The organism is Pedobacter sp. ok626, assembly GCF_900100435.1.
GTDB lineage: Bacteria > Bacteroidota > Bacteroidia > Sphingobacteriales > Sphingobacteriaceae > Pedobacter.
The window spans coordinates 115,344-173,014 of sequence record NZ_FNEX01000016.1 but is presented as its reverse complement, the minus strand read 5'-3'; the positions used below and the strand labels follow the sequence as shown (position 1 = coordinate 173,014).

Annotated in this window: 48 protein-coding genes and 5 tRNA genes (1 of these 53 only partly in view); 12 read left to right on the top strand and 41 right to left on the bottom strand. The window is 38.2% G+C overall.

Annotated features, from left to right (window positions below):
- From rpoC to BLS35_RS20885, 16 genes are all read right to left on the bottom strand, one after another.
- Positions 1-3,756, bottom strand: partial view of a DNA-directed RNA polymerase subunit beta' gene (gene rpoC, locus BLS35_RS20960; protein ID WP_090785126.1) — the 5' portion only. It extends 531 nt beyond the left edge of the window; 3,756 of the gene's 4,287 nt are visible here — the first part of the coding sequence; the start codon lies at positions 3,754-3,756; the stop codon falls past the left edge of the window.
- 87 nt (positions 3,757-3,843) lie between these two features.
- Positions 3,844-7,647, bottom strand: a complete 3,804-nt coding sequence (rpoB, locus tag BLS35_RS20955) for a DNA-directed RNA polymerase subunit beta (protein ID WP_090785124.1) — start codon at positions 7,645-7,647, stop codon at positions 3,844-3,846.
- Between the two features lie 153 nt (positions 7,648-7,800).
- Positions 7,801-8,175 (bottom strand): 50S ribosomal protein L7/L12, encoded by a 375-nt coding sequence (rplL, locus tag BLS35_RS20950; protein ID WP_090785121.1) that lies wholly within the window; start codon positions 8,173-8,175, stop codon positions 7,801-7,803.
- Positions 8,176-8,237: 62 nt separating this feature from the next.
- Positions 8,238-8,759: a 50S ribosomal protein L10 gene (gene rplJ / locus BLS35_RS20945; RefSeq protein WP_090785119.1), complete on the bottom strand. Its 522-nt coding sequence runs from the start codon at positions 8,757-8,759 to the stop codon at positions 8,238-8,240.
- 2 nt (positions 8,760-8,761) lie between these two features.
- Positions 8,762-9,460: a 50S ribosomal protein L1 gene (gene rplA, locus BLS35_RS20940; RefSeq protein WP_090785203.1), complete on the bottom strand. Its 699-nt coding sequence runs from the start codon at positions 9,458-9,460 to the stop codon at positions 8,762-8,764.
- Between the two features lie 23 nt (positions 9,461-9,483).
- On the bottom strand, positions 9,484-9,927 hold the full coding sequence (gene rplK, locus BLS35_RS20935) for a 50S ribosomal protein L11 (RefSeq protein ID WP_073232496.1): 444 nt from the start codon (positions 9,925-9,927) through the stop codon (positions 9,484-9,486).
- An 88-nt stretch (positions 9,928-10,015) separates the two neighbouring features.
- Positions 10,016-10,558 (bottom strand): transcription termination/antitermination protein NusG, encoded by a 543-nt coding sequence (gene nusG, locus BLS35_RS20930; protein ID WP_090785117.1) that lies wholly within the window; start codon positions 10,556-10,558, stop codon positions 10,016-10,018.
- Between the two features lie 11 nt (positions 10,559-10,569).
- A complete protein-coding gene (gene secE / locus BLS35_RS20925; RefSeq protein ID WP_090785115.1) occupies positions 10,570-10,767 on the bottom strand; it encodes a preprotein translocase subunit SecE in 198 nt (65 codons plus the stop codon).
- Positions 10,768-10,780: 13 nt separating this feature from the next.
- A tRNA-Trp gene (locus BLS35_RS20920) sits at positions 10,781-10,851 on the bottom strand.
- Between the two features lie 110 nt (positions 10,852-10,961).
- Positions 10,962-12,149 carry an elongation factor Tu gene (tuf, locus tag BLS35_RS20915; protein WP_090785113.1) on the bottom strand — a complete coding sequence of 396 codons (1,188 nt, stop codon included), beginning with the start codon at positions 12,147-12,149 and terminating at the stop codon, positions 10,962-10,964.
- 117 nt (positions 12,150-12,266) lie between these two features.
- Positions 12,267-12,338: transfer RNA gene (locus BLS35_RS20910), tRNA-Thr, on the bottom strand.
- Between the two features lie 83 nt (positions 12,339-12,421).
- Positions 12,422-12,494 (bottom strand) — tRNA-Gly (locus tag BLS35_RS20905).
- Between the two features lie 32 nt (positions 12,495-12,526).
- Positions 12,527-12,612 (bottom strand) — tRNA-Tyr (locus BLS35_RS20900).
- Between the two features lie 39 nt (positions 12,613-12,651).
- Positions 12,652-12,724, bottom strand: a tRNA-Thr gene (locus BLS35_RS20895).
- Positions 12,725-12,931: 207 nt separating this feature from the next.
- Entirely contained in the window at positions 12,932-13,279 is a 348-nt protein-coding gene (hpf, locus tag BLS35_RS20890) for a ribosome hibernation-promoting factor, HPF/YfiA family (RefSeq protein ID WP_090785111.1), read from the bottom strand.
- A 14-nt stretch (positions 13,280-13,293) separates the two neighbouring features.
- Complete coding sequence (locus BLS35_RS20885; RefSeq protein ID WP_090785107.1) at positions 13,294-14,178, bottom strand: tyrosine-type recombinase/integrase; 885 nt, start codon at positions 14,176-14,178, stop codon at positions 13,294-13,296.
- Positions 14,179-14,551: 373 nt separating this feature from the next.
- On the opposite strand from BLS35_RS20885, the gene BLS35_RS20880 reads away from it, so the two are divergent.
- The gene (locus BLS35_RS20880; RefSeq protein ID WP_090785105.1) at positions 14,552-16,348 is read left to right on the top strand and encodes an ATP-binding protein; all 1,797 of its coding nucleotides are present in this window, start codon (positions 14,552-14,554) and stop codon (positions 16,346-16,348) included.
- 55 nt (positions 16,349-16,403) lie between these two features.
- Here the strand turns inward: BLS35_RS20880 and rpsU are convergent, their stop codons facing one another.
- Complete coding sequence (gene rpsU, locus BLS35_RS20875; protein WP_008243148.1) at positions 16,404-16,598, bottom strand: 30S ribosomal protein S21; 195 nt, start codon at positions 16,596-16,598, stop codon at positions 16,404-16,406.
- Between the two features lie 152 nt (positions 16,599-16,750).
- Here rpsU and BLS35_RS20870 point away from each other — a divergent pair, with 152 nt between their 5' ends.
- The gene (locus tag BLS35_RS20870) at positions 16,751-17,122 is read left to right on the top strand and encodes a hypothetical protein (RefSeq protein WP_090785103.1); all 372 of its coding nucleotides are present in this window, start codon (positions 16,751-16,753) and stop codon (positions 17,120-17,122) included.
- 77 nt (positions 17,123-17,199) lie between these two features.
- Here BLS35_RS20870 and BLS35_RS20865 read toward each other — a convergent pair whose 3' ends face one another.
- From BLS35_RS20865 to BLS35_RS20855, 3 genes are all read right to left on the bottom strand, one after another.
- Positions 17,200-18,372, bottom strand: coding sequence for an acyl-CoA dehydrogenase (locus BLS35_RS20865; protein WP_090785101.1), 1,173 nt, complete (start codon positions 18,370-18,372; stop codon positions 17,200-17,202).
- A 217-nt stretch (positions 18,373-18,589) separates the two neighbouring features.
- Positions 18,590-19,117, bottom strand: coding sequence for an adenine phosphoribosyltransferase (locus BLS35_RS20860; RefSeq protein ID WP_090785100.1), 528 nt, complete (start codon positions 19,115-19,117; stop codon positions 18,590-18,592).
- 2 nt (positions 19,118-19,119) lie between these two features.
- On the bottom strand, positions 19,120-20,025 hold the full coding sequence (locus BLS35_RS20855; protein WP_090785098.1) for a ComEA family DNA-binding protein: 906 nt from the start codon (positions 20,023-20,025) through the stop codon (positions 19,120-19,122).
- Between the two features lie 245 nt (positions 20,026-20,270).
- On the opposite strand from BLS35_RS20855, the gene BLS35_RS20850 reads away from it, so the two are divergent.
- A complete protein-coding gene (locus tag BLS35_RS20850) occupies positions 20,271-22,022 on the top strand; it encodes a lysophospholipid acyltransferase family protein (RefSeq protein ID WP_090785096.1) in 1,752 nt (583 codons plus the stop codon).
- Positions 22,023-22,175: 153 nt separating this feature from the next.
- On the opposite strand, the gene BLS35_RS20845 is transcribed toward BLS35_RS20850, so the two are convergent.
- From BLS35_RS20845 to BLS35_RS20820, 6 genes are all read right to left on the bottom strand, one after another.
- The gene (locus BLS35_RS20845; protein ID WP_090785094.1) at positions 22,176-23,057 is read right to left on the bottom strand and encodes a YARHG domain-containing protein; all 882 of its coding nucleotides are present in this window, start codon (positions 23,055-23,057) and stop codon (positions 22,176-22,178) included.
- Positions 23,045-23,677, bottom strand: coding sequence for a DUF2306 domain-containing protein (locus BLS35_RS20840; protein ID WP_207909143.1), 633 nt, complete (start codon positions 23,675-23,677; stop codon positions 23,045-23,047). The genes BLS35_RS20845 and BLS35_RS20840 overlap by 13 nt, the downstream gene beginning before the upstream one ends.
- Positions 23,678-23,844: 167 nt before the next feature.
- On the bottom strand, positions 23,845-25,266 hold the full coding sequence (locus BLS35_RS20835) for a SusD/RagB family nutrient-binding outer membrane lipoprotein (RefSeq protein ID WP_090785092.1): 1,422 nt from the start codon (positions 25,264-25,266) through the stop codon (positions 23,845-23,847).
- Positions 25,267-25,276: 10 nt separating this feature from the next.
- Positions 25,277-28,462, bottom strand: coding sequence for a SusC/RagA family TonB-linked outer membrane protein (locus tag BLS35_RS20830; RefSeq protein ID WP_090785090.1), 3,186 nt, complete (start codon positions 28,460-28,462; stop codon positions 25,277-25,279).
- 29 nt (positions 28,463-28,491) lie between these two features.
- Positions 28,492-29,631: a dipeptide epimerase gene (locus BLS35_RS20825; RefSeq protein ID WP_090785088.1), complete on the bottom strand. Its 1,140-nt coding sequence runs from the start codon at positions 29,629-29,631 to the stop codon at positions 28,492-28,494.
- Positions 29,621-30,862 carry a C40 family peptidase gene (locus BLS35_RS20820; RefSeq protein ID WP_165973356.1) on the bottom strand — a complete coding sequence of 414 codons (1,242 nt, stop codon included), beginning with the start codon at positions 30,860-30,862 and terminating at the stop codon, positions 29,621-29,623. Before BLS35_RS20820 ends, BLS35_RS20825 begins: the two co-directional genes overlap by 11 nt.
- Before the next feature lie 287 nt (positions 30,863-31,149).
- Here BLS35_RS20820 and BLS35_RS20815 point away from each other — a divergent pair, with 287 nt between their 5' ends.
- Positions 31,150-32,352 (top strand): hypothetical protein, encoded by a 1,203-nt coding sequence (locus BLS35_RS20815; RefSeq protein WP_090785084.1) that lies wholly within the window; start codon positions 31,150-31,152, stop codon positions 32,350-32,352.
- 66 nt (positions 32,353-32,418) lie between these two features.
- Here the strand turns inward: BLS35_RS20815 and BLS35_RS20810 are convergent, their stop codons facing one another.
- From BLS35_RS20810 to BLS35_RS20745, 14 genes are all read right to left on the bottom strand, one after another.
- The gene (locus BLS35_RS20810) at positions 32,419-33,804 is read right to left on the bottom strand and encodes a hypothetical protein (protein WP_090785082.1); all 1,386 of its coding nucleotides are present in this window, start codon (positions 33,802-33,804) and stop codon (positions 32,419-32,421) included.
- A 98-nt stretch (positions 33,805-33,902) separates the two neighbouring features.
- A complete protein-coding gene (locus BLS35_RS20805; RefSeq protein ID WP_090785079.1) occupies positions 33,903-36,704 on the bottom strand; it encodes a TonB-dependent receptor in 2,802 nt (933 codons plus the stop codon).
- A gap of 113 nt (positions 36,705-36,817) precedes the next feature.
- On the bottom strand, positions 36,818-37,342 hold the full coding sequence (locus BLS35_RS20800) for an Mpo1 family 2-hydroxy fatty acid dioxygenase (protein ID WP_090785074.1): 525 nt from the start codon (positions 37,340-37,342) through the stop codon (positions 36,818-36,820).
- Positions 37,343-37,426: 84 nt separating this feature from the next.
- The gene (rny, locus tag BLS35_RS20795; RefSeq protein WP_090785071.1) at positions 37,427-38,989 is read right to left on the bottom strand and encodes a ribonuclease Y; all 1,563 of its coding nucleotides are present in this window, start codon (positions 38,987-38,989) and stop codon (positions 37,427-37,429) included.
- A gap of 357 nt (positions 38,990-39,346) precedes the next feature.
- A complete protein-coding gene (locus BLS35_RS20790; RefSeq protein WP_090785068.1) occupies positions 39,347-39,637 on the bottom strand; it encodes a cell division protein ZapA in 291 nt (96 codons plus the stop codon).
- Between the two features lie 31 nt (positions 39,638-39,668).
- Complete coding sequence (locus tag BLS35_RS20785; protein ID WP_090785064.1) at positions 39,669-39,959, bottom strand: hypothetical protein; 291 nt, start codon at positions 39,957-39,959, stop codon at positions 39,669-39,671.
- Positions 39,960-39,978: 19 nt separating this feature from the next.
- Positions 39,979-42,378 (bottom strand): phenylalanine--tRNA ligase subunit beta, encoded by a 2,400-nt coding sequence (gene pheT / locus BLS35_RS20780; RefSeq protein WP_090785061.1) that lies wholly within the window; start codon positions 42,376-42,378, stop codon positions 39,979-39,981.
- A gap of 50 nt (positions 42,379-42,428) precedes the next feature.
- Positions 42,429-42,632: a hypothetical protein gene (locus BLS35_RS20775; RefSeq protein WP_090785058.1), complete on the bottom strand. Its 204-nt coding sequence runs from the start codon at positions 42,630-42,632 to the stop codon at positions 42,429-42,431.
- Positions 42,633-42,646: 14 nt separating this feature from the next.
- On the bottom strand, positions 42,647-44,038 hold the full coding sequence (locus tag BLS35_RS20770) for a radical SAM protein (RefSeq protein WP_090785054.1): 1,392 nt from the start codon (positions 44,036-44,038) through the stop codon (positions 42,647-42,649).
- On the bottom strand, positions 44,035-44,775 hold the full coding sequence (locus BLS35_RS20765; protein WP_090785051.1) for a prolipoprotein diacylglyceryl transferase: 741 nt from the start codon (positions 44,773-44,775) through the stop codon (positions 44,035-44,037). The genes BLS35_RS20770 and BLS35_RS20765 overlap by 4 nt, the downstream gene beginning before the upstream one ends.
- A 20-nt stretch (positions 44,776-44,795) precedes the next feature.
- Positions 44,796-45,638, bottom strand: coding sequence for an endonuclease/exonuclease/phosphatase family protein (locus tag BLS35_RS20760; RefSeq protein ID WP_090785049.1), 843 nt, complete (start codon positions 45,636-45,638; stop codon positions 44,796-44,798).
- 23 nt (positions 45,639-45,661) lie between these two features.
- Positions 45,662-46,360 carry a RadC family protein gene (gene radC / locus BLS35_RS20755; RefSeq protein ID WP_090785047.1) on the bottom strand — a complete coding sequence of 233 codons (699 nt, stop codon included), beginning with the start codon at positions 46,358-46,360 and terminating at the stop codon, positions 45,662-45,664.
- 81 nt (positions 46,361-46,441) lie between these two features.
- Positions 46,442-46,696 carry a 30S ribosomal protein S20 gene (gene rpsT / locus BLS35_RS20750; protein WP_090785043.1) on the bottom strand — a complete coding sequence of 85 codons (255 nt, stop codon included), beginning with the start codon at positions 46,694-46,696 and terminating at the stop codon, positions 46,442-46,444.
- A gap of 192 nt (positions 46,697-46,888) precedes the next feature.
- A complete protein-coding gene (locus BLS35_RS20745; protein ID WP_090785039.1) occupies positions 46,889-47,626 on the bottom strand; it encodes a superoxide dismutase in 738 nt (245 codons plus the stop codon).
- Between the two features lie 208 nt (positions 47,627-47,834).
- Here BLS35_RS20745 and purN point away from each other — a divergent pair, with 208 nt between their 5' ends.
- The 7 genes from purN (at position 47,835) to rodA (ending at position 55,952) form a co-directional block, all read left to right on the top strand.
- On the top strand, positions 47,835-48,413 hold the full coding sequence (gene purN / locus BLS35_RS20740; RefSeq protein WP_090785035.1) for a phosphoribosylglycinamide formyltransferase: 579 nt from the start codon (positions 47,835-47,837) through the stop codon (positions 48,411-48,413).
- A gap of 289 nt (positions 48,414-48,702) precedes the next feature.
- The gene (gene purH, locus BLS35_RS20735) at positions 48,703-50,229 is read left to right on the top strand and encodes a bifunctional phosphoribosylaminoimidazolecarboxamide formyltransferase/IMP cyclohydrolase (RefSeq protein ID WP_090785033.1); all 1,527 of its coding nucleotides are present in this window, start codon (positions 48,703-48,705) and stop codon (positions 50,227-50,229) included.
- Positions 50,230-50,316: 87 nt separating this feature from the next.
- Positions 50,317-51,339 carry a rod shape-determining protein gene (locus BLS35_RS20730; protein WP_090785031.1) on the top strand — a complete coding sequence of 341 codons (1,023 nt, stop codon included), beginning with the start codon at positions 50,317-50,319 and terminating at the stop codon, positions 51,337-51,339.
- A 57-nt stretch (positions 51,340-51,396) separates the two neighbouring features.
- Positions 51,397-52,233 (top strand): rod shape-determining protein MreC, encoded by an 837-nt coding sequence (mreC, locus tag BLS35_RS20725; protein WP_090785028.1) that lies wholly within the window; start codon positions 51,397-51,399, stop codon positions 52,231-52,233.
- Positions 52,226-52,741, top strand: a complete 516-nt coding sequence (locus tag BLS35_RS20720; protein ID WP_090785026.1) for a rod shape-determining protein MreD — start codon at positions 52,226-52,228, stop codon at positions 52,739-52,741. The genes mreC and BLS35_RS20720 overlap by 8 nt, the downstream gene beginning before the upstream one ends.
- Complete coding sequence (gene mrdA / locus BLS35_RS20715; protein ID WP_254779012.1) at positions 52,741-54,687, top strand: penicillin-binding protein 2; 1,947 nt, start codon at positions 52,741-52,743, stop codon at positions 54,685-54,687. Before BLS35_RS20720 ends, mrdA begins: the two co-directional genes overlap by 1 nt.
- Entirely contained in the window at positions 54,687-55,952 is a 1,266-nt protein-coding gene (gene rodA / locus BLS35_RS20710) for a rod shape-determining protein RodA (RefSeq protein WP_371328257.1), read from the top strand. The genes mrdA and rodA overlap by 1 nt, the downstream gene beginning before the upstream one ends.
- Here rodA and BLS35_RS20705 read toward each other — a convergent pair.
- Positions 55,945-56,985 carry a hypothetical protein gene (locus BLS35_RS20705; RefSeq protein WP_090785020.1) on the bottom strand — a complete coding sequence of 347 codons (1,041 nt, stop codon included), beginning with the start codon at positions 56,983-56,985 and terminating at the stop codon, positions 55,945-55,947. The two genes, rodA and BLS35_RS20705, sit on opposite strands and share 8 nt — an antisense overlap.
- Positions 56,986-57,084: 99 nt before the next feature.
- Between BLS35_RS20705 and BLS35_RS20700 the strand changes: the two genes are divergently transcribed.
- Positions 57,085-57,669, top strand: a complete 585-nt coding sequence (locus BLS35_RS20700; RefSeq protein ID WP_090785017.1) for a thymidine kinase — start codon at positions 57,085-57,087, stop codon at positions 57,667-57,669.
- Positions 57,670-57,671 lie beyond the last annotated feature (2 nt).

Below are 57,671 nucleotides of genomic sequence, written 5' to 3'. Positions count from 1 at the left end.
CACTTCAAAGTGCTTATCGTTGATTTTCACACCTTGTAAACGGTAAACCTCTTGAATACCATTTACTAAGTACTCTTGTACAGCTGCCGGGCCTTTAATAGCCAGAATATCTGCAGGAGAGATCGAACCATCAGATAAAGGCATACCTGCTTTTACAAAGTCATTATCCTGAACCAGGATGTGTTTAGACAATGGAACCAGGTATTTTTTAACTTCACCATCTTTAGATTCGATAGTCATCTCACGATTACCACGTTTCACGCCACCTAGCGTTACCACACCATCAATCTCTGTTACTACAGCAGGGTTAGATGGGTTACGTGCTTCGAAAAGCTCAGTTACACGTGGTAAACCACCCGTAATATCCCTTGTTTTTCCAGTTGCACGAGGTATCTTAACTAAGATTTGACCTGTTTGAACCATATCACCCTCATCAATTGCAATGTGGGCACCAACAGGGATGTTGTATCCTCTAATCAGTTCACCTTTCTTGTCAACGATTCTTACAGAAGGGTTTTTAGTTTTATCACGAGTATCGATAATTACTTTCTCACGGTGACCAGTTTGCTCATCTGACTCTTCACGGAAGGTAACACCTTCAATGATCGCATCAAATTCGATTTTACCGGCAAATTCGGAGATAATAACTGCGTTGTACGGATCCCATGAACAAATCCTATCACCTTTAGTGATTGTAGCTCCATCCTCAACATATAAGAATGAACCATAAGGAATGTTATTGGTCATGATTACTTTGCCTGTTCCAGCTTCAACAATCTTGAATTCACCAGAACGGCCCAATACAATCTGAGTATCACCGTCTTCAGTTTTTGTAGCAACAGTACGAACGTTTTCAAATTCGATAACTCCATCAAATTTAGCCATGATCTGAGATTCTGCAGCAATGTTTGATGCAGTACCCCCAACGTGGAACGTACGTAGTGTCAACTGTGTACCCGGCTCACCGATCGACTGTGCAGCAATTACACCAACAGCCTCACCTTTTTGAACACGTTTACCTGTGGCTAAGTTACGTCCGTAGCAAAGTGCACAAACACCTCTTTTATTTTCGCAGGTTAATACCGAACGAATTTCAATACCTTCTAAAGGAGACTCTTCAATTGTTTTAGCAATTTCTTCAGTTACATCCTCTCCAGCACCTACTAATAACTTACCATCTAAAGGATTGAATACATCATGTAGAGAAATACGACCTAAAATTCTGTCATATAATGGCTCAACGATGTCTTCATTATCTTTCAATGCAGTAGTATACATACCTCTCAATGTACCGCAATCCGCAGAATTAACGATCATATCCTGGGCCACATCATGTAAACGACGTGTCAAGTAACCAGCATCGGCAGTTTTTAACGCCGTATCCGCCAAACCTTTACGAGCACCGTGAGTAGAGATAAAGTACTCTAATACCGACAGACCTTCTTTAAAGTTTGATAAGATCGGGTTCTCAATAATCTCACCACCTGAACCTGATTTCTGAGGCTTAGCCATCAAACCACGCATACCGCATAGCTGACGAATCTGCTCTTTCGAACCACGGGCTCCAGAGTCCAACATCATATATACTGAGTTGAAACCTTGGTTATCGCTCGATAACTGATTCATCACGAATGATGTTAATCTGTTATTGATACGAGTCCAGATATCGATAATTTGGTTGTAACGCTCGTTGTTGGTAATGAAACCCATGTTATAGTTGTTTCTTACCTCATCAACTTCTGCAGAAGCTTGCTCTAATAGCGCTTGCTTCTCAACTGGGATGTTTACATCCTGCAAGTTAAATGATAAACCACCGCGGAAAGCCATTTGGAAACCTAATTCCTTAATGTCATCAAGGAACCTTGCTGCACGTGCCATACCCGTGATTTTAACAATCTCACCAATAATATCTCTAAGAGATTTCTTAGTTAGCAATTCATTGATATAACCTACTTCTACCGGTACCATTTGGTTAAACAACACACGACCAACAGTAGTTTCCATCAATTTATTAACGATCGTACCATCTTCCAATTTAACATTTACCTTAACTTTGATAAATGCGTGAAGATCAATCATTTTCTCGTTATAAGCAATGATTACTTCTTCTGGAGAATAGAAAGAGAAATCTTGTCCTTTAACTACACGTCCTTCATCTGTTCTACGGCCTTTAGTAATATAATAAAGACCCAAAACCATATCCTGAGAAGGTACTGTAATAGGCGTACCGTTTGCAGGGTTCAAGATGTTGTGTGCTGCAAGCATTAATACTTGCGCTTCTAGGATTGCGGCGTGCCCTAATGGTAAATGTACTGCCATCTGGTCACCGTCAAAATCCGCGTTAAAAGCGGTACACACTAAAGGGTGTAATTGAATTGCTTTACCTTCAACCAATTTAGGCTGGAACGACTGGATACCTAATCTGTGCAACGTAGGTGCACGATTCAGTAATACAGGGTGTCCTTTTAAAACATTCTCAAGAATATCCCAAACTAATGGATCTTTCCTGTCTACAATTTTCTTTGCAGATTTTACTGTTTTAACAATACCTCTTTCTATCATCTTACGGATGATAAATGGTTTGAATAGCTCAGCCGCCATATCCTTAGGTAAACCGCACTCGTGTAATTTAAGGTTTGGACCTACAACAATTACCGAACGTGCCGAGTAATCCACACGTTTACCTAATAAATTCTGACGGAAACGACCTTGTTTACCTTTCAAGATATCAGAAAGGGATTTCAACGCACGGTTACCTTCAGTTTTTACAGCATTTACTTTACGTGAGTTATCAAATAACGAATCTACAGCTTCCTGTAACATACGTTTTTCGTTACGCAAAATTACCTCTGGAGCTTTGATCTCGATCAAACGCTTCAAACGGTTGTTACGGATAATCACACGACGATACAAATCATTTAGATCTGAAGTTGCAAAACGACCACCTTCCAAAGGTACTAAAGGACGTAATTCTGGTGGAATAACCGGAACGATCTTAATGATCATCCACTCAGGATTATTCTCTATACGCGACCTTGAACCACGGAAAGCTTCAACAACTTGTAGACGTTTTAAAGCCTCATTTTTACGTTGTTGTGATGTCTCGTTTGCAGCCTGGTGGCGTAAGTTATAAGATAAAGTATCTAAATCAATACGTTTTAATAAATCTTCTAATGCTTCAGCACCCATTTTGGCGATGAATTTATTAGGATCTTTATCATCCAGGTATTGGTTTTCTTTAGGCAACTTATCAAGAATATCTAAATACTCCTCTTCAGTTAAGAAATCCATGTATTGAATACCTTCTTCGGCCATAAAACCTGGCTGAATTACTACATAACGCTCGTAGTAAATGATCAGATCAAGTCTTTTTGTTGGTAAGCCTAATAAGTATCCAATTTTATTTGGTAGTGAACGGAAGTACCAGATATGCGCAACAGGAACCACCAAGTTGATGTGCCCCATACGTTCTCTACGAACTTTCTTTTCCGTTACCTCAACACCACAACGGTCACAAACAATACCTTTATAACGGATACGTTTATATTTACCGCAATGACATTCGTAATCTTTTACCGGACCAAAAATACGCTCGCAAAACAAACCATCACGCTCAGGTTTGTATGTACGATAATTGATAGTCTCAGGTTTTAACACCTCACCACTAGAGCGCTCTAAAATAGCCTCCGGCGATGCCAAACTAATGGTAATCGAGGTGAAATTGCTTTTTAATTTATTATCCTTTTTGTAAGACATAGCTCTTTTGTTTGAAAGTTGAAAAATTTAAAAAGTTGGGATGCTTTCAGAAAAGCCCTATACATCCCAACAAAATAACTTTCAACATTAGTCTAACGTAATATCTAAACCTAATCCACGTAACTCATGCACCAATACGTTAAACGATTCTGGTACACCTGGAGTAGGAAGGTTCTCGCCTTTTACAATCGCCTCATAAGTTTTGGCCCTACCGATAACATCATCCGACTTAACAGTTAATATCTCTTGTAGGATATTGGCAGCACCAAATGCCTCCAATGCCCAAACCTCCATCTCACCAAAACGCTGACCACCGAACTGGGCTTTACCACCCAATGGTTGTTGTGTAATCAATGAGTATGGTCCGATTGAACGAGCGTGCATCTTATCATCAACCATGTGTCCTAATTTCAACATGTAGATAATACCTACAGTTGTTGGTTGGTCAAATTTCTCACCCGTTAAACCGTTATGCAAGTAAGTTCTACCTGAAGCAGGTACACCAGCTTTAGCGATCCATTCTTCCACCTCGTCATGTTTAGCACCATCAAAGATTGGAGTTGCAAATTTAACACCCAATTCTTTACCGGCCCATGCCAATACAGTTTCATAGATCTGGCCCAAGTTCATACGTGAAGGTACACCCAGTGGGTTCAACACGATATCAACAGGAGTTCCATCTTCAAGGAATGGCATATCTTCATCACGAACGATACGGGCTACAATACCCTTATTACCGTGACGACCAGCCATCTTATCACCTACTTTTAACTTACGTTTTTTAGCTACATAAACTTTAGCCATTTGTACAATACCTGATGGCAATTCATCACCAACACTGATGGCGAATTTATCACGTTTGTAAGCACCTAGCTCTTCGTTTACACGAATACCATAGTTATGAAGCAATAACTTGATCTGATCATTTTTGTCATCATCAGTAGTCCATTTGTATGGATTGATGTGCGCATATTCTAGATCTGTCAAACTTTTCTGAGTAAACTTAGCACCTTTAGGGAACAACAATTCTTTATAAACGTTGAATACACCTTGAGATGTTTTACCATTCACAATTTGGAATAGCTTGTCTACCAATTCATTTTTCAGATTTAAAACAGCTAGATCATATCTCTTATCTAATTTCTCTATTGCCGATTTCTCTTCAGCTTTAGTAGTTTTCTTAGCTCTTGAGAATAATTTAGTGTCAATTACTACACCTCTGATAGATGGTGGAGTTTTCAAAGATGCATCTTTCACATCTCCTGCTTTATCACCAAATATCGCACGTAATAATTTCTCCTCCGGTGAAGGATCAGATTCTCCTTTAGGAGTGATCTTACCAATAAGGATATCACCTTCTTTAACCTCAGCACCGATACGGATAATACCGTTCTCATCTAAATCTTTAGTAGCTTCTTCAGAAACGTTAGGAATATCTGGTGTTAATTCCTCTTCCCCACGTTTTGTATCACGTACTTCCAATTCAAACTCTTCAATGTGTAAAGAGGTAAAGATATCTTCACGAACAATACGCTCGCTAATTACGATCGCATCCTCAAAGTTATATCCTTGCCAAGGCATGAAAGCAACTTTTAAGTTTCTTCCTAATGCCAATTCACCATTTTCAGTAGCATAACCTTCACAAAGTACTTGTCCTTTAACAACTTTCTGACCTTTCTTAACGATTGGTTTCAAGTTGATACAAGTATTCTGATTGGTTTTCTTGAACTTGATTAATTTATAAGTTTTGCTATCACCTTCGAAAGAAACTAAACGATCGCCGTCGTTTCTCACATATTTAATAGTGATCTCATTAGCATCTACATATTCAACTACACCTTCGCCCTCAGCATTGATCAGTGTTCTTGAATCGCGGGCTACGCGACCTTCCAAACCTGTACCAACAATCGGAGCCTCAGGACGCAACAAAGGTACGGCCTGACGTTGCATGTTCGATCCCATCAAAGCCCTGTTCGCATCATCATGCTCAAGGAAAGGAATCAACGATGCAGCGATCGAAGTAATCTGATTAGGTGCCACGTCCATTAAGTCTAATTTCTCAGGCTCAATAACCGGGAAGTCACCCTCATAACGTGCTTTTACACGTGAGGTAGTGAAATTACCTTTATCATCATAAGAAGCATTTGCCTGAGCGATCGTTTTACCATCTTCATCTTCAGCAGATAAATAGATAACCGGTTCGTCCATGACTACAATACCATTCTCAACTTTTTTATATGGTGTTTCAATGAAACCTAAACTGTTGATCTTCGCATGCACACAAAGAGATGAAATCAAACCAATGTTTGGTCCCTCTGGAGTTTCAATAGTACACAAACGACCATAGTGCGTATAGTGAACGTCACGAACCTCGAAACCTGCACGCTCACGCGACAGACCACCTGGGCCTAAGGCTGACAAACGACGCTTGTGCGTAATCTCTGCCAAAGGATTCGTCTGGTCCATGAACTGTGATAACTGGTTTGTTCCAAAGAATGAATTAATAACCGACGATAAAGTACGTGCATTAATCAAATCAGTTGGCGTGAAAACCTCGTTGTCACGAATGTTCATACGCTCACGAATGGTACGAGCCATACGTGCTAAACCAACACCAAATTGAGCGTATAATTGCTCACCTACTGTACGAACACGACGATTCGACAAGTGATCAATATCATCCACCTCTTCTTTAGAGTTGATTAGTTTAATCAAATATTTAACAATCGCAATAATATCAGCTTTTGTTAAAACCTTTACATGGTCAGGAGTATCCATCTTCAACTTACGGTTGATACGGTATCTACCCACATCACCTAAGTCATAACGTTTATCCGAGAAGAACAAACGCTCGATAATACCTCTTGCAGTTTCCTCATCAGGTGGTTCTGCGTTACGCAAAGCACGATAGATGTTTTCAACAGCCTCTTTTTCTGAGTTCGAAGTATCCTTTTGTAAAGTATTATATATAATGGTATAATCAGCCTGACTTGCACCATCATCTTTAGACAAGATGATCGTTTTAACGCCAGCATCAATGATCATATCAATATGGTCGTCTTCTAAAACAGTATCCCTGTCTAAGATAACTTCATTACGATCAATAGAAACTACCTCACCAGTATCCTCATCTACAAAATCCTCAACCCATTTCCTCAATACTCTTGCAGCAAGCTTACGTCCGATATATTTCTTCAAGCCTGATTTGCTAACCTTAACCTCATCAGCAAGATCAAACAATTCAAGAATGTCTTTATCAGAATCATAACCGATAGCACGCAATAACGTGGTAACAGGGAATTTTTTCTTACGATCGATATAAGCATACATCACGTTATTCACGTCAGTAGCGAATTCAATCCAAGAACCTTTGAAAGGGATTACACGGGCAGAGTATAATTTAGTTCCGTTAGTGTGACGGCTTTGGCCGAAGAACACCCCAGGAGACCTGTGTAGTTGTGAAACAATTACACGTTCTGCACCATTAATCACAAACGTACCTTTAGGAGTCATATAAGGTATGGTTCCTAAGTATACATCTTGAATGATGGTTTCAAAATCTTCGTGTTCTGCATCATTACACGAAAGCTTTAATTTAGCTTTCAATGGAACACTATAAGTTAACCCACGGTCAATACACTCAGGTATATCATAACGTGGTGGGTCAATAAAATAATCAAGGAATTCTAAAACAAAAATGTTTCTTGAATCTGTGATTGGGAAATTTTCAGCGAACACCTTAAATAAACCTTCTGTATGACGGTTATCTGAAGTAGTTTCGATCTGAAAAAATTCTCTGAATGATTGCAACTGCACATCAAGAAAATCTGGGTAATCTATGATATGCTTACTACGTGCAAAATTTACTCTTTGGTCGACTTTATTTGCCAATGGACTAAAGTTAATTTAGTTTAAGAATAAACTATTTGTTTGGTTTGCCGCTAAACAATTTCATCAACCAAACTAAATGAAATGTTTATAAACAGGTATAGACTCCGACTATACAGTCGGAGTCTACGTTTAATTTATATTAAAATTAAGTGATTACTTAATTTCAACTACAGCTCCAGCTTCTTCTAATTGAGTTTTCAAAGCGTTAGCTTCGTCTTTAGAAACACCAGCTTTTAATTCTTTTGGTGCGCCATCAACTAAGTCTTTAGCTTCTTTCAAACCTAAACCAGTTAAGTCTTTTACCAATTTAACTACTGCTAATTTAGAACCACCAGCTTCTTTTAAGATTACATCAAAAGTTGATTTTTCTTCAGCCGCAGGAGCAGCATCACCAGCAGGACCTGCAATTGCAACTGCAGCAGCAGCTGGTTCGATACCATACTCGTCTTTTAAGATTTGAGCTAATTCGTTAACTTCTTTAACTGTTAAGTTTACCAATTGCTCAGCAAACGATTTTAAATCTGCCATTTTTATAGATTTTAAAAATTTACGTAAAAATAATTTGTTTAATATGAACTTTTAAGGTGTCCTTAACCTTCTCTTTCTTGAAGAGTTTTAACAATTCCTGCAATTTTGTTACCGCCTGACTGTAATGCCGAGATAACGTTTTTAGCTGGTGATTGTAATAATCCAATGATGTCTCCAATAAGCTCTTCTCTTGATTTCAAGCTTACTAAAGTATCTAATTGGTTATCACCAACAAATACTGTTGAATCGATATATGCAGCTTTAAGCTGAGGTTTATCAGATCCTTTTCTCAAGGCTTTGATCAGCTTAGCTGGACCGTTACCTACCGTTGAGAATAATAATGCTGATTGACCTTTAAGTGCAACAAAGATTTCTGATGCATCGCCATCTAATCCTTCAATCGCTTTTCTGATTAAAGTATTTTTAGCAACTTGCATTTCAATCCCGCTTTCGAAACATTTACGACGGATACCGTTTATTTTCTCAACAGATAAGCTTGATGTATCGGCAATGTAAAAATTACCGTATTCCTGCATCTTCACTTGAAGAGCCGAAACGACTTCGTGTTTTTCTTCTCTGTTCATAATTAAATCCCCGTTACTGATTTAGCTTCGATTGCGATTCCAGGACTCATAGTTGAAGAAACATGAATGCTCTTAAAATAAGTTCCTTTTGCAGCAGATGGTTTTAATTTAGAAATTACTTGTAGAACTTCTAAAGCATTTTCATATATTTTATCTGCTGGGAATGATACTTTTCCTATTGAAGCGTGTATAATACCACTTTTGTCAACTTTAAAATCAATCTTACCGCCTTTTACATCAGTTACTGCTTTACCAACTTCGTTAGTTACAGTACCTGACTTAGGGTTTGGCATAAGGTTACGTGGACCTAAAACGCGGCCCAGTTTACCTACTTTTGCCATACAAGCAGGAGTAGTGATAATAATGTCAACATCAGTCCATCCACCTTCAATCTTGGCTACATATTCGTCTAAACCTACAAAATCTGCACCTGCCGCTTTAGCCTCTTCTTCCTTATCAGGAGTACAAAGAACTAATACACGTACAGTTTTACCTGTACCGTGTGGTAAAGTAGCAATACCACGTACCATTTGATTGGCTTTACGTGGATCTACGCCTAAAGATACGTCGATATCAACCGATGCATCAAATTTAGTTGTAGTAATCTCTTTTACCAAAGCAGCCGCATCCTTTAAAGAATACGTTTTACCAGATTCTAGTTTAGCATGTGCCTTTTTTTGATTTTTTGTTAATTTAGCCACTGTTGTAAACTGTTTTTTGTTAATTAATTTGTCCAAGGTGCATCACCACTAACGGTGATTCCCATACTGCGTGCTGTACCGGCAACCATACTCATTGCCGATTCGATAGTAAATGCATTTAAATCAGTCATTTTATCTTCAGCAATTGACTTAACCTGATCCCAAGTCACCGAACCAACTTTCTTACGGTTGGGCTCAGCAGAACCACTCGTTAATTTAGTAGCATCCTTTAACTGGATAGCAACAGGAGGGGTTTTGATGATAAATTCGAAAGACTTGTCAGCATAAACAGTAATTACGACTGGTAATACTTTACCGGGCTTATCTTGGGTACGAGCATTGAATTGCTTGCAAAATTCCATAATGTTCACCCCCTTAGCACCCAATGCAGGTCCTACTGGTGGTGATGGATTTGCGGCTCCACCCTTGATTTGTAACTTAACAAGCGCACTGACTTCTTTTGCCATTTTCTGTTTTGTTAATTTGTAATACTCAATGTTATTATGTTGGAAGCATGTAACATTTAAGATCTTATATTGTTTTAAAAACTTAAAACTATTCTTTTTCTACTTGCATATAGTTAAGCTCCAATGGAGTCTTTCTTCCGAAAATCTTAACCATAACTTTCAATTTTTTCTTCTCTTCGTTAACCTCTTCAATAACGCCGGTGAAACCATTAAACGGTCCATCCATAACTTTAACGTTCTCGCCTACATAATAAGCTACGTTCATGGTTTCGCCTTGTTGGCTCATCTCATCAACTTTACCTAAAATACGGTTAACTTCTGCTTGACGCATAGGAACTGGATTTCCACCCTTATCCCCTAAAAAACCAATCACACTATTAATATTCTTAATAATGTGTTCTAATTCTCCATCTAAAGTAGCTTCGATCAAAACGTAGCCTGGATAATAATTGCGTTCTTTTGCAATCTTTTTACCATCCTTCATCTGATAGTATTTCTCCATTGGTATCAATACCTGAGGTACCAAATGTGAAAATCCTAAACGACTAATTTCTGAATCGATATACTGTTTTACTTTTTTTTCTTTACCGCTAACAGCTCTAACCACATACCATTTCAACTGATCTTCCATTGAGCTATATTTTAATTAGAAAGTGATTTATAAAAAGTATCTAAAACAAAAGTAGATCCCTTATCCATTGCAAATACTACACATGCAATGATTAATGAAGCTACTAAAACCAATACTGCCGAATTTTGCAATTCACCCCATGTAGGCCAGGTAACCTTATGGGTCATTTCCTCGTATGATTCTTTTATAAATTGAACTACTTTAGCCATAATTATCTTTTTGCACGGGAACAAGGATTCGAACCCTGATCAAAGGTTTTGGAGACCTCTATTCTACCGTTGAACTATTCCCGTGTATTTTTTAATTCTTATCTAAGAATTGGCATTTTTTAGAACAAAGTACTTAGGTGATAAAGCCTAAGTACTTTGCTTTAGTGTTCGCTACTTCCCGAAGGAGGTATTGATTATTTTAAAATTTCAGTTACCTGACCAGCACCTACTGTTCTACCACCCTCACGGATTGCGAAACGTAGACCTTTTTCCATTGCGATTGCGTTGATCAATTTAACTGTAATTGTAACGTTATCACCTGGCATAACCATTTCAGTTCCTTCAGCTAGTGAGATCTCACCAGTTACGTCTGTGGTACGGAAATAGAATTGTGGACGGTATTTGTTAAAGAATGGAGTGTGACGTCCACCTTCTGCTTTTGACAATACATAGATCTCAGCTTTGAAATCAGTGTGAGGATTTACCGAACCTGGTTTACAGATAACCATACCACGACGGATATCAGTTTTCTCAATACCACGTAACAATAAACCTACGTTATCACCAGCTTCACCATAATCAAGGATCTTACGGAACATCTCAACACCTGTTACAGTTGATTTAAGATTTTCTGCACCCATACCCAAGATCTCAACTGGATCACCAGAGTTGATTACACCACGCTCAATACGACCAGTTGCAACAGTACCACGACCAGTGATCGAGAATACATCTTCAACAGGCATTAAGAATGGAAGCTCAGTTAAACGTGGAGGAATTGGAATGTAGCTATCAACAGCATCCATTAATTCCATGATTTTAGCTACCCATTTCGGATCTCCGTTCAAACCACCAAGAGCTGAACCTTGAATTACAGGGATATCATCACCAGGGAATTCATAGAATGATAACAATTCACGAATTTCCATCTCTACTAATTCTAATAACTCAGGATCATCAACCATATCCACTTTATTCATGAATACAACCAATGAAGGTACACCTACCTGACGAGCCAATAGAATGTGCTCACGAGTTTGTGGCATCGGACCATCTGTTGCAGCTACAACAATGATAGCTCCATCCATTTGTGCAGCACCAGTAACCATGTTTTTCACATAATCCGCGTGACCTGGACAGTCAACGTGAGCATAGTGACGGTTAGCTGTTGAATATTCAACGTGTGCTGTATTAATAGTGATACCTCTTTCTTTTTCCTCTGGAGCAGAGTCAATAGAATCAAATGAACGCGCCTCAGATAAACCAGCATCAGATAACACTTTAGTGATAGCTGCTGTTAAGGTTGTTTTACCGTGGTCAACGTGACCGATTGTGCCGATGTTTAAGTGCGGCTTGCTGCGGTCAAACTTTTCTTTTGCCATGTTTTTATACTTATTAGTAGGTTAACTTTTTATTTATTATTTGTTTTGATACTATTTCAACACGAAAAACCTTGTTCAGCTGCTTTACAACAGTTTCACAAAGCATCTCTTTTTTTGAGCCAAAGATGGGACTTGAACCCACGACCTCTTCCTTACCAAGGAAGTGCTCTACCGCTGAGCTACTTCGGCTTTTAAATCTTGTCTGCATTCCATCTAACCGAAACAAAGGTTAAATTCAAGGGATTGCAGATGCCCAGCTTTTCCCATTTTTGAGCGAAAGACGAGGTTCGAACTCGCGACCTATAGCTTGGAAGGCTATCGCTCTACCAACTGAGCTACTTTCGCTTTTAGACTTTCGATCTTTCGACCTTAAATCATGGTGGGGGGAGAAGGATTCGAACCTTCGAAGTCTTGCGACAACAGAGTTACAGTCTGTCCCATTTGGCCACTCTGGTATCCCCCCGCTTCTAATCTTTACATATCACTACATAAATCTTAAAAGAGCCTCCTATCGGAATCGAACCAATGACCTACTGATTACAAGTCAGTTGCTCTACCAGCTGAGCTAAGGAGGCTTATATATTACATTACTTACAAATCAAGCAATGCTTTCTACAATATTAATCTTTCACAGAACATCCCTCTTTCTTGTTGGGCCTACGCCCTCTCTGAATGGGAATGCAAATCTACAAGAATTTTAATACGATGCAAAATTATTTTCAAAAAAAAATTGGCAGAAGTAAATCTGCCAATTTCATATCAAAAACCTGAAAAATATATACCTAATAATCAGATACTTCATTCGCATTCAAGAGAACCTTGTGTTCACTCAACTTAATTCTCGTCTTATCTTTATGTTTAGTAATTTGCTTTCTTAATGATTCAATAGCCAAATCTGTCGCCTCTTCAAAGGATTTACATTGCTCTTTTGCAAACATAGTACCCCCTGGTACGATAAGTTTAACCTCACTTATCTTATTGGCCTCATCATCTACATTCTCTAATTTTAAATAAACTTCCCCGCTAATGATTTGATCAAAAAATTGATCTAGCTTATCGACTTTTTTCTGGATAAAATCTAACAACTTCTGGTCTGCATTGAAATGGATCGATTGAACTGTAATTTTCATATTTTCCTCCTTTTTTACGCCTTTGGATGGGCCTGTTTATATATTGTTTTTAATCTCTCTACTGAATTATGCGTGTAAACCTGCGTAGCAGCTAAACTGGCATGTCCTAATAACTCTTTTATTGCATTTAAATCAGCGCCCCTATTTAGCAGACTCGTAGCATAGGAGTGACGCAATACGTGCGGGCTTTTTTTATCTTGAGTGGATATATAAGTCAAATAACGCTGAACAATCCTCCTGATAAACTCAGGGTAAGCTTCATTTCCTTTATTAGTAACGATTAAGCCTCCCATTTTGTTATCAAAATTTTGTAATGTTTTAAGCGCGACATATTCTTTCAATTGTTCCACCAATATTTTACTAATTGGAATAATGCGCTCCTTACTCCTTTTCCCCATTACCCGGATCGTTGAATCATAAAAATTGATATCTTCTTCTTTCAGCGATAGCAACTCAGCCAAACGCATCCCTGTGCCAAAAAATGTTTCAATGATCAACCTATCCCTTACTGAAGAGAAACTATCGTCAAAAAACTCATCAGAGTCCAGCAACAAATCTAATTTTGCATCATCTATAAATACGGGTAGTTTTTTAGGCACTTTAGGCGCCTTAACCAGTGTCATTGGACTGGCCGATATGAAATTCTGGCGCAACAAAAACTTATAAAAACTGCGTAGTGTAGATAATTTTCTACCGACAGAGTTTTCCCCAACGTTATTGTCCATCAAGAAAACCATAAAATCTCTTACATGCACGTGCTTAACCTCAACTAAAGGTAAGTCGAATGTTTTTCCTATAAAATCTTCAAACTGAATCAAATCTGTTTGGTAAGACAGGATGGTATGTGAAGAATATCTCTTCTCGTGCTGCAGATAGGTTAAAAATTGCTCAACAGTCATAGAAAATTTTTACATGCTCGTTAAGTCAAGTTACAAAACATAGTTCAACTTTTTGTGTTTATTTTAACATAAACTTTAAACTAATCAACAAAAAAAGGCGGTAGCACAAGTTAACCTATTAATTTTCAAATCATTCCCCAGTCTTAGCTATAATTAAAAAGAATACTACAAATCAATACAATTAATTCTTACACTTTTTGATAAAATATTACCTAATTTAATTTCACATTTAGAATCTTATTTAAGAGATTTTAAACTAAGCATTCATCGTTGCATTTAAAGCATATAACGACAAAACTAAATGAAGAAATGGATTACACTGCAAGCTTACGGTTACCAATTTCCGAATTGCAAAAAATAATACAAATCAAATATGAACAAAGACATTAATGCCTCCAATAACCAGGCTTTCTTTTCTGAAGTTAAAGAAAGATCAGATCGGTTAATGAATTACTTTCTGATTTGTTTCTTTTTAGTAGGACTTTTAGTCGCCTCATACTATGACACCTGGTTAATTGCATTTGGAGTTGGTGGGACTTCCTTACTCGCCTACTATTCGGCAAAAATAGCCTTACCTAACTCAACCATATATCAATATGTTTTAAGCATCATATTAGGCATTTTTATGGCCCAGTTTATCTACCAGATGCATGGAATGTTTGAGATGCACTTTTTTGCTTTTATTGGTAGTGCCTTGCTCATAACCTATCAGAAATGGAAATTGCAGATCCCTCTATTAATTATTGTGGTGCTTCACCATACCATCTTCAGCCACCTTCAGAACATCGGCTTCACTGAAATTTATTTCAGCAATCAGAACTACATTGATCTCCAAACTCTCCTCAGCCACCTCCTCCTCTCCTCGGTAATATTCTTTATCTGTGGATTATGGGCTTATCAGCTGGAAAAATATAGCACAATACGCAAGCAAAATGAAGAAGCCCTCGATAAATCAAATCAGCAATTAAGAAAATTTAATCTGGAATTGGAAAGAGCCCGCCAGGATGCCGATCAGGCTAGCCAGGCAAAGAGCATATTTCTAGCCACAATGAGCCATGAAATTCGCACACCAATGAATGGGGTAATTGGGATGTCTGCCCTATTAGGTGAAACGACTTTAACAGAAGAGCAGCGAATGTTCAACGAAACAATCAACATCTGTGGAGAAACGCTGATCAATGTGATCAACGATATTCTGGATTTTTCAAAAATCGAATCAGGAAATCTCGAACTCGAAAGTGAGGAATTTGATTTACGTCGTTTAATTGAGGATGTCCTTTATATTTTCACCAGTAAAGCAACACAAACCCATTTAGTTCTTATTTATGACATCCAGGAAAATGTGCCCCTACAGATTGTTGGAGATCATTTAAGGCTGAAACAGATTTTAACCAATCTGGTAGGTAACGCAATGAAATTTACAGAGCAAGGGGAAGTTTGCGTAGTCGTTCACTTAGAAAATACCGGACCAAATGAACAAATCACATTAAGATTTGATATAAGGGATACCGGGATTGGTATACCAGAAGACAAATTAAATCGATTATTCAAAGCATTCTCCCAGATAGATTCTTCTACCACACGAAAATATGGGGGTACCGGACTAGGCCTCGCCATCTCGGAAAAACTAGTCGCCCTAATGGGGGGACAGATCTGGGTAAAAAGCAAGCCTGATCTTGGTTCTACATTTTCGTTTACCATAACCGCTTATATAGGAAACCTCAACAGACAGATGCGCTTTCAGGATGAAAAACTGATTCCGAATAAATTGACAACAAACTTTAGCAAGAAGTTCCCATTCGCCATACTCATAGCAGAGGACAATCAAATGAACCAACATGTGATTCTTAATATTCTGCATAAAATGGGCTACGAACCGGATTTGGTTAAAAATGGACACGAGGCGCTTGAAGCTGTTAAGCAAAAAGAGTATGAGATTATTTTAATGGACATACAGATGCCGGTCATGGATGGACTGGAAGCCACCCAGATCATTCGCAAAACACTTAAAAAGCAACCTATCATTATTGCGCTAACGGCTAATGTAATGACTGACGACGAAGAAACCTGTATAAATGCAGGGATGAACGACTATATCCGTAAACCCTTTAAACTGGAAGAATTGATGAGTAGACTACAAAAATGGCATTCAACCCGTATTGAAATATAAAAAAGCGCCACCGAGTAATCGATGGCGCTTTAATATCATATTAAACTCTATAGAACTAGATTGTTCCTTCAAGTTGCATATTTTGCTTGTAAATAGCGTGTTTCACTAGTGTACGACGAGCTACAGATTTTTTCTCATAAGCTTGGCGGCTACGCAATTCTCTCAAAACGCCAGTTTTTTCAAACTTCTTTTTGAAACGTTTTAACGCCTTATCTAATGATTCGCCGTCTTTAATATTAATAATGATCATAACGTAAAATACCTCCTCTCGTTGTTTTTAGGACTGCAAAGATAGAGCTTTCATTTGATAATCAAAACAATATATTATATTTAATTATTAATAAATCAGTACTCAAACCTAACCTGTTATTTAATTACCTTTAATCACCAATAATCATATCTATGAAATCTAAAAAAACAATCTACATTATCCTTGCTGTCGTAATCATTGGCCTTGGTGGCTTCTTTTACTACAGCTACTATTTTGTATTTGGAGAAGGTGTTAAAGCCGGACAACTTAATTATGTAGTGAAAAAAGGATACATCTTTAAAACATACGAGGGCAAACTCATCCAAACAGGGTTCCGCACTGGACAGCCTGGAGCTATACAATCGAATGAGTTTGAGTTTTCGGTAACAGACAATGCTATTGCAGAGAAAATGATGCTAAATAGCGGAAAAACCTTCGAACTGCACTATAAGGAATATGTAAATCGTTTACCATGGAGAGGCTATAGCCCATTTGTAGTGGATAAAATCATCTCCATAAAATAAATAAATCCGGCTATCTTTCGATGGGCCGGATTTACCAGTTTTATATTTGGTTAGAATAGTCTTTTAAATGGAGATCATTAGTCCTTCAACACTTCACGTGCGATAACTATTTTTTGAATTTCGGAGGTCCCCTCTCCTATTGTACACAATTTGCTGTCGCGATAGAACTTCTCAACCGGAAAATCTTTGGTGTAGCCATAGCCTCCAAAAATCTGTACCGCCTCAGTAGCGCATCTTACACAAACTTCTGATGCAAAGTATTTGGCCATAGCCGACTCCTTGGTCATAGGTAAACCGCGATTTTTTAAATCAGCAGCCTGTCTGATCAACAAATCGGCAGCCTCAATCTCCGTAGCCATATCCGCAAGTTTAAAACTTATCCCCTGAAAACTAGCGATTGGCTGGCCAAACTGATGACGTTCTTTAGAATAAGCAACAGCTGCCTCATAAGCACCCTTAGCGATACCAAGAGCCAAGGCTGCAATAGAGATCCTTCCACCGTCCAATACCTTCATGGCCTGTTTAAATCCTTCTCCCACATTTCCTAAAAGATTTTCTTTAGGAACACGGCAATTGTCAAAAATCATCTCTGTCGTTTCCGAGGCTCTCATGCCTAGTTTATTTTCTTTTTTACCGGCCGAAAAACCTGGCGTACCACGTTCAACTACGATCGCAGAAATACCTTTGGCTTCTCCTTTTTCACCAGTACGTACCATCACTACCGCAACATCACCACTTTTACCGTGTGTAATCCAGTTTTTTGCTCCGTTGATAACATACTCATCACCATCCAATGTCGCTGTCGTCATCATCCGCAAAGCATCCGATCCAGTATTGGCTTCAGTTAAACCCCATGCACCGATCCATTCGGCACTGGCTAGCTTAGGTAACCATTTCTGTTTTTGCTCCTCATTTCCGAAGGCCAGAATATGTCCGGTACATAAAGAATTATGTGCTGCAACCGATAAACCAATAGAACCACAAACTTTTGCAACTTCTACAATTACATCTACATATTCCTGATAGCCAAAACCTGATCCACCATAAGTTTCAGGAACCAATACGCCCATCAAGCCCAGTTCGCCCAATTGCTTAAAAACTTCGACAGGGAAATGTTGTGCCTCGTCCCATTCCATTAATTTTGGTCTGATATTCTTCTCGGCAAAATCTTTTACCATGCTCCTGATCATCTCCTGATTTTCTGAGATACTAAAGTTGTATCCCACAGAATTATCCATCGTTTCTAACATATTTTATTGTTTGAATTTGAGCAATGATAAACAAATAAAACAACAGCATCACCAGTTAAAAATTCGCCTAAAGATAGAACGAAATGGTATTTAGTTCATTAACCTTACCCTATCATTTTAGACAAATAAATAAGGACAAAAGTTTTATTATATTTTTTTTTCAAAAATCTTGCATTCCGGAACAAGAAGCTACAAAAAACAATAAATCAGCAATATTTTAATAGGATGCAAGCGAGAAAATCTCCTTGCTATAAGGCGCTAGTCTGACTCTTCCGTTTAAGAAATCCAGGGCGATAATGAAAGAATAACCTGCAACCTCAGCCCCCAATTGCATAACCAATTTAGATGCTGCAACAACCGTCCCCCCGGTGGCTAACAAATCATCATGTATCAATACTTTTTGCCCGGTAACCAATGCATCTTCATGCAGCTCTATCGTTGCCGTTCCGTATTCCAATTCGTACGACTGCTGCACTGTTTTATAAGGTAGCTTGCCAGCTTTCCTGATCGGCACAAAAGGAACATTTAAAAGCTGTGCCAACACTGGTCCAAATAGAAAACCTCTACTTTCAATACCGGCTACTACATCTATTCCAAGATCTTTAAGCTGTTCGGCCAATGCTTTGGTAATCTCCATACACAGTTGAGGATCTTTTAATATGGGAGTGATGTCTTTAAAAACAATTCCAGCCTTAGGAAAATCATTTACATCACGTACAGTTGATTTTATTTTTGATTCAATCATGATTAAAATTCAAGATAAGCAGCCAAACGGTTAATTGTTTCCTGATTTAAAATAGCTACTTTATTTAAGTCTGCAATATTACTATAATTTCCATGCTGTTTTCTATATTGTATCAGTGCATTTACCTGCTTGTACCTAATATAAGGGTGATTTTTAAAATCGGCTAATTCTGCAGTATTCACATTTATCCTTTTTAGTTTAGTCACATCCACAATAACCTGATCTTTAATCTCCTCGTACTTTACCGAATCCAGGCCAAATACTTCCCTCAATTGCTCCTTCTTATAAAAGCCCCCTAAACGCTCTCTATATTTAACGATGCGGTTGGCAAAAGTCATCCCAATTCCCTTTATTTGATCAAGTGCTATTGTATCAGCGCCATTAACTTCAATTAAAACTGGCAAAGCCTTTTTATATACTTCCTTAGTATAGGTCTTCGTCTTAAGTGCTAGATTGCTTTCCAAATCATCCACAATCCTGATATAAGGCTCCAACCGTTGATACATTTGTTCGCTTATCGTGTACATTTTGCGCAAGTCTTCCTTCTTTCTAAATTGACCACCTTTTGCCTTGTACTTTAAAATGGCCCCCGCTTGTTTTTCTGATAGCCCTAGTTTTTTCCATTCCTCTACCCCGATAGTATTTGGATCAAAAGGAAATAAGCTGACTTTCCTTTTAACTGTAGGCCGTTCAAAACGATACTCCTTTGTATGGCTCAGGCTTTGCTTTTCTAACAAGGCCAATGCTAAAACGGCTTGCAGCTCGGCCTCTGTTACATGCTCCTCCTCTTTTATTAAACCGTATAGATAAGGAAAGCTCATGATTAGCACCATCAAGACTATAAGTGCCATTACTCCATTAAATTCCCGCCTGGTAAATCCAAAATAAACCGCTAACCATTTCTTCATCAGCTAATTTAATCAAGTTCGTCAATACTAACCACAGTCCATAGTCAATCACATTTATTAAATTGTTATCTTTTTATGAATTTGCATACTGGAATAAGTTCACACCCCCTCAAACGTGTGTATAACACACCATTTTAAACACGATTATACCAATAGTAAATTGCTTATATTTCTAGCTCGTAACGCGCTTTAAAAATATAAATCTTATTTTTGAACTTGCTTTACAATTCATTAATCCAAATTAAATGAAGATTATAACTACTAAAGAGTTTGCAAAGGCCACTAAGATAGATAAGTTAGGTGTACCGGGTTTAGCAGCTTTACTCATGGAGATGATGAAACTAAATGACATCAACAAAGTTTTTTCTCAAAATGAACACTTTAACGGCCTCGAGTTTGTTGACAAAATATTAGAAACAATAGGTGTAAGCATCGATTTTGATGAAGATGACCTTAAAAGCATACCTAAAACAGGCGGTTTTATTGCCATAGCCAATCATCCTTACGGCGGTATTGAAGGACTGGCCCTCGTTAAATTATTATGTACCGTAAGGCCTGAGGCCAAGGTGATGGTTAATTTTATCCTTAAAAAAATCCCGAACCTTAGTGAATTCTTTGTCGCAGTAAACCCTTTCGAAAACGTTCAGCACACCTCCAGCATAAGCGGATTAAAAGCAACGTTCGACTTATTGCAAAGTGGAACCCCTATTGGAATCTTCCCTGCTGGCGAGGTTTCTACCTTTAGCTTAGATAAACAGGAAATTACCGACCGTATATGGCACCCTGTTGTGGGTAAATTAATCGCCAGGGCAAAAGTACCTGTTGTTCCTATTTACTTCCATGGCAACAATGGCGTATTGTTTAACATCCTGAGTTTTATCCATCCTACGCTGAGAACGGCTAAATTGCCATCCGAGTTTTTAAACAAACAAGGACTTAAAATAAAGGTTAGGATAGGCAAACCAATTAACATCCAAGACATCTCTTACCGGAACAACACCAACAAACTACTCGACTTTTTACGCGCCCGCACTTATGCATTAGGTACAGGATTGGAAGAAGAGAAAAAAATGTTCAATCCAATTAACCTTTTCAAGATTAAGAAAAAACCGGAGCCTGTTATCGAAGAAACAGACCGCAACTTAATTGTTCAGGAGATTGAGGAACTGGAAGGCTTTAGGGTATGGCAGGAAAAAAACTATGAAGTGTACATCGCTCCTACAGTAGCTATTCCAAATGTTTTAAGAGAAATAGGCCGCCTAAGGGAAATTACTTTTAGAGAGGTTGGTGAAGGAACAAACAAAAAGATAGACCTCGATAATTACGACATTTATTATAGTCACTTATTTATATGGGATAAGGAACTACAAAATATTGTAGGCGCCTACCGTATTGGCAAAGGGGATGAGATATTAAACACCATGGGCCGTAGAGGTTTTTACCTTTCGGAGTTGTTTAAAATTAAAGAGCCATTTTATCCTTTGCTAAGAAAAGGTATAGAGCTCGGTCGCTCATGGATTAGAAAAGAGTATCAGCAAAAACCATTACCCCTATTCTTATTATGGAAAGGTATTTTAAAATACTTATTAGATAATCCGCAGTACAGATATATGTTTGGACCGGTAAGCATCAGCAATAACTTTTCTAAGTTCTCTAAATCGCTGATTGTCGATTACATCACCAAAAACCATTTCGATTACGAATTGGCACATTATGTAAAGCCGAAAAACAAGTTTAAAGCGGATCTATCCGCCATTGATAAAGATCTGCTTATAGAAAGTAGTGAATCCCTAAAAGATCTGGATAGTTTGATTTCTGACATTGAAAATTCACACATCAAGATTCCTGTGCTACTTAGACAATATATGAACCTGAATGCAAAAATCATTTGCTTCAATATAGATCCTAAGTTTTCTGATTGTCTGGATGGCTTTTTAGTGGTTGATATGCAGAATATCCCACCGGAAATGCTAGAGAAAGTTGGAAAGAATTTTTAAACCAAAAAGCCACGACATCCATCGTGGCTTTTTGTTATCAACTAAACCTAAACTTTATAAATACTAACCAAATATTTATGTCACAAAAGTAAGGTCATGATGTTAAGAGGTTGTTAATTATCAATTATGATAAATAATTTTTTCAATGCTTCATTAACGTCCGAAAGTATCATAATTATCTTCAGCATACTTTTCAAAACGGAGTAAAAGCTTTATGTTTTGCCTTTCCAAATTCGTTAATTCCTTATCAACATTGCTCGAAATTGGCACATACCAGTCTATCGGATTAAAAAAGTCCTTATAAGTTTGCTTTTTAAATGTAAAACCGTGACGGGCAAAAATTGTATTTCTTAAAATCTGGAGGTCAAGTTTTCTTAAATTCTTCAAGTCATTTTCCTTAAGTACAGTATTTGATGCATTTATTTTAAAGATCTTATCAGAGGCACTTCTATAAAACGAATTAACTGAAGTGGTGTCTACAGTACCGTCTTCTAATGTATCAAGTTGGGATTTAACTTTTTCTGAAGACCAGTCTACGTACCCATAATCTGCCGACAGCATTAGGTTTGGATTATAAACAAAGGCTTTTCTTAATAATTTATATGATTTTTCGGGCCATTTCAGTTCCGTTTTATATGCATTCCAAACGCCTATTAAGGTATCGCCTTTAAGTTTAAATTCAAATCGCCCATCGTATTTATCAGTTCCCGGTTCATCCAGAACAAAACTTATTTCATCCCCATTTGCAGAAATCTTCCCCGATAAGGGTCTAACATTTCCAGAGAGAATACTTTGGCCAATCACTTCATCTTTTGTTATGCTTTTAATAATAATATTTATTTTATCATTGGCAGAACTCATGTCCCCTTCATACTCATCACTACCGGCGACAATAAAATCACCAACCCAGGATCCATACAGATCTTTATGAATCTCTTGTTGTGCCTTTTGGGCATCTTCAGTTCCCGACTTCTTTGTATTCTTGCAAGAAAACAAAAAGAGAACTACGCAACTTAACATTATTACTTTTTCCATATCTTTCTTTTAATAAGCCATTCGGCAATCAATAAGTTAGGAATCCAACCCAACCAGGCAATAATTTGATATACATCCATAGGTGCCGGATGGAATAAATATACTAGAACCACTTTCCAAAGTCTTAAAGTAATTGCAGAACAAGCCAGAGCAAAACTGCGCCACATATACTTTTTATGATTAATGACATCAGCTTTCAGAACTAGAATGATCGCTTTTAAAGTAAAATAAAACCATAATACCCCCAGTAAAACAAAGGACACTTTAGCGATCACTCCCCCATTGGCAAAACATCCGATAAATATCCCCGAGGGGGCAGCAAATAAAAGTACCACTCCAGCATAAAAATAGCCAGAAACTTTATGAACTTTTTTATACCTGATCTGTATTTTTGAATTAAACTGAGTAATACCTGCAAGAAGTACAAAGATTGCACTATACACGTGTACATAGAATATCGGTAGATAAGATTTTAGGTTGCCAACTTCTGTTTGCTTAATCTGGAGAAACGCAACGTCGCTACTTAAAGGAATATACTTCAAAGTGATTTGCAGCATAAGTATAAAGAAATACACAAAGAGCAGCAATAGTACAATTCCTTTATAATTTAAGTCTCTCATTCGGTTATGCTCTTGTCTGATGCCTTTATCCTCAAAACGACAATTAAAAAGCAAATGTAACACAACAAAAATATTCTCCAAACCCCTTCACCATAATTGTTAGTGCTGAGATTTGGAGAATGTGCAATCGGCATTAAAATCCTATTTTGGCTGGCAGAATCTTGCAGTTAAGGCTTATCCCACCATACCCGTGCATTCAGGTCGTCCGCTCCCCCATATGGCAAAGCGGCAACTGCAGCGTTATAATTAACTGTATTATTTGCACGTTCCTGTGTTGGATACCCTTCTCTCCTTGGAATAGGGGTATTATTATTGTTAGGCGCAGGACTCAATAAAGGAAATCCAGTTCTTCTCCACTCTGCCCAACCCTCATAACCATGCATAAACAGGTGAACCCAACGCTGATAACCAATTTTCTTCAAAGCATCGACAGGATCATACTGAACCTCAGGATGCGACATCAGCAATGGTAAACCAGAAATATCATCTTTATTCCACTGACGAATAGAATATTCAATAGCCCGATCATAATTAGTTTTAGCAACAGCATCTCCTCCCGCAATCCAGGTAATTTTGGCTGCTTCTGCCAGCGCAAATAACGCCTGAGCGTAAGTAACCAAGTATACGGGCGAATTTTGTTGACGTATCGCATCACCAAGAAGTGAAAAGTTGTTAATTACAACGGTTACTGAACCTGGAAGACCATAATCCAAACCAACATAATTCCCTGCGCCATTTTTATTTGCATAAACCGGCAATCTTGGGTCATCAAGCGGTTTCATATAATCTACAATCGGCTTACTCACAGCAAACCAATTTCGGCCTAGCTGGGTGAAAGAGTTATACCAGTAATTCTCATTATCCTTATTTGCAAGGTGAGGATAAGCCAAATTATCTGTATTAGCGGTCATGATTCCGTTGGCTTGAGCTTTTAGAAATTCTGCTTTACCTTTAGCTGCATCTACCTTCGATAACCTTAAGGCCATTAACAAATGGATGGTATTCCCTAATTTCTTCCATCTCGTTACATCACCACCATAAACAATATCATTTTTGATATTTCCAGGCACAAAAGCGGCGTTGGCTTCATCCAGTAATTTAAACATCCCATCGTAAATTATCGATTGTTTATCATACGCCGGTGTTAAATTAGCTCTCCCCATCAAAGCCTGAGTGAAAGGCACATCGCCCCATCTGTCTGTAATATGCCAGAAAAAATAGGCTTTTAGTATTTTGGCCACAGCAATCTGATTAACTATCGGGCCTTCATTCGCGTTCAGTTGTGGATTATTAATCAAATCCTGCAAATTCTGTAAAGGCTCATAATACAAGCTATAGAAATTGAAATTGGTGGTTACATATCGAGTGTTATCCGTAAAAGAAGTATTAGAAAGATACTGAGGATAATGCACACCATAGGGTGATGAGCTCATGTTGGCCAGAAATAGCTCCGCATTACCAATCAGTTGTGTCCCGGCTTTAGTTGGACTATTTGGATCTATATTGATCGAGTCATCAAATTTATTACAGCTGCTCATCAAGGCAGCACCAAATAAAGAGATGCATACAACTTTATATATATGTTTCATGTCGTAAATTTTAAAATGTTAAATTCAGGTTCACACCATAAGAACGCACCGTCTGTAATTCACCTTTTTCTATCCAACTAATAGAAGCGCTCCCTGAAGAAAGTTCTGAAGGATCGACTCCTTTTGGTGCTTTTTGCCAGATCATAAAAGGATTACGTGCGATCAACGCAACTTTTAAAGATTTAATTGGCGTTTTTTTCAAAAATTGCTCATCAAAATTATAGCCCAGACTGATTTCCCTCATTTTTATATAAGAGGCATCATATATCCATTCGTCATAGATCCGGGTGCCCAGATTGGTTCTGTAATAAGTTCTTGCATCTACATAAGCTGTAACCTCTTGGCCTGTAATAGAGGAGATTCCATTAACCTTAACACCACCACCATTTGCTACAGCATCACGAACATTGAATCCCTTATCATTGAACAGAGCAGTTTCTTCTGCCTGACCAGATTTTGCAGAGAGCATTTTACTCCAGCTAAAGAACTGACCTCCTTTTTGAAAGTCAATCATTGCAGCAAGATCAAATTTCCAGATCTTGAAGGTATTCCTGAACCCGCCAGTATATTGTGGTAGTACACTTCCAAAATCCTTTGCAACAGTGAAAAGAGGCATATTATCAGCTCCCAAAAAAACCTTCCCTGTTGCAGGATCTTTTATATAACCCGGACCAACCAGGTTTCCAAAAGTCTCTCCCAGACTAGAATTCAAATAAATACTCTGGCTTGAATAGGTATTAACGTCCAACTGGTAAACTTCTATAGCACCGTATATCTCCTTGATCTGGTTCTTGTTTTTGGCAAAGTTAAAAGCCATATCCCAGTTAAAAAATTTCGATTGAACGGTCCTCGCTGTTAAACTAAGCTCTATCCCACGATTTTGAATCAATCCAGCATTGACAACCATTTTCTCAGAGCCACTCGCCCCTGAAACGGCAAGATTGATCACCTGATTCTCATTCCGTTGCTGGTACCAGGTCAGGTCTAAGCCTATGCGGTTCTTGAAGAACTTTAGATCTGCACCAACCTCAACAGAACGCCCAAAAGAAGGTTTCAGATCAGGGTTTAATAGTTTATCAGGCACATAAAGGGTATTTATAGAACCCGTTTGTGGTGCATACACCCCGCCAAAACCATAAACCGGTAAAATCTGATAAGGGTCCAGATCGGCTCCGGCAACAGCATAACTTGCCCTGAATTTACCATAAGACAAGATATCTGAAGGCATTAGCTGGCTGAAAATAAAGCTTCCAGAAACTGAAGAGTACCAATAAGAATTATTATTTTTGGGTAAAGCCGAGGAATTATCGTTCCGTAAAGAAGCATCCAAAAAATAAGTATCCTTGTAACCAACAGAAGCCATTGCATAGGCACTTCTAGTACTTTTCCGGCTCAAGTAAGAAATACTACTTGGACGGTCTACTGAAGCTGCCATCGTATAGGCATCAGGAGCAGAAAGCCCTCCTACGGTTGCATCTTCGGTCTTGGTGTACTTCGAATTATAAATATTCCCACCCACATTCAAGTTAAAAGACAAATCATTCCACTTTTTAGCATACTGTGCAAGTAATTCGTAATTGTTATCTGTCCCCTGGTAGTTAGCTATTTTATACCCACTTAAATTTCTTCCTCCCTCGGCCTCTTTATGCGTTATATTTTGGGTATACATATCTGAACGAAGAAAACCACTTAATTTTAATTCAGGTAACAACTGATAACTCACATTGACATCACCAAACAAACGGTTGCGATTGTCATTGTTTAACACTTCATAAGCATCAAAGAATGGATTATTCCAATCGCTGGGTCTGTTGTTAGTGATGAGGCCTGTAGTTGTATTCGGGTTTACATTCCAATTCAGGATTGTTCCATCTGAATACCGATAATTCCTCAATCTGTTAATATCTATATTTCGCTGAAACCATTGATTTGCACCTGTATATGACCCCTGATAACCTTGAGTTGGACGTTGTCCTGAATTATTGGCATAATTAACATTGGCACCAACAGTCAGTTTTGGAGTGAGATCAAGCGAAGAACTTAAACTCAGGTTATTCCTTTTCAACCAGGTATTTGGAATAATACCATTGATGTAGGCATTGTTGTAACTCATTCGGAAATTAGAATTTTCTCCACCTCCAGTTATCGAAATCCCATTGTTAAGGTTATATCCAGTTTCAAAAAAATCTTTAATATTGTCTGGCTGAGGTACAAATGGCGTTAACTTACCAAAATCAGGGTCCAGAGGATAAAAACTATAAAACATCCGAACAGGAGTTCCATCCATCATTGGCCCCCAGCTCTCGTCATTTCCGTTTACATACTTCTGTCCATTCGCCAAAGTCAGAAAAGTTTGGTTGTTACCCACTCCATAGATATTCTGTAAAGGCATGAAGTTGCCCGCTTTGTCGATGGTAAAAGCTGAATTTACACTAACCTCTACTTTTTTAGGTCCTTTAGCACCTTTTTTAGTGGTGATCATGATCACACCATACTGACCTCTAAGCCCGTACAGCGCTGATGCTGCTGGCCCTTTTAAAACATTAACACTCTCTATGTCTTCCGGATTAATATCCTGAGAAGTATTCCCATAATCCACGCCGTTAGCGTCACCACTAAAGTTAGTTTGAGAAATTGGAGTTCCATCCACCACCATTAAAGGTTGCCCGCTGCCGGTTACAGAATTTACACTTCTGATCTTGATCTTCTGTGTTCCGCCCATGCTGGCACCAGACGAACCAGTAACCTGTACACCTGCAATTTTGCCGGCCAATGATCCAATTACATTTTGTTCTTTGGTTAGGGTAAGGTCACTTCCTTTTAAAGCCTGGGTAGCATAACCCAGCGATTTCTCACTACGCTTAATGCCCAATGCGGTAACGACCACTTCTGTTAAATTCTGATCATCCTGGCTTAAAGAAACACTGATTAAGGATTGTGTACCTACAACAACCTCTTTTGGCAAGTAGCCGATGGAACGAAACAACAATACGGAACCTGTTGATGCCTTGATCACATAAGTTCCATTTACAGTTGTAGATGTCCCTCTGCTGGTTCCTTTAACGGTTACACTTACTCCTGGAATAGCCTGGCCATCATCAGAAGTGGTAACTTTACCGCTAAAATCCCTTTCCTGCGCCCATACAGCAACAGAAAAAGCAAGCAGTAAAATGAGTAAAGTAATGGTTTTGTTCATAATGTTTGGTTTTAGTTTTACATTGAGTATTAGTAAGATTTTATTTTCTTGAGTCCCAGCCCCGGCTGATCATTCAACGTTACTTTTCCATTGATCACTTCCATCCCCTTATACACATCATTGCCAATCAGCAATGCCCCGTCGAGGTCCGCCCAATCTACCATAGGTGCCAGCTGCGAAGCTGCTGAAATAGCACAGGATGTTTCTGTCATACAGCCAATCATGATCTTCATGTCGAGCGCACGGCCAAGTTCCAGCATTTTATGTGCTTCCCGCATCCCGGTACATTTCATCAGCTTAATATTGATCCCATTGTATACTTTATGAGCCCTAACTACATCCCCAAGCCGCTGTACGGACTCATCACCAATAGTGGGGATTGGACTGTGTTCTGTTAACCAGGCATTATCGTCTATCTGCTCCTTTGGCATAGCCTGCTCTATAAATACCACTCCCTTTTCATGCAGCCAATTCGCCATTTCTAACGCAAAAGCCCTGTCTTTCCAACCCTGATTGATATCTACACATAAAGGTTTATCCGTAACTTCCCGGATGGTTTCAATCATCATTTTATCTGTATCCCGCCCAAGCTTCACCTTTAGTATCTTATAAGGAGCTGCTTCTTTCACCTTTTTACGTACCATTTCTGGTGTATCTATGCCAATAGTATAAGACGTATTTGGGGTTTTGGAAGGATCATAACCCCAGATCTTATACCAGGGTTGCTTCATAATCTTTCCTACCAGATCATGCAGGGCGATATCCACAGATGCCTTAGCCGCTTTATTACCAATTTCGAGATGATCTACATAATCGAGGATATTCTCCATTTCAAAGGGATCATCAAAAGTAGACAAGTTCACTTTCGACAAAAACTTCATAACAGTCTCATGAGACTCGCCCAGATAAGGAGGCATCGAAGCTTCCCCATAACCGATAATCCCGTCATACTCAATTTCCGTAAGCACAACCGGAGTGGTTGACCTTGAACTGGTAGCCAAGGTAAATACATGGTTTAGATTTAGCGTGTATGGCTTAAAACGAAGCTTTAGTTTCCCCCGCCCTCCAAACTGTTCACTTGCACCAACAAGCAATGGAGAAGTTCCTAAAACAAAGGTGGTCCCAGCCAACAAAGTGGTCGATTTCAAAAAGTCTCTTCTATTGTTCATTTTTAGTGATTGTATATAATTCGTGTTGATCGATACGCGTAATTTGGGTTGTTCCTATACCATTCAGTATACGCCTTGCCCCCACTAGTGTGGGCGACTGACCAAATGAATAATCTGGAGCAGAAGGTACTAAGCTATTGATTCGGACCATACCGGCAGATTGAATAAATTGCCCATCTTCCATATAAATTGCTGTATGTGTAACCCTTGGATTGGCAGACTTGCCCTTTGCAGCTGCAAAAAATAGCAAATCTCCTGCCTTCAAGTTCTTAAGGCATTTGGTCAAACTAACTGAATCTCCTTCATAAATATCCACAGGCTCACCAATCAAGGCTTGTTGCGAAGCATCCCGGGGCAAAATAATCCCATTCAGAAAAAAACAGGTTTTGGTAAAACCGCTGCAGTCTACACCTTTCATGGATGTGCCCCCCCAGAGGTAAGGCGTACCGATCAACATTTTGGCAGTGGCCAGGATCTGTGCTGCATCAGGGTTAGGCCTTGAAAGCCATTGCCTATAATTTTGAGCCGATTTTACAGGGATATAGGCTGTTCGTCCATCAGGATAAGCGATTTTATAAAATCTCTTTTCTTTGCCTACCAGCTTCAACAGGTTTCCTTTTACCAGATCAGATACCCGTTGTGATTTCAGATCCGGTTTACTATAAGCAGAGCCATAATCATCTGTATAAACCAGTTTTTCCGCCTGGTGCCACTGTTCGAAGCCATTTACATCCATCAGAGCCAGCGCATCCGTCTCTACCCAAGAAATATATCTGTCTGGCGACCTGACCAAGGAATATCCTCTTTGTTTTTTCAAAATTTGAACAGGAGTACCCAGAATCATTTGCGTAACCATTTCTGCGGGGTGTGCAGGATTTTTTCTGTTATTTGCTACAGACAAACACACAACACCATAGGTCTGGCCTTGCAAATCTGCACCTGGTAGCAAGCGAGTAATTATAGAAACCTTTAAACCCGCTGTTTTCAAAGCTACTTTCAAAGCTTCCTCACCTTTGGGCAACGTAGTCTCCAATTCCAAAAGGGGAATATCATCTCCAGTAATTTCAAAATTAAATATGTCCGTCCTCTGATCAGGGACTTCAATTTTTGCTACACTTTCAGCAATAGCTTTAATTTTCTTAACCAATACAGTATCCAAAGCCGCATAAGCCTGCATTTTACTAGAAAAGAATATAAATAAAAGGAAGAGAAAGTAGCGCTTTTTTAACATAATTATCATTTTGTTGAAATTCAGACAAACATCATAATAACTAAATGTAATTTATATTGTTAACAATCGCAAATACCTGCAAACCAACCTAAACAAAAACGCATAAAAACGCAGCCATACAATACACACTTAAAGAAATTTATACACAGCTTATATCCAAGCAACGAAACATGCTGTTAAGCAATTGTTAAACACAAATCTTTCCATAAACAAATAAGGCTGAAAGCTTAATACACATCTTATATTAATTATATGTACATTTAATATGAATATAATATTAAATAGCTATGAACCGTTTGCTCAAAATATTCGGTACACTCCTACTCCTATTGACCATAGAACAATCTTATGGTCAACAAAAAGGATACAACATTAGCTTTGAGTTTTATAATGACACCTTCAATCTCAATATAGATTCATCTATCATTGTTGGTAATGACACCACATTGTCCAAACTAGCGATTATAGCCTACTACGATAAAGTGAGCCAAGGCAAATACAACACTATTCTGGATAAACTATTAGCCTATAAAAAAGCACATGAATTAAACGACTGGCTCTATTACCAATTGATCAGAAAAACAGCGCAGGCAATTAGCCCGAAAAAAGAAAACTACGAGCGCTATACTTTTTACAAATGGTTCTTCCTAGGCAAATCGGGATACGATGCGCGATTAACGCTGGCAGATAACAGAATGATATTTTATGTAAACAATGATGAGGATATCTCTGATATACCGTTTGTCAACTATCAGCATAAAAAATACATGTGTTTAAACCGTCATGATTATGCTTATGCCGATTTAAACAAAGTTCCGGCACAGGAGATGATAAGCATCCCTGAAGCAAAAGGAGCCTTTTCTTATAAAGTAACCCGGATGCCCGATTTTAAACCCGAAGACTATTACGAGAAACAAGTGCAGTTCAACTATAAACATAAAACCTACCACTTCAACATCAAACTCAATTCAGACGTCGAAGCGATCTTTGCCAATTATCCGTTGGTTGATTTTGAATCCTATTTTAACATCCCATTGAGCAAAGAAACTTATGGATCCCTAATACCCATATTAAAAAAGAACTTAAACGGAATGAATCAGAAGAGGGGTATAGATTATCTGATGCGTTTTACCCGATACGCATTTTTATATGAAGATGATGACAAAAACTTTGGCAAAGAAAAACGACTCTCCCCTGAAGAAACTTTGTTTTCTAAGTATAGTGATTGTGATGACAGGGCAGCATTGTTTTTTTTCCTCGTAAAAGAGATATACAATTTACCTATGATTGCTTTACTCTACCCTACCCATATCACTATGGCAGTACAATTTGATAAGCCAATAGGGCAGCCTATCCAATACAAAGGGAAAACCTATTCTTTCTGTGAGCCTACACCTCAAAAGGAGAATTTAAGCATTGGACAAGTTTCTGCTGACCTCAAAAACGTACCCTATAAAATAGTTTATGCTTATGAACCAGTCCATAAGTAAACAAAAAACCCCTTTAAGCTTTACACCTAAAGGGGTTCTATAAAATATATTATTAAATCATAAGGACTAGAATGTCGCTCCAGTTGCAGCAACTGATCCAGCTTTTAAAGTAAAGTTAGGAGTTGCAGTAAGCGTGAAAGGAGAGTTTAATAAAGCCGCACCGGCTGTTGCATCAATAAACGTATTTCCTTTAGAAGTAAGATAAGTTCTAAGTAATGCCGCACTTGCGAACGACGGCGTAGCTCCGTCAGCCACAACCTCCTTATCAAGTGTTAAAGATTGATAAATGTTATTTTTAATTAACGAAGAACCATCGATCAATGCATCACCAGTTTCCTTATCACGAATATCAATACCATATCTTGCATTAATAAAGATTGAGTTAGCCAAGATCATTTTCGAGCCTCTTCTCCAAAGGTTTGCATATTCATGTTTAAGATCAGCTGTTGTTCCAGGACCAATGATGGTCATGTTAGAAATTGCCGGGCGTGTTCTTGGAGTTGAAGAGAACTGAGCAGCAGAGTTATCAGATTCAATACCGTTTGATTGACCAGCAGCATCTGATAAAGCAGGATCACGTTGACCAATTAAGAACTGTAATTTTCCGGAGAAACCATTATCAAAGTCAAAAATATCATCAACGTTCGCAATAGATACAAGGTGTTTAGCATTTACTGTACCACCAAACCATTCAAATGAATCATCACCGCTGTAAGATACCTGAACATAATCAACTGTAGTACCACTACCTACTGATCCGAAAGTAATACCATTGATCTCATTATCTTTCACAAAAGCAATACCTGGGAATTCAACACGTACATATTTTAAAATACCAGAGTTATCAGCAGCATCTGTACCACCGTGAACTGCCTGATCGATGTCTATACCACCTTCAATGATCCCCGTACCACCTGGGTTATTATTTAATGATTTACCCAACAAGATGATACCACCCCAGTCACCAGGATTTCTATCACCTACGGCTTTGTTTGAAGTAAATACAATTGGATTATTCGCCGTACCTTCAGCAACTAATTTAGCACCACGCACTACTATAAGGGAACCTTTTGAAGTCTGATCACCTCTGATTACAGTACCTGCAGGAATAGTTAAAGTAACACCACTCGCTACATAAACGAATCCATCTAATAAATATACTTTAGTAGCATCTAAAGTTGTGTTGGTAGAAATTGTACCTTTTAAAGTTGCTGTAGTTGCACCATAAACTGTAGTTTTCGGACTAAAGTTTGTCCAATTTGCGGTCCAGTCAGAAGTACCCATAGCACCTCTATATGCTACTTTATCAAAGAATGATTCTGCCAAAACTTCATTAGATTCAACAGGAGCTGTTGGCTCTTCAACAACATCGTCATTTTTCGAGCAACTGGTAAGCACTGAGGTACCTGCCATTAATACAGCTATAAGACTTAGGTTTAATTTGTTTTTCATCTTCATAATTTATTTATACAAAAATATTCTTGTGATATTATTACAGTGTTAAAAACCAATTAACAAACCGTAATAGTTAAGTTAATTTAGCGTGAACTCTATTTGATTTTGTAAGAGAAGGTTAAGCTGAAAGTAGAACCAAAACGATCTGAAATATTGATATTATCCTTTTTTGGATCAAATGCAGCATTAGGATCTGAACCTTTTACTTTCTGATAATAGATAGCTTTATTATTTAAGATATCACTATAGTTCAATTTTACCTCTGCTCTCGATTTTGCGAATTTTTGAGACAATTGTAAATCAAGAACATTTCTTGGATTCTCATAGATGTCCGGATCCGTAACATTTCCAACAGCCCAGATGCGTTTTCCGATTCTATTATACAGTAAGCTTACGCCTGTTGAATTTTCCTTTTTTGAATTGTACATCAAACCCGCATTGATCAAATAAGGCGACTGACCTTGCAAAGGACGTTTTCCTGTTTTATTAACTGTTTTTGCTACCTTCACTTCAGATTTCATATAAGATGCGTTAGTACTGAATGTAAAATTCGTCCATTTCTCTCCAACAAAGTCAAGAGATCTTCTGAATTCCATTTCTACACCATACAAGGTTGCAGATTTTGAATTGGTATATCCGAACGTTCTACCCGATGGACCAATCTGTAAAGCTTGTTCAATTGGCATCTCAAATTCTTTATAGAAAGTAGAAATCGAGAATACCTGTCCTGAAGACGGGTAAACAGCATACCCTAAATCAAAATTTGTAGTTTTTGATTGTTTCAGCTTTGGGTTCCCAATAACATTAGCATTCTTATTAAAATCATAGAAACTAAAAGGTGCTATTTCTCTGAATTCAGGTCTACCTACAGTTTGCGATGCAGACAAACGGAGATTTGCCTTTTCCGTTAAATTGTAGATTAAGTTAGCAGATGGCAACACATTTACATAAGTTGTATCGACTCTTAAAGGATTAGATGAGTTATCAATACTGTTTAATTTCTGATTATAAGATTCTAATCTTGCTCCAATACCAAGTCGTAACTTTTCGGTAAGGTATCCATCAAACATAGCGTAACCAGCATTCAAAAATGAATTAGCATCATAAGCATCGGTACCGTTGGTGATATCACCCAACACAAATCCATTCTCTCTGATATTTGCCGGAGCAAAGATTTGATCTTGAGGTAAGTTAAGCAATGAATTATCAAATGTACCATTTCTTACAAATCCGATTACCCTTGCAGCAAAATCGCGTTTTCTATATTGACCAAAATAACCGAATTTGATTTTATTATTGTCATGGAACCATTTTACCGGTACAGTAATATCAAATGATCCCCCATATAAATTCTCGTTTAACTTCGAATTGAAATTACCACCTAGATTAGGATCAGCTTGTCCTGATGAAGGTATACTTGCAATTGTATAACCACCATTGCTCCCATTCTGTTCGTATTCCATTCTTTTGAAGCCAGGCTCTTTTCTATCTGTATTAGCGAAATTCAGATTCCAATCTAATTTGATCTTGCTTTCTGCTGATAAAACATGATTACCACTCAACTGATTCGAAATTAAAGATCTTTGCAGGATGTAATCCGCTGTTTTTAAAAACTTAGATTGCGAATCATCGATACCTTCACGCGAAATGAACTGGTTCTCTAATACCCTATTGTATATGTTTTTCAGCGCTATTTTATTGCTACCCCATGAATAAGCAAAATTAGCCAAGGCACCAATATTGGTATTGTAGTTATAAATATTATCGCTAAACTGGTCACCCAAAGCTTCACCAGTATAAGCTTTTTGATCGCTTTTCTTTAACCTTTCATCATATCTGTACGAAAGAGATAAAACTGTACCGAAGCGGCTATCATCTTTAAATACTTTTGTTGTACCATAATTTGCTTGAAATGCAGGACCTAAAATGGATTTCACATTTTCATATCCCCAATTGTTAGCAAATTGCTTTGACAAAGCAACACGTCCTTCTATTGGTAGTGCAAGATATTCTGCTCTTGATGGAAAAGAAGCTGGAATATTTCTGTCTTTGTTGTAGGATCCAAAAGCACCATTTTTACTTCCTGAAGCTTTCTGAAAATCTTTGAATGCAGATTGCGTGTTATAAGAAGTCCCTAACGAGAAATTTAAAAATGGATTATCAGGAAAGTCTTTCGTGGTCACCTGCACAACACCACCAGAAAAATCACCAGGCATATCCGCTGAAGCTGTTTTATTAACAACAATAGCATCAATCAGGTTGGATGGCAAAATATCGAATGAAAATGCTTTCTTATCTACCTCAGTATTCGGTAATACAGCATTATTCAACATTGCAGAGTTATATCTGTCAGACAACCCGCGCACAATGATGAACTTGTTATCTTGAATACTTGCACCACTTACACGCTTCAATACATCAGATGTATTACGGTCTGGGCTTTTTCTGATCAATTCTGCAGAAATACCACTAGAGATACTAATACTTGATTTTTGATTCGCATATAAAGTATTGATAGACTCCTTTTTTACGCTTGCAGTAATAACTACCTCATTCAACTTCTGATCATTGGAATCGTCCATTACAAGATCAACTATTGTTGAAGCCCCCCCTTTAACTTCTACATCCGTAATGTTTTTCGTTGTATAGCCTACGTAAGAAGCTTCAATAGTATACTTACCAGCAGCTAACGCCCCGATAACATAACGTCCTTCAACATCAGTAGATGAGCCTTTTGTAGTACCTTTAATTTTTACCGTTACACCAATCAGTGTTTCTCCGGTCTTTTTATCAGATACTTTACCTGAAATTTTTCCCGTTTGTGCAAATACTGCCGCGCTGATAATTACGAATAATACAGTAATTATAGCTTTCTTAAGGTTTAGTTGTGATTTCAATTTTGCCGTATATTAATTTCCAGCAAAGCTATTACCACAATGTTAGCCCTATGTTAGCACTAAATTACCATTCGTTTACCAACGTGTTAATTCTATGTTAAGTGCCATTAGGATCAATATCTTAGCCCAACTTTTTTACAAATAAAGTGTAATAACCAAATTGGGCCGATTAACAAGAACTTAACATCTTCTAAAAATGAAGGCTTCTTTCCTTCGATTTTATGACCTACAAATTGCCCTATCCAGGCCAGCACAAAAATCACTACGCAGACCAACCAGAATGCAGGTCCACCAGATGCTTGCCAATACTCCAACTGGACGATAAGGTAACTCATCAGACTAACTACCCATAGCATCAGAAATGACAATACAGGCGATAAGGTAAAGTAATAGTATAAAGAAAGGGCAATCAGAAAAGATGCCCAGTTTAGAAAGCCATTATACTTCCCTAAAAACTCAAGATGAGGAAATGGAATGGCCCATACCAGGCCAAGTAAACTAAACACAATTAAAGGAACACAAATCCAGTGAATAAGTTTATTAGTGTGATTTTGGTGACTCTCTGCATATTTATCAAAAAGCACGTCTACTGCTTTCTTAGGTTCTGCCTTAATCACTTTACTTTGCTCCTTCTTCATGTCTATGTTTAATTACCAGGTAAAAATAAAAAAAGCGATAGAATAATCTATCGCTTTTCTCAAATATAACAACGTTGTTGCTCTTTATTTCGCAAATGAAACTGATCTGGTTTCTCTGATCACAGTAACTTTAATCTGTCCCGGATAAGTCATTTCAGTTTGTATGCGGTTAGAGATGTCTGCAGCTAACAATTCAGCTTGCTGATCCGTTACTCTTTCACTCTCTACAACTACGCGTAACTCTCTACCTGCCTGGATCGCAAAGGTCTTCTCTACTCCAGGATAAGAAAGCGCAAGCTCTTCTAATTCTTTTAAACGTTTGATATAGCTTTCGACAACCTCACGACGGGCTCCCGGACGTGCACCTGATATCGCATCACAAGCCTGTACAATTGGCGAGATCATCGAAGTCATTTCTATCTCATCATGGTGCGCTCCAATGGCATTGCAAATTTCTGGATGCTCTTTATATTTTTCAGCCAGTTGCATACCTAAAATTGCGTGAGGCAATTCAGGATTATCATCAGGCACTTTACCAATATCATGTAACAATCCGGCACGTTTAGCCATTTTAGCATTCAAACCTAGTTCTGCAGCCATTGTAGCACAGAAATTAGCTACCTCACGTGAGTGATGTAATAAGTTCTGACCATAAGACGAACGGTAACGCATACGTCCAACCATTCTGATTAACTCTGGGTGTAGACCGTGAATACCAAGATCTATTACGGTACGCTCACCAATCTCTACAATCTCATCTTCGATCTGTTTCTTGGTTTTAGCAACAACCTCTTCAATACGTGCAGGGTGAATCCTTCCATCTGTTACCAAACGGTGTAAAGCCAAACGCGCAATTTCTCTTCTTACCGGGTCAAAACCCGATAAAATAATAGCTTCAGGGGTGTCATCAACAATGATCTCAATACCAGTCGCTGCTTCCAGCGCACGGATATTACGTCCCTCACGACCAATAACACGGCCTTTTATTTCATCACTTTCAATATGGAAGATAGAAACTGTATTTTCAATGGCAGCTTCAACAGCAGTACGCTGTATAGTCTGAATTACCACCTTTTTAGCCTCTTTAGTTGCAGTAAGCTTAGCTTCATCCACGATATCCTTTACCTGGATCATCGCTTGAGTACGAGCTTCCTGTTTCATGCTTTCTACCAATTGGTTTTTTGCTTCATCAGCACTTAGGCCAGCAATAGTTTCCAATTGTTTAACATGTTGATTCTTTAAAACATCTACCTCTTCTTGTTTCTTTATCGCAAGATCAGTTTGTTTTTCCAGATTCTTCTTATGGTTATCAATTTCTTGCTCCTTACGGTTGAAATTTTCTAAACGCTGATTGATGCTTTGCTCTTTTTGTTTAATTGCGTTTTCACGCTGGTTGATTTGGTTGTTTTTACTATTTACTTCCTGCTCGTGTTCAGATTTCAATTGCAAAAACTTTTCTTTTGCTTCTAATAATCTGTCTTTCTTCAAGATTTCGGCTTTACTCTCCGCATCCTTAAGCATCTTTTTTACTTTGGTCTGGGCCGCAATCTCCTGCGTTTTCAGCAGGCTTCTTAGTAGGAAACGCCCTACCAGAACGCCGATTACGAGGCCGGCCAGTACATATCCTATTATTCCTAATATTTCCATTCTCTATTTGTATTTATTGTTTAATCAGATACAATCCTTTTGATCGCTTTCAACCCCTCCGGGATATAAATCCTATCTGATTACTTATATTTTATTAATGAGCAGCTATCCGTCATGTTTAACTTACCCATGTTTGTTTCAAAAAAAAACCGCAACTAAATTTAATAAGCCCCAAATTTTAAAAACCTCAACGAATTATAATTAGGATTTAAGTCATTTTCAGGTACATAAATGTAGATGAAATACACCCTCTTAATCCTATAAATATTGAAGTGTTAAGTTTTAAAAATAGTGAAACTCAAAAACGTAGCTGCGGCTATATCTTCGTGCTAATCTTAACTTATGCAAAGAACGTACTTATTTTGAAAAAAATCCGTTTAATAAACTATCCAATTCCTCCACCTTCTCGGCAACTGCAGTGTCCTGATTCTGGACCTTGTTTTCTACACGCAATACTGCCGTTGCATAATGCAATACTGCCATAGAAAGCAAATCCTGCTTATCCCTAACCGCATAATTTTCTTGATAGTCCTTTATGCGCTCATTAATAATCTTGGCTGCTCGCCTTACAATTTCTTCCTCTTCAGTACTTACCTTTAAGGGGTAGATACGGTCGGAAATAGTTATTTTTATCGAGATTTCTCCCATTTCTTAGCTTTGTTTCACTTTCAGGTATTCCTTATTTTTTAAGCAATACAACACACTTATCTATTTCACGCACAAAATCGTTAATTTTTTGCTTTATATCAAGTGTCTTTTCACTTGTACCTTCAATACTTTTCGCCAATTTCAAAACCCTTAACTTTTCTTCCAGGTCTGCATTCTTGGTTTTTGACGCATCAAACGCAACTTTTACCGATTCGTTTTCCAGCTTTAGCAGCTCATTTTCTTCTTGTAATGCACCACAAAGCTCTATTAAACGAGCTGTTTTCTGCAATACGGAGGTTAATTGATCTGCGACTGATGACATGAATAGTATTTTTTATTTCTTATTTTCTAATTTCTGCTTTTACTGTTTGTGCTAAGTTATGAATAATCTTTTGCATAACGGCATCAATTTGCTTATCGGTTAAGGTTTGCTCCTCATCCTGTATGGTAAAGTTCAGTGCGTACGATTTTTTACCCTCAGGTAATTTATCACCTACATACACATCAAATACCTGTATATTTTTAATCAGTTTCTTCTCTGCTTTAAAAGCAACAGTTTTCAATTCCTCAAAAGTTACATTGGTATCAACCAACATAGACAAATCTCTTCTTACAGCAGGATATTTAGGAACTTCCTTATTGATAATTTTGTTCTTTCTCACCATATCAAGCAACAAAGCCCAATCAAAGTCAGCATAATAAACATCTTTATCCACATCAGTTTTCTTTTTATCAGCCGCAGTTGCAGCGCCAAAGCTTACGATTACCTTATCGCCTCTAAAGTATTTCAATCCGAAAGCAAAACTTTCATCTTTCAACTCATCAGATTGATAGCTGGTAATCCCCAATCTACCTACAATTGCATCAACTACCGCCTTTAAATGATAAAAACTAACCGGCACTTGTTTTTGATTCCATTGCTCCGACTGGTTACTTCCCGAAAGCATAACCAATAAGCGCGGACGCTCTACGTACTTTTCGTTGATCAGGTGATAAGTCTTACCAAACTCATAAAACTTAATATCAGGAGTCTTTCTGTTTTGGTTATAAGCAACACTCTCTAAAGCCGGCATCAATAGCTCCTGACGCATTACATTCAAGTCAGAACTTAATGGGTTTAAAATCTGAACTGCTTCTTCAGGTATTTTCGAATAAGCACCTTTCGTTAACGAATTGCACCAGATCTCTAAATAACCATTAGCTGTAAGCATATCAGCAATCACATGCTGTGTTTGTTCTTTATCAGGTTTCGAACTATAAGATAAAGAAGCATTAATTTTATTCGGAATTTCGATATTGTTATAACCATAAATCCGCAGCACTTCTTCCGTAATGTCGCACTCACGTGTTACATCTACTTTAAACGCTGGCACCTTTAAGCTTAACCCCTCAGCAGTTTCTGCAGTAACAGCAATGCCTAAGGCTACAATGATGGCTTTAATCTCCTCAGCGGCGATTTCAGTCCCAATTAACCTGTTGATATTTTGATAGTTTACTTCAACATCAAAAGGTTGTACTGGATTTGGATAAATATCAGACACTTGTGAAGCGATCTTTCCAGCACCAAGCTCTGCAATCAATAAGGCTGCACGCTTTAACGCAGTAACAGTCATATCAGGATCAGTACCACGCTCAAATCTGAATGAAGCATCAGTCTTCAATCCATGTCTTTTCGAAGTTTTACGAACCGATACGGCATTAAAGTAAGCACTCTCTAAAAATATATTAGTTGTCGTCTCACTTACACCTGAGTTTTTACCGCCAAATACACCGGCAATACACATCGGTTCTTCTGCATTGCAGATCATCAAGTCTTCTGACGAAAGCTTACGCTCTACACCATCAAGTGTTATAAAAGGAGTTCCTTCTGCACATTTCTTAACGCGGACTTGCCCACCTTTAATCTGATCTGCGTCGAAAGCATGAAGAGGAACACCAAGATCATGCAATACATAATTGGTAATGTCTACGATATTGTTAATCGGCCTGATGCCAATCACTTTCAATTTATCTTGCAACCAATCTGGTGAAGCCTTAACTGTAACACCACTAATGGTAACACTACTGTATCTTGGGCAAGCAACTCCATCTTCAACCTTCACATCAATCTGCAGACTTTCGTTATCAGTTTTAAAACCCGAAATATCAGGCATCTGAATATTGGTACGGAAATAACCCGCTAAATCCCTTGCCACACCTAAGTGCGATGCAGCATCAGCTCTGTTTGGCGTAAGGCCAATTTCAAAAAGATAATCATCTTCCAGGTTGAAGTAAGCTTTTGCAGTTGTTCCAACTATAGTATCTTCAGGGAGTACCATGATTCCATCGTGAGACACACCTAAGCCAATCTCATCTTCAGCACAAATCATCCCTTCAGATGCTTCTCCTCTTATTTTTGATTTATTGATTTTAAAAGGCTCGCCTTCGTTCGGATAAACCGTGGTACCCACAGTTGCAACCACAACTTTTTGTCCCTGGGCCACATTAGGTGCTCCACAAACAACCTGTATAGGCTCTGCGGCACCAACATCAACGGTTGTAACGCGCAAACGATCAGCATTAGGATGCTGCACACAACTCAATACATGACCTATTACTAGTCCTTCCAAGCCACCTACAACAGGCTGTACTGTCTCCAGGCTCTCTACCTCTAAACCTATATTGGTTAATATTAAAGAAAGCTCCTGTGGTGTTTTATCTGTATGAATGAACTGTTTTAGCCAATTGTATGATATCTTCATCTTAATTCTATAAAACGCAAAGATATTATTTAATGCTGAAAGGAGAAAGCTTATCTGACACTTATCCCCCCTAGAATTGCAGCACAGGCGCCAGCACCAATCACCAACATAATTACAGCAGCAATAATCAGTTTCAACCCTGGCTTCGCAGGTTCATTTCTGGCCAAAGCACCAATCATTTTAATCATGCCTATTAAAAAAATAATGCCCACTGCAATCCAATAAATTAAAGACAGTGCTACTATACCTTCCATACCCGTAAATATAATTAGTTGAGATTTAGTTTTTCTCTTATACCCTCGATTTTATTATCGCGATAAAAAATATTCATAGTTTCGAATGGAATGATTTTCATTTTATCGCTCACAATATGTACACAGGATTTTTTCACTGCCCGAACATCAAAATCCAACGGATCCATAAAGTTCATAATAATGATCCGGAACAGGTTGTTATAATTCAAATGATCGGACTTTACCCTAGGCAGGCAGCACATCAATTCACCAAATGAATCCGCTGCACAATCTACAGATACTCCGGTACTAAACAAGTTCAGCATGTGTTCCTTTAGCTGCTCATCATGTTCAAAAACGATCGTATTTTTGGAATTATTCAAAAGGTCTTCCGGGTTAATCAAATGGGTTAATGGGATGACCTCATTATCCAACTTCAAAGCATAGGCCATGCAAAGCACATCGGGGTTACAAGGTACTGGGATCAAATCCTGAGGGGTAAATATTGGATATTGCTCGTAAATTTCACGGCGGACTTCTGTCAACGTAATTCTCCCAACCTGATCGTTGTAATTGTCATTTCTCCCAGCAACCTGCGTAGGCTGAAAGGTTACTCCCCGCACACACTTTTGCTTTAAAGCATAATCCAGTATATCCCCAATCTCATGATCATTCACTCCTTTTTGAAGGGTAACCACTAAAGTTGTCGAAACATTAAATTGATTCAAATGATCAATAGCTTTCTTCCGAACTTCAGTCAAATCCTCACCACGCAACTTTTCTAAAACCTCAGCACTGAAACTATCAAACTGAAGATAAATCTCAAAACCAGGCATATAAGAAGCTAGCTTCTCAACAAATGCAATATCTTTTGCAATCCGGATGCCGTTGGTATTTACCATTAAATGCTTAATAGGTTTGGTTTTAGCCAGATCCAATATTTTAAAGAAATCAGGATGCACGGTTGGCTCACCACCGGACAACTGCACAACATCAGGCTCTCCCTCATTTGCCACCACGACATCCATCATTTTATTAATCTCTTCTAATGTACGGTGTCTCCCGTAACTTGGTGACGACATAGCATAGCACGTTGGACAGCTTAAATTACAACGATCTGTTACCTCTATAACAGTTAAACATGAATGTTGCTCATGATCCGTACACAAACCACAATCATATGGACAACCATAATGCACTTTGGTATTAAACTTCAATGGCATTTCCGATTGCTTATTGTAATTCCTGATCTGCTTATAATATTCCACATCATCAGCAATCATGACCTTACTATCTCCATGAGTTCTACAATGTTTCAACATAAAAACTTTTGCATCCTGGAAAACAATTTTGGCATCACAAAGCTGCAAACACTCCGGACATAGACTTTTTGTATAATCGTAATAAATATAATCTCTGGTTTTCATGGTCTATAATTACTTATTGCCCGGGTAATGAATTTATAATAATACAGAAATATAAACATTGCCGACCAATGTATGACACTTAAATTAAAAAACAATGGATGGTAAGGCTTAATAAATTCTACAACAAAGCGGTATAAAAAATAGCATACCATAAACAGCTTAAAACGATCACCATTGTGCATGCTTCTTTTTCCGATCCCAATAAATAGGAACAGTAAAATTACCATGAACATCATTTCGTAAAGCGCAACAGGATGTCTTTTTAAACCATCACCCAAATCCATCCCCATAAAAATCGAAGTTTCATTCCCAAATACGGGTTCATCAACACCCATTGAGAAACAACCTATCCTGCCGATAAATAAGGCAACAACAATTGGAATGACATAAATATCCCCAGAGGCTATCTTTACGCCAATTATTTTTTTTATCAATTCCACACCAAACAAGCCCCCGAGTAGCCCGCCAACAATAGTTTTACTTTGATAAAGAATTGAGAAAGTAATGTGTTCAAGCTGAACTGGATCTTCCAATAGTGCAATCAATCTGGAACCAATTAAGGCACCTATCATAGCCCCAAGCATAATCCACAACCTATGATCATCAGAGATCGGATCTTTTATACCTTTCTTTAAAAAGTAGTAAAGCCTGATCCCAACAAAAAAAGCCAGAACTTCAAAAATATAATGCCAGTGATAGTATTCACCAAAAAGCTCAAACTGGATAGGAAAAGTCACAATCTAATTTAACATCTTTATTAAAAGAACAATCTCGCCATGATCGGCAGGTGATCTGAAGGGTAGTGCAGATTCTTGCTATCGCTAAGCACACCAAACTTCTGCACATTAAAACCTTTATTTACAAAAATGTAATCTATCTTTTCTTTTAAGGGCGCATTAAATTTAAATCCATTAAAAGTACCCTCCGGCCCATAAGCAGGTTCAATAGTTGCCTCTTTAGTATCTGTTAAAAAGGTTTTTATTGTAGCTATTGCTTCCGTTTCCGGAGTAACATTTAAATCGCCAGTAAAAATAACTGGCAAAGTAGGTGCGATTTCCATGATCTGCTTTTTAATCAGCTTAGCCGACTCAATCCTGGCTTTAACACCAACATGATCATAATGCGTATTGAAAACTACAAAATCTTTCTTATTCCATTTGTCATGCAGCTTTACCCAGGTACAAACCCTTAATATAGCAGCATCCCAGCCTTTAGAAGGTTTTTCTGGGGTTTCAGATAACCAGAATGTACCGCCATCCTTTTTCGTAAACCTTGTTTTATCGAAATAGATCGCAGAGAACTCACCTTCCAATTTCCCATCCGTACGTCCTACACCTACTCTATCATAATTCGTATTTTCAGATAACTGATCAACTTGTAGAGCGAGCGCCTCCTGCACACATAAAATATCAGCATCATGATATTTTATCAGGGCTTTTACATTATCTTTTCTGTTAGGCCAGGCATTCTCTCCATCTTGAGTATTGTTATAACGAATGTTATAACTCATTACATTGATATAGTTTGCAGGCTTTCTTTGAGCATCTACTGTTGTCGCAAGCAACAACATCGCTATAGATAATTTTATCATTGTTTTCATACTGCGAAATTAAAGCTTCAATGTTAAATTAAACCCTCATCACCAAAACTATAAAATAATTTATCCGTTACAATCAGGTGATCCAGTACATGCAAATCCAGCATCCTTCCTGCCTCAACCATTTTTTTGGTAATATTTATATCTTGCTGACTCGGTCTTAAACTACCCGATGGATGATTATGCGCCAGGATTACATAAGCAGCATTATGTTCTAGTGCCGTTTTAAAAATAATTTTTGGATCAGCCACGGTACCGGCCATTCCACCTTTACTAATCAATTGCTTGCCGATTAAATAATTGGCTTGATTCAAGATCAGGATCCAAAATTCTTCATGGTTCAGATCAGCAAAAACAGGCTGCAGCACAGCAAACGCATCCGTCGATGTAACCACCTTCACCACATCACGACCAGTAGCCTCTTTTCTTCTCCTTCCAAGCTCCAACGCGGCCACTATAGCGATTGCTTTAGCCTCACCTATTCCTTTAAACTTCGAAAGATCTTTCACAGATACTTTTCCAAGCGCATCCAGATCATTGTTATAAAACCCAAGAATCCGCTTACTTAAATCCACCGCGCTTTCGTCCCTATTGCCCGAACCGATTAAGATAGCGATCAGCTCTGCATCTGTAAGATGCCTCCTGCCATTCAACAATAGCTTTTCGCGAGGCCGATCGGCTTCCGCCCACATTTTTATCCCTATTTTTTCCTGGTATGGATTCATCTTTACAAGTTCCGATTTTTTTGGACAAAAAAAAACGGGATATGCAATGCATATCCCGTCTATAATATTGTAAAGCTATTGTTATTTTAAGCCATTAACAAATTTAGTCAGCTTAGATTTGTTGTTAGCTGCTTTGTTTTTGTGGATAACACTCTTTTTGGCTAAACGATCTAGCATAGAGATTACTTTAGGAAGTAATTCTAATCCAGTTTTTTTATCTTCAGCACCACGCAATCTTTTGATAAACGTACGAGTTGTTTTTGCCTGATATCTGTTACGTAAACGTTTAGTTGCGTTTGCTCTAATTCTTTTTAATGAAGATTTATGATTTGCCATTTTTTGTTATTAAAGTATTTTATAGTTAGAGCAAAGCTCTGTTATTCTTTCTGTTTTTCGGACTGCAAATATAGAATTAATGTTTTTAATATACAAAAGCATTATGCAAATATTTTTTACATAATTGCTTTTTGTCCAATTATTTCAATTATCAGTAGTTAATTTCTGCAGGTTTTAGACTCCGGTACGATACTACATCCTTTTGCTCACTACACCCCAATCCACAACATTCCACCAGTTCGCGATATAATCAGCGCGTTTATTCTGATACTTAAGATAATAAGCGTGCTCCCATACATCGAGTCCCAACAAAGGTACGCCTTTTACTTCTGCATTATCAAATAAAGGATTATCCTGATTCGCAGTCGAACAAATCTTTAAAGTTCCCTTATCATTAACCAACCATGCCCATCCTGAACCAAAACGTGATGCCGCGGCCGCAGAAAATTGTTCTTTAAATTTATCAACCGAACCAAACGACTTTACAATAGCATCTTTTAATTTTCCTTCGGGTCCAGTTGAGGCCCCAGCTTTTAAAGTCTCAAAAAAGAAATTATGATTCCATGCCCCACCACCATTGTTTCGTGCTTTGGCCGAAAGCTTCGAAGCATTATTAAAAAAATCCGCCTCTGTTTTGTAAGGTATATTCTCAGCCGCAATTGCATCATTTACATTTTTAACATAAGCAGCATGGTGCTTAGTATAGTGAATGTCCATGGTAAGCGCATCTATATTAGGCTCCAAGGCATTAAAAGCATATTTTAAAGGCTTTTGTGTAAACTTCAAAGGAGCAAAGCCCGTAGTTCCTTCAGTAGGAATAACAGCAGCTAATGCAGCCCCACCGTTTAACAAAACTGGGGAACCTATAGCAACTGCCAATGAGGCGGTCAATGTAGTCTTAATAAAATCTCTTCGGGTGTTTGTTTCCATGATTAGGGGATTTAAGCAATAAATAACAAGATAATAAATCTACCATCCTATTTATTAACTTATTTTATCACAAAATGTTCTTAGATCATGCTATTTTTACAAAGCCCGAACAATTATAGATGGTAGTGATTATTTTTTATCTTTGAAGACGAATAAAGAGGCTTAATATCGCTTTATTGCAAAAAACATCATACTAATTGAAAACCTCATGAAGAAGCGCATCGCCATATTTGCCTCAGGATCAGGATCAAATGCCCAGAAAATAATGGAGCATTTTAAACGAAGCACGGAAGTTGAAATCGCTTTAGTGCTAACCAATAATCCTGATGCATATGTTTTACAGCGGGCCGACAACTTCGAAATTCCTTCTCATGTATTTGATAGGCATGAATTTTATCAAACAGATAACATCATCGACCTGTTAAAAAACCTGGAAATAGATCTGATTGTACTTGCTGGATTCTTATGGTTGATCCCTAAAAATCTAATCGCCGAATACCCCGGTCGCATCGTCAATATCCACCCTGCTATTTTACCCAAATTTGGTGGAAAAGGCATGTATGGCGACAACGTACACAAGGCGGTACTGGAAGCTAAAGAACCAGAAGGCGGTATCACCATTCACTATGTAAACGAGCATTATGATGAAGGGGAATTCATTTATCAGGCTAAATACCGCATCGATAAAGACGACAATCTGGAGATGATCAAATTTAAAGGTCAACAATTAGAGCACCTACATTACCCAAAGGTGGTTGATAGCATTTTGAAAAAGATAAAAAAGTAAAAGACACAAGCCATATACGGATAAGACAGAGATCGGTCTGACTAGTATAAAACTCCAACTATAGTCCAAGTATAGTCCAACTATATTCCAACTTTTACCACAAATACTTGGAATATAGCTTGACTTTTACAATATATATCTTACACTTTTCCAGAACACATCACGAACCCATACCGAAGCCTACCAAGCCGGCAATTCGGCCGGGCAAAACCTAGTTTAGGATACCATAAATAAACATTTGACAATAAAAGAAAAACGGGTAACTTTGCGGCTCAAAATTTTTCCTCCAATGAGTCAATCTATAAAGATCAAAAACGCTTTAATTTCAGTTTATTACAAAGATGGTTTAGAGCCATTAGTTCGCTTACTTGCCGAGCAGGGTGTACAATTATTCTCTACCGGAGGCACCGAACAGTTTATTAAAGACCTGAATATTCCCGTTACAGCTGTTGAAGACCTTACAGGTTACCCATCAATTTTAGGTGGAAGAGTAAAAACATTACACCCTAAAGTTTTTGGTGGTATTTTAAACCGCAGAGCACTTGGTTCAGACCAAGAGCAAATTGCACAATATGAAATCCCTGAAATTGATTTGGTAATTGTTGACTTATACCCTTTCGAGGAAACTGTTAAAGCTGGTGGTTCTGAATCAGACATCATCGAAAAAATAGACATCGGTGGTATCTCTTTGATCAGAGCTGCTGCAAAAAACTTTAATGATGTAGTAATCCTGGCTTCTAAAGATGATTATTCGACTTTACAAGCACAGTTAGAGGCACAAAACGGAGAAACAACTTTAGCACAACGTAAAGCTTTTGCTAAAAAAGCATTCCATACTTCGTCTCATTACGATACTGCGATCTTCAATTACTTCAACAATGAAGAACCGTTAAACGTATTTAAACATAGCATCAACCAGGCTCAATCTTTAAGATATGGCGAAAACCCACACCAACAAGGTGTATTTTATGGCGATCTGGATGCGATGTTTATTAAACTAAACGGAAAAGAGTTATCTTATAACAACTTGGTTGATGTGGATGCAGCTGTTGCTTTAATTGATGAATTTGAAGCGCCAACTTTTGCGATATTAAAACATACCAATGCTTGTGGTGTAGCTTCAAAAGCAAGCATTTTAGAGGCATGGAACGTTGCACTTGCATGCGATCCAGTTTCGGCATTTGGTGGTGTATTGATTGCCAACAGAGAGATTGATTTAGCTACAGCTACAGAAATCAACAAATTATTCTTTGAAGTTCTGATCGCCCCTTCTTATCAGCCAGAAGCTGTTGAGCTTTTCCGTGCTAAAAAGAACAGAGTAATTTTACAACGTAACGAAATTGAACTGAGCAAAAAACAGTTTAAAACTTTATTAAACGGTGTGATTGAGCAGGATAAAGATTTAATTATTGAAGGTCCTGAGCAAATGACTGCAGTAACTGAAAAAGTACCTACTGCACAAGAATTACAAGACCTTTATTTCGCTAATAAAATTGTAAAACACACCAAATCGAATACCATCGTTTTTGTTAAAAATGATCAGTTATTGTCAAGTGGTGTTGGCCAGACTTCAAGAGTTGATGCCTTAAAACAAGCGATTGTTAAAGCTGATGCTTTTGGTTTCGACTTAAAAGGTTCAGTTATGGCTTCCGATGCTTTTTTCCCTTTCCCGGATTGTGTTGAAATTGCAGCCGAAGCTGGAATCACCGCTGTTTTACAACCAGGTGGTTCAATTAAAGATGCTGACTCGATAAATATGGCTAACGAAAAAGGAATTGCCATGGTTACTACTGGCGTTAGACATTTCAAACACTAATTTATTTATCCACGAATACAATAAAAAGCCGTAGTTTTACATTAATATAGTACATAGAATTATTAATACTTAAATTATCACCTATAGATGGGTCTATTTAATTGGTTTACACAGGAGGTTGCTATCGATTTAGGTACGGCAAACACCTTAATTATACATAATGACAAAGTAGTAGTTGATGAACCTTCAATCGTTGCTTTTGACAGACAAACAAATAAAATTATTGCGATTGGGAGACAGGCCATGCAAATGGAAGGTAAAACCCATGATAACATCCGTACCGTAAGACCTTTGAAAGATGGTGTAATTGCAGACTTTAATGCTGCTGAAGCGATGATTAAAGGGATGATTCGTATGCTGAATGGTGGTAAAGGCTGGATGTTCCCTTCGTTGAGAATGGTGATCTGTATTCCTTCGGGCATTACTGAGGTTGAAAAACGTGCAGTAAGAGATTCAGCTGAAATTGCTGGTGCCAAAGAAGTATACCTAATCCACGAGCCAATGGCTGCAGCAGTAGGTATTGGTATTGACGTGGAAGAGCCGATGGGTAATATGATTATTGATATCGGTGGTGGTACTACTGAGATTGCAGTAATTGCCTTATCTGGTATTGTATGTGATCAGTCTATCCGCGTTGCTGGAGATAACTTTGACTCGGATATTGTAAACTACATCCGCCGTCAGCACAACATCATGATCGGTGATCGTACGGCTGAAAAGATTAAAATTGAAGTTGGTGCGGCATTACCTGAATTAGCTGATCCACCTTCGGATTTTGCAGTTCAAGGAAGAGATTTAATGACTGGTGTCCCTAAACAGATCACAGTTTCTTATACTGAAATTGCACATTGTCTGGATAAATCTATCTCGAAAATCGAAGAGGCGATCCTTAAAGCTTTAGAGATCACTCCTCCTGAGCTATCAGCAGATATTTACCAAACTGGTATTTATTTAACTGGGGGTGGTGCATTACTTCGTGGATTAGACAAACGTGTAGCGGCTAAAACTAAGCTTCCTGTTCATGTGGCCGAAGATCCACTTCGGGCTGTAGTACGTGGAACTGGTATTGCCCTAAAAAACATTGGCAGTTTTAAATTTTTAATGCAGTAAAAAGCTTGGGCGTTGCCCATTAACCCGTAACGCCCAACCTTATAACCCCGATACCAGATGCGTAACCTTTGGATTTTCATAAACAGATACAACGCATTTTTCTTTTTCATTATATTTTTTACAATTGGCATTGTCCTTACCGTAAAAAATAATGCCTATCAGCGCAGTGTAACGCTCAACTCTACCAATGAGGTAGTGGGTGAAGTATACCAGAACCTTAACGTTTTAAAGAAATATCTTACGCTTGGAACTGTAAATGACAGTCTCGCAGCTGAAAATGCCAAACTAAAAACGGAGCTGCTTACACTTAAAAATATTGATAGCGCCAAGAAAATTGTAGTTAAAGACACGCTTAATAATCCGCAGTATACTTATTTATCTGCCCGGGTCATCAAAAACTCTATAACGCTACGCAATAATGTCATCACGATTAATAAAGGAAGTGCCGATGGGATTGCACCAGATATGCCTGTAATATCACCAGGAAAAGGTGTTGTAGGCTTTGTGATGGATGTCTCAGAACATCTGTCCACTATCCGATCGCTATTGCATAAGGACACGAAAATCAGCGTGAACATTAAAAAAAGTGATGCGCTCGGATCTTTGGTATGGGGTATTGGAAATTCAGATTACAGAAAAGCCTTTGTAAAAGAAATTCCAAATCACTTTAAGATTAACCTTAAGGATACCATCATTACTTCAGGTTTTTCTTCCTTTCCTCCGGGTATTCCTGTAGGAGTAGTAACCAATACCGCGGTACCAACCGGCGACAATTTTATGTCCATAGAAATAAAACTTTTCAATGATTTCAGTACTTTGCAGTATGTGTACGTTATTCTTGATAAATATGCCGCAGAACAAAAAGAATTAGAAGCAAAGTTACCGCATGAATAGCAGATTAGTATTGGTAAATATAGTTAGGTGGTTTGTACTACTCTTGATTCAAATTCTTTTACTAAGGAATTTGAGTTTCTATAATATGGCCACCCCATTTGTATACATTATCTTCCTTTTGCTTGTTCCTTTTGCAACACCCAATCTACTTTTGTATCTGATTGCTTTTGTAACTGGGTTAACGTTGGACGCTTTTTATGATACACTTGGTGTACATACCGCGGCCTGTGTAACATTGGCCTTTGTAAGGATTTTATTTATTTCGGTAACCATGAACCGTGATGGTTTTGACGAACCCGAACCTACATTGGGCAATATGGGCTTTAAGTGGTTTATCATCTATGCGCTTTTATGTACTACAGCTCATCATTTGGTCCTTTTCTTTCTAGAAACTTTTAGATTAGCAGAGTTTTCTTATACCTTGATGAGGTGCTTTTTTAGCATTATATTTACTTTGTTTACTGTTGTATTGATAGAATTTATATTCTATAATAGAAAAATGCGCTAATGGATAACCTGTTTAATCGGAAATATACTATACAGGGACTATTCATTGTTATTGGCTTAATTTTACTTGGAACACTTTTTTACATACAGGTAGCGACCGACAAATACTTTATCTCTGCAGAAAGTAATGTGTTGCGCAAGATTTATACTTTCCCAGCACGTGGTGTTATTTTCGACCGGAATGAAAAACCTCTGGCTCAAAATGAAGCGGTATATGACCTGATGGTGATTCCCAATCAGGTTAAAAAATTTGATACTGCAGCCCTTTGTCGCATTATAGATATCGACATGGATCGTTTTAAAAGAAATTTTAATAAAGCCACGGCGCAGTCAAGGTATCAGCCTAGTATTTTTGAACGTCAGCTATCTATACAAGTTTACGCGACCTTATCAGAACAATTGTCCCGCTTTCCTGGCTTCTTCGTACAAAGCAGAACCATCAGACATTATCCTGATAGTGTAGCAGCCCATTTCCTGGGCTATATTAAAGAGGTATCTCCGCTTGACATCCAAAACTCCGAGGGGTATTATCGTTCGGGGGATTACATCGGTAAATCGGGTGTAGAAAAATCTTATGAGACTTTATTGAGAGGTGAGCGAGGTGTTGTAAATATGCTTTATGATGCACGTAACGTTCCAAAAGGTAGTTATGCTGAAGGAAGATTTGATACTGCAGCCGTTTCCGGAGACCGACTAATTTCGTCATTAGACCTCAAGCTACAAAAGCTTGGAGAGGAATTGATGCGTAATAAAGTAGGCAGTATCGTTGCAATAGAGCCTGCATCCGGAGAAATTCTGGCTTTTGTAAGCAGCCCAAGTTACGACCCGAACCTAATGGTAGGTAGAAACCAGGGGAACAACTATATGGAGCTGTTAAAAAATCCCAATCGGGTGTTCAATATCAGACCCATACAGGGTTATTATTCGCCGGGATCATCCTTCAAACCTTTAGATGCCCTACTCGGACTTCAGGAAGGTGTAATTGACCCAAACACGACGTTTAATTGCCCTGGATACTTCAAAGTAGGTGGACATACTGTAAAATGCGAACACGTAGATGGTAATATCGCCTTGCGAAGAGGCTTGGCCAGATCTTGTAACACTTATGCCTGTTATGTGTTTCAACAACTAATTACCCAGCGTAAATATCCAAACCAGCGAGTGGCTTATGATGCTTGGCAAAAAAAAGTAAAAAAATTTGGCCTTGGAGAAAAATTAGGCATAGACCTTCCTTCTGAACGTAATGGCAGGTTATACGATGCCTCTTATTACTCTGGCAAATACAGTAAATACTGGAATTATGGTACGGTTATTTCCCTGGCCATTGGACAAGGTGAGATGGATGCTACTCCATTGCAAATGGCCAATATCATGGCGATTATTGCGAATCGGGGTTACTACATTAAGCCCCACCTGGTAAAAGCAATCGGTAAAAACAGAGTAATAAAAAAAGAGTACGTTAAAAAGAATTATGTAGACGTAGAGGCCAGACACTTTGAGCCAGTGATTGATGGGATGCAGGATGCTGTAAATGCACCATGGGGAACGGCAATTCAATCCAGGATAGATGGCATTTTGATGTGTGGTAAAACCGGTACAGTTCAAAATCCAAGGGGAAAAAATCACTCTGTATTTATTGGTTTTGCCCCAAGAGACAATCCTAAAATTGCTATTGCCGTAATTGTAGAGAATGCAGGTTATGGTAGTACATATGCTGCGCCAATAGCCAGTTATATTGCCGAACAGTATCTAAGAGGTCAATTACCTAAAAATAAACTTGCTCAGGTAGAGTGGATGAAGAAACAAGTGATTTTGCCAGAACCACCTAAGTCTAAAGTTAAACCAAAAACAAAAGATAAGGATTCAGTGACAACAGTTAGTCCTCCTCCAACTCAGGTTACACCAAATAATACAACAACAAGCACACCTATTCCGCCTCTAAAATGATCAATCAGCAAAGCAGCAACAGGTTCTTCTTTAACGTTGACTGGATTACCATCCTAATCTATGTGGCATTATGCGGCATTGGCTTTGTGAATATTTATGCTTCTATCTATAATCCTGAAGAGTCGACAGTCTTTAATTTTTCGACTAATTATGGTAAGCAATTAATTTTTATCATCACCGGTCTGATACTGGGCTTATCTATATTGTTGCTGGATGCCAAGTTTTTCAGCATCTTCTCTCCCATCATTTATGGGATAACCATGCTCCTCCTCATTGTCGTATTGGTTGTTGGGCGTAATGTTGGCGGAAACCAGGCATGGATACCTATAGGGTCTTTTCGTTTACAACCTTCAGAGCTTGCTAAATTTGGTACAGCTCTTCTCCTAGCAAGATACATTAGCTCTTTTAATCCCAAGCTAAACACTTTGAAGCCAGTATTAATTGCTGCCCTGATTATTGTTATTCCGATGTGCCTGATCATGTTACAACCAGATGCGGGTTCAATGTTGGTATTTCTTTCCTTTATGTTCCCTCTATACCGGGAAGGCTTACCGGGCTATTTACTGGTTATATTTTGGGGAATGGTGCTGTTATTCATCCTCAACCTTTTTCTTGCCCCATGGGTGTTAATATCCTCTATTTTGGCAATTGGCGGATTGTTCATCTACTTTAACAAGAAAAAACAGCAACGAATGATCATGATTGGTGTAATTACCTTTGCAGCCATCGGTTATCTTTTTATTGCTAAGGTTATATTCGAAAATGTATTGCAACCGCATCAGCGCACCCGTATTGAGTTAATCCTGGGTCTTAAAACCGACCCTAAAGGTGCTGGTTACAATGTAAACCAATCTAAAATAGCCATTGGCTCAGGTCAGCTAACCGGTAGGGGTTTTTTAGAAGGTACGCAAACCAAATACGGTTATGTACCAGAACAGAGTACAGACTTTATCTTTTCTACCATTGGAGAAGAATGGGGATTTACGGGCTGCTTTGTAGTGATTGCCTTATACCTGTTTTTACTGCTCAGAGTGATTAACTTAGCCGAGCGACAGCGATCTTCATTCTCCAGGGTTTATGGCTACTGTGTGGCCTGTATCATCTTCTTCCACGTATTTATCAATATAGGAATGACCATTGGGATTATACCTGTAATCGGCATACCCCTACCCTTTATCAGCTATGGCGGATCTTCCCTATGGAGCTTTACCGTATTGCTCTTTATCTTTTTAAAACTGGACTCTAATCGAATGGGCTTTATTTAGCCGGGAAACGTTGATTTAGCAATTCGTAAAACTGATCAACAGTACTTTGTTTTGATGCCCAATTATTTTTTATAGCATAGTTATGCTGTAAAAAGTTATCGGCAGTTTTAAAGTCAGGCATTTTATTGATCAAATCAATAGCTTCTGCATAAGCAAGGTTGTAACCATTAAACAGATCTTTGATGTAAAGCAATTTCTGATTTAAGTTTATAGCCTGTTTTAGGTCTGTGATAGTAGTTTTATTATTCTCCTCATTCAGACTCGTTGAAAAGTTACTTTTTCCAGCCAAAATATCATTTAGCGTTGGCCTGATCTGATTGACTTCTGGTTCTTTTACGATTTGCGGAACCTCTTCAATTTTATTGATCACAGGAACAGCAATAGGCTGTATGATGATGGGCTCCTCAATTTTTGGAGCAACGGGTTCCGGTACCTGTGGAATTTCTTTTTCTGCTTCTTTCTCAACCACTGGCTGTTGCTGTTGGCTATCTCTTAATCTTTGCTTTTCAGCAATAATTTCTTCTTCCTCTTTACTTAATGGCCTGTCGAAAATACTACTAACGGATTGCACTTCAAATTCAAAATTCTCCGTCAAAGGCTCCTCATTAAGTAGAAATTCAAACTTTAAAGGTTCAGCCTCTTCTACCTCTTCTTCGTTTGTAGCAGCATATTCAGCTTCAAGTTCCTCCAGCGTTTTTTCGTTTAGCAATTCAGGTTCTTGAGCCTCGGCCTTAACCTCTGGTTCATTAACTACTTCGGGCTCTTTTGCTATTTCAGGTTCTTTTACCACCACTACTTCAGCAACAACAGGGCTTTGATCTTCTGTATGCGCAGGTATAGCTTTTACGCTTTTATTGCTATTGATTTTTCTTACAATCTGGACATGATCTGATAAAAAGTTCGCGTTTGCCAGAAAGAGCTCCAATTCTAACTCGTTGAGCTGACTAGGATTTCGAGCTAAAAACTCATATTGATCTTGAAGTTCAGTTAATATCTGTCCTACTTTTTTAAAAATGTCCTCTTGATTCATCATAATGTAATAACGGAAGAATTGATCCTTTATGTTGGTAACTTGACGTTCAAAAGTACTACAAAATTCTGATATTAGCAGGCTCTTAAATCCTATTAAACAATGTTATTCAGCGAACAAAATTACAGACGAGGGGCGTACTGCGGCAGTATTGAGGTAATTTGCGGCTCTATGTTTTCGGGCAAAACCGAAGAATTACTAAGAAGATTAAAGAGGGCGCAGATTGCAAAATTGAACGTCGAAATCTTCAAACCGAAAACGGATACGCGCTATGACGACACGGCTGTTGTTTCGCACGACCTAAACTCAGTGGAGTCGACTCCGGTAGATACGTCAACAGCAATCCTGCTTTTAAAACCTGACACCCAAGTTGTGGGAATTGATGAGGCGCAGTTTTTTGATGATAACTTACCGGAAGTTTGCAACCAACTTGCAAAAAAAGGGATAAGAGTCATCATTGCAGGCTTAGATATGGATTATATGGGCAAACCTTTTGGCCCTGTTCCCGCACTCATGGCTATTGCTGAGCTGGTGACTAAAGTAAATGCAGTATGCGTCCGCTGTGGTAGTCCCGCTGTTTACTCGTACAGAACTGTTGCTAATGCCAATAGAGTTCTTTTAGGCGAAAAGGACAGCTACGAACCCAGATGCAGACATTGCTATCATCTGGGCGACGAGGAAAAGTAGTT

Excerpts from the sequence above, each read along its gene's own strand:
- rplL (WP_090785121.1), bottom strand. The coding sequence starts at position 8,175 with ATGGCAGATTTAAAATCGTTTGCTGAGCAATTGGTAAACTTAACAGTT.
- rplJ (WP_090785119.1), bottom strand. The coding sequence starts at position 8,759 with ATGAACAGAGAAGAAAAACACGAAGTCGTTTCGGCTCTTCAAGTGAAG.
- rplK (WP_073232496.1), bottom strand. The coding sequence starts at position 9,927 with ATGGCAAAAGAAGTCAGTGCGCTTGTTAAGTTACAAATCAAGGGTGGA.
- nusG (WP_090785117.1), bottom strand. The coding sequence starts at position 10,558 with ATGGAAGATCAGTTGAAATGGTATGTGGTTAGAGCTGTTAGCGGTAAA.
- secE (WP_090785115.1), bottom strand. The coding sequence starts at position 10,767 with ATGGCTAAAGTAGTTCAATTTATAAAAGAATCATACGAGGAAATGACC.
- tuf (WP_090785113.1), bottom strand. The coding sequence starts at position 12,149 with ATGGCAAAAGAAAAGTTTGACCGCAGCAAGCCGCACTTAAACATCGGC.
- hpf (WP_090785111.1), bottom strand. The coding sequence starts at position 13,279 with ATGAAAATTACAGTTCAATCGATCCATTTCAATGCAGACCAGAAGTTG.
- BLS35_RS20885 (WP_090785107.1), bottom strand. The coding sequence starts at position 14,178 with ATGACTGTTGAGCAATTTTTAACCTATCTGCAGCACGAGAAGAGATAT.
- BLS35_RS20880 (WP_090785105.1), top strand. The coding sequence starts at position 14,552 with ATGAACAAAGACATTAATGCCTCCAATAACCAGGCTTTCTTTTCTGAA.
- rpsU (WP_008243148.1), bottom strand. The coding sequence starts at position 16,598 with ATGATCATTATTAATATTAAAGACGGCGAATCATTAGATAAGGCGTTA.
- BLS35_RS20870 (WP_090785103.1), top strand. The coding sequence starts at position 16,751 with ATGAAATCTAAAAAAACAATCTACATTATCCTTGCTGTCGTAATCATT.
- BLS35_RS20865 (WP_090785101.1), bottom strand. The coding sequence starts at position 18,372 with ATGTTAGAAACGATGGATAATTCTGTGGGATACAACTTTAGTATCTCA.
- BLS35_RS20860 (WP_090785100.1), bottom strand. The coding sequence starts at position 19,117 with ATGATTGAATCAAAAATAAAATCAACTGTACGTGATGTAAATGATTTT.
- BLS35_RS20855 (WP_090785098.1), bottom strand. The coding sequence starts at position 20,025 with ATGAAGAAATGGTTAGCGGTTTATTTTGGATTTACCAGGCGGGAATTT.
- BLS35_RS20850 (WP_090785096.1), top strand. The coding sequence starts at position 20,271 with ATGAAGATTATAACTACTAAAGAGTTTGCAAAGGCCACTAAGATAGAT.
- BLS35_RS20845 (WP_090785094.1), bottom strand. The coding sequence starts at position 23,057 with ATGGAAAAAGTAATAATGTTAAGTTGCGTAGTTCTCTTTTTGTTTTCT.
- BLS35_RS20840 (WP_207909143.1), bottom strand. The coding sequence starts at position 23,677 with ATGAGAGACTTAAATTATAAAGGAATTGTACTATTGCTGCTCTTTGTG.
- BLS35_RS20835 (WP_090785092.1), bottom strand. The coding sequence starts at position 25,266 with ATGAAACATATATATAAAGTTGTATGCATCTCTTTATTTGGTGCTGCC.
- BLS35_RS20830 (WP_090785090.1), bottom strand. The coding sequence starts at position 28,462 with ATGAACAAAACCATTACTTTACTCATTTTACTGCTTGCTTTTTCTGTT.
- BLS35_RS20825 (WP_090785088.1), bottom strand. The coding sequence starts at position 29,631 with ATGAACAATAGAAGAGACTTTTTGAAATCGACCACTTTGTTGGCTGGG.
- BLS35_RS20820 (WP_165973356.1), bottom strand. The coding sequence starts at position 30,862 with ATGTTAAAAAAGCGCTACTTTCTCTTCCTTTTATTTATATTCTTTTCT.
- BLS35_RS20815 (WP_090785084.1), top strand. The coding sequence starts at position 31,150 with ATGAACCGTTTGCTCAAAATATTCGGTACACTCCTACTCCTATTGACC.
- BLS35_RS20810 (WP_090785082.1), bottom strand. The coding sequence starts at position 33,804 with ATGAAAAACAAATTAAACCTAAGTCTTATAGCTGTATTAATGGCAGGT.
- BLS35_RS20800 (WP_090785074.1), bottom strand. The coding sequence starts at position 37,342 with ATGAAGAAGGAGCAAAGTAAAGTGATTAAGGCAGAACCTAAGAAAGCA.
- rny (WP_090785071.1), bottom strand. The coding sequence starts at position 38,989 with ATGGAAATATTAGGAATAATAGGATATGTACTGGCCGGCCTCGTAATC.
- BLS35_RS20790 (WP_090785068.1), bottom strand. The coding sequence starts at position 39,637 with ATGGGAGAAATCTCGATAAAAATAACTATTTCCGACCGTATCTACCCC.
- BLS35_RS20785 (WP_090785064.1), bottom strand. The coding sequence starts at position 39,959 with ATGTCATCAGTCGCAGATCAATTAACCTCCGTATTGCAGAAAACAGCT.
- pheT (WP_090785061.1), bottom strand. The coding sequence starts at position 42,378 with ATGAAGATATCATACAATTGGCTAAAACAGTTCATTCATACAGATAAA.
- BLS35_RS20775 (WP_090785058.1), bottom strand. The coding sequence starts at position 42,632 with ATGGAAGGTATAGTAGCACTGTCTTTAATTTATTGGATTGCAGTGGGC.
- BLS35_RS20770 (WP_090785054.1), bottom strand. The coding sequence starts at position 44,038 with ATGAAAACCAGAGATTATATTTATTACGATTATACAAAAAGTCTATGT.
- BLS35_RS20760 (WP_090785049.1), bottom strand. The coding sequence starts at position 45,638 with ATGAAAACAATGATAAAATTATCTATAGCGATGTTGTTGCTTGCGACA.
- radC (WP_090785047.1), bottom strand. The coding sequence starts at position 46,360 with ATGAATCCATACCAGGAAAAAATAGGGATAAAAATGTGGGCGGAAGCC.
- rpsT (WP_090785043.1), bottom strand. The coding sequence starts at position 46,696 with ATGGCAAATCATAAATCTTCATTAAAAAGAATTAGAGCAAACGCAACT.
- BLS35_RS20745 (WP_090785039.1), bottom strand. The coding sequence starts at position 47,626 with ATGGAAACAAACACCCGAAGAGATTTTATTAAGACTACATTGACCGCC.
- purN (WP_090785035.1), top strand. The coding sequence starts at position 47,835 with ATGAAGAAGCGCATCGCCATATTTGCCTCAGGATCAGGATCAAATGCC.
- purH (WP_090785033.1), top strand. The coding sequence starts at position 48,703 with ATGAGTCAATCTATAAAGATCAAAAACGCTTTAATTTCAGTTTATTAC.
- BLS35_RS20730 (WP_090785031.1), top strand. The coding sequence starts at position 50,317 with ATGGGTCTATTTAATTGGTTTACACAGGAGGTTGCTATCGATTTAGGT.
- mreC (WP_090785028.1), top strand. The coding sequence starts at position 51,397 with ATGCGTAACCTTTGGATTTTCATAAACAGATACAACGCATTTTTCTTT.
- BLS35_RS20720 (WP_090785026.1), top strand. The coding sequence starts at position 52,226 with ATGAATAGCAGATTAGTATTGGTAAATATAGTTAGGTGGTTTGTACTA.
- mrdA (WP_254779012.1), top strand. The coding sequence starts at position 52,741 with ATGGATAACCTGTTTAATCGGAAATATACTATACAGGGACTATTCATT.
- BLS35_RS20705 (WP_090785020.1), bottom strand. The coding sequence starts at position 56,985 with ATGATGAATCAAGAGGACATTTTTAAAAAAGTAGGACAGATATTAACT.
- BLS35_RS20700 (WP_090785017.1), top strand. The coding sequence starts at position 57,085 with ATGTTATTCAGCGAACAAAATTACAGACGAGGGGCGTACTGCGGCAGT.